This window comes from Bradyrhizobium sp. CCBAU 51627 (genome assembly GCF_028128765.1).
GTDB lineage: Bacteria > Pseudomonadota > Alphaproteobacteria > Rhizobiales > Xanthobacteraceae > Bradyrhizobium.
This window is the reverse complement of record NZ_LBJG01000092.1, coordinates 1-57,671: the sequence shown is the minus strand read 5'-3', so window position 1 is coordinate 57,671 and position 57,671 is coordinate 1. Positions and strand designations below refer to the sequence as shown.

Annotated in this window: 39 protein-coding genes and 6 pseudogenes; 15 read left to right on the top strand and 30 right to left on the bottom strand. The window is 58.1% G+C overall.

What is annotated here, in order from left to right:
* Positions 1-72: 72 nt before the first annotated feature.
* From XH88_RS36595 to XH88_RS36570, 6 genes are all read right to left on the bottom strand, one after another.
* The gene (locus tag XH88_RS36595) at positions 73-2,256 is read right to left on the bottom strand and encodes a hypothetical protein (RefSeq protein ID WP_271673021.1); all 2,184 of its coding nucleotides are present in this window, start codon (positions 2,254-2,256) and stop codon (positions 73-75) included.
* An 812-nt stretch (positions 2,257-3,068) separates the two neighbouring features.
* Positions 3,069-3,731, bottom strand: coding sequence for a CpaD family pilus assembly lipoprotein (locus tag XH88_RS36590; protein ID WP_271673020.1), 663 nt, complete (start codon positions 3,729-3,731; stop codon positions 3,069-3,071).
* Between the two features lie 10 nt (positions 3,732-3,741).
* Positions 3,742-5,193 (bottom strand): type II and III secretion system protein family protein, encoded by a 1,452-nt coding sequence (locus XH88_RS36585; RefSeq protein WP_271673019.1) that lies wholly within the window; start codon positions 5,191-5,193, stop codon positions 3,742-3,744.
* A gap of 26 nt (positions 5,194-5,219) precedes the next feature.
* The gene (locus tag XH88_RS36580; protein ID WP_128948653.1) at positions 5,220-5,909 is read right to left on the bottom strand and encodes a winged helix-turn-helix domain-containing protein; all 690 of its coding nucleotides are present in this window, start codon (positions 5,907-5,909) and stop codon (positions 5,220-5,222) included.
* Between the two features lie 1,999 nt (positions 5,910-7,908).
* Positions 7,909-8,073 carry a hypothetical protein gene (locus XH88_RS36575; RefSeq protein WP_271673018.1) on the bottom strand — a complete coding sequence of 55 codons (165 nt, stop codon included), beginning with the start codon at positions 8,071-8,073 and terminating at the stop codon, positions 7,909-7,911.
* 359 nt (positions 8,074-8,432) lie between these two features.
* A complete protein-coding gene (locus XH88_RS36570; protein WP_271673017.1) occupies positions 8,433-8,885 on the bottom strand; it encodes a hypothetical protein in 453 nt (150 codons plus the stop codon).
* 698 nt (positions 8,886-9,583) lie between these two features.
* Here XH88_RS36570 and XH88_RS36565 point away from each other — a divergent pair.
* Positions 9,584-10,024 carry a VirK family protein gene (locus XH88_RS36565; RefSeq protein ID WP_128948656.1) on the top strand — a complete coding sequence of 147 codons (441 nt, stop codon included), beginning with the start codon at positions 9,584-9,586 and terminating at the stop codon, positions 10,022-10,024.
* Positions 10,025-10,471: 447 nt separating this feature from the next.
* On the opposite strand, the gene XH88_RS36560 is transcribed toward XH88_RS36565, so the two are convergent.
* Positions 10,472-10,996, bottom strand: a complete 525-nt coding sequence (locus XH88_RS36560) for a hypothetical protein (protein WP_271673016.1) — start codon at positions 10,994-10,996, stop codon at positions 10,472-10,474.
* A gap of 1,788 nt (positions 10,997-12,784) precedes the next feature.
* On the opposite strand from XH88_RS36560, the gene XH88_RS36555 reads away from it, so the two are divergent.
* The 4 genes from XH88_RS36555 to XH88_RS36540 all read left to right on the top strand — a co-directional run bounded on the left by XH88_RS36555 (position 12,785) and on the right by XH88_RS36540 (position 19,672).
* A complete protein-coding gene (locus XH88_RS36555) occupies positions 12,785-14,266 on the top strand; it encodes a pentapeptide repeat-containing protein (RefSeq protein WP_271673015.1) in 1,482 nt (493 codons plus the stop codon).
* Entirely contained in the window at positions 14,244-15,338 is a 1,095-nt protein-coding gene (locus XH88_RS36550; RefSeq protein WP_271673014.1) for a pantoate--beta-alanine ligase, read from the top strand. Before XH88_RS36555 ends, XH88_RS36550 begins: the two co-directional genes overlap by 23 nt.
* A 256-nt stretch (positions 15,339-15,594) precedes the next feature.
* Entirely contained in the window at positions 15,595-16,836 is a 1,242-nt protein-coding gene (locus XH88_RS36545) for a cytochrome P450 (RefSeq protein WP_271673013.1), read from the top strand.
* A gap of 610 nt (positions 16,837-17,446) precedes the next feature.
* The gene (locus XH88_RS36540; RefSeq protein WP_271673012.1) at positions 17,447-19,672 is read left to right on the top strand and encodes a hypothetical protein; all 2,226 of its coding nucleotides are present in this window, start codon (positions 17,447-17,449) and stop codon (positions 19,670-19,672) included.
* 806 nt (positions 19,673-20,478) lie between these two features.
* Here XH88_RS36540 and XH88_RS36535 read toward each other — a convergent pair.
* The 6 genes and pseudogenes from XH88_RS36535 to XH88_RS36510 form a co-directional block, all read right to left on the bottom strand.
* Positions 20,479-20,943, bottom strand: coding sequence for an NEL-type E3 ubiquitin ligase domain-containing protein (locus XH88_RS36535; protein ID WP_271673168.1), 465 nt, complete (start codon positions 20,941-20,943; stop codon positions 20,479-20,481).
* A gap of 118 nt (positions 20,944-21,061) precedes the next feature.
* Positions 21,062-21,190: pseudogene (locus tag XH88_RS36530) on the bottom strand (NEL-type E3 ubiquitin ligase domain-containing protein); the annotation flags it as partial.
* A gap of 41 nt (positions 21,191-21,231) precedes the next feature.
* Positions 21,232-21,750 carry a hypothetical protein gene (locus XH88_RS36525; RefSeq protein ID WP_271673011.1) on the bottom strand — a complete coding sequence of 173 codons (519 nt, stop codon included), beginning with the start codon at positions 21,748-21,750 and terminating at the stop codon, positions 21,232-21,234.
* Between the two features lie 42 nt (positions 21,751-21,792).
* Entirely contained in the window at positions 21,793-22,548 is a 756-nt protein-coding gene (locus XH88_RS36520; protein ID WP_271673010.1) for a hypothetical protein, read from the bottom strand.
* A 1,550-nt stretch (positions 22,549-24,098) separates the two neighbouring features.
* A complete protein-coding gene (locus XH88_RS36515; protein WP_271673167.1) occupies positions 24,099-25,451 on the bottom strand; it encodes an MFS transporter in 1,353 nt (450 codons plus the stop codon).
* A gap of 175 nt (positions 25,452-25,626) precedes the next feature.
* Positions 25,627-25,902 carry a hypothetical protein gene (locus tag XH88_RS36510; RefSeq protein ID WP_271673009.1) on the bottom strand — a complete coding sequence of 92 codons (276 nt, stop codon included), beginning with the start codon at positions 25,900-25,902 and terminating at the stop codon, positions 25,627-25,629.
* Between the two features lie 1,178 nt (positions 25,903-27,080).
* Between XH88_RS36510 and XH88_RS36505 the strand changes: the two genes are divergently transcribed.
* Entirely contained in the window at positions 27,081-27,656 is a 576-nt protein-coding gene (locus XH88_RS36505; protein ID WP_271673008.1) for a hypothetical protein, read from the top strand.
* Positions 27,657-30,563: 2,907 nt separating this feature from the next.
* On the opposite strand, the gene XH88_RS36500 is transcribed toward XH88_RS36505, so the two are convergent.
* Together XH88_RS36500 and XH88_RS36495 are read right to left on the bottom strand one after the other, a co-directional pair.
* Complete coding sequence (locus XH88_RS36500) at positions 30,564-30,983, bottom strand: SET domain-containing protein (protein ID WP_271673007.1); 420 nt, start codon at positions 30,981-30,983, stop codon at positions 30,564-30,566.
* A 548-nt stretch (positions 30,984-31,531) separates the two neighbouring features.
* Positions 31,532-32,785 (bottom strand): DUF418 domain-containing protein, encoded by a 1,254-nt coding sequence (locus XH88_RS36495; protein ID WP_271673006.1) that lies wholly within the window; start codon positions 32,783-32,785, stop codon positions 31,532-31,534.
* 264 nt (positions 32,786-33,049) lie between these two features.
* On the opposite strand from XH88_RS36495, the pseudogene XH88_RS36490 reads away from it, so the two are divergent.
* Positions 33,050-33,189, top strand: a pseudogene (locus XH88_RS36490) (IS5/IS1182 family transposase); the annotation flags it as partial.
* A gap of 899 nt (positions 33,190-34,088) precedes the next feature.
* On the opposite strand, the gene XH88_RS36485 reads toward XH88_RS36490, so the two are convergent.
* Both XH88_RS36485 and XH88_RS39355 read right to left on the bottom strand, forming a co-directional pair.
* On the bottom strand, positions 34,089-35,423 hold the full coding sequence (locus tag XH88_RS36485; RefSeq protein WP_271673005.1) for a hypothetical protein: 1,335 nt from the start codon (positions 35,421-35,423) through the stop codon (positions 34,089-34,091).
* Between the two features lie 649 nt (positions 35,424-36,072).
* Positions 36,073-36,223 (bottom strand): annotated as a pseudogene (locus XH88_RS39355) (IS256 family transposase); the annotation flags it as partial.
* A gap of 656 nt (positions 36,224-36,879) precedes the next feature.
* On the opposite strand from XH88_RS39355, the gene XH88_RS36480 reads away from it, so the two are divergent.
* From XH88_RS36480 to XH88_RS36460, 5 genes and pseudogenes are all read left to right on the top strand, one after another.
* On the top strand, positions 36,880-37,503 hold the full coding sequence (locus XH88_RS36480; protein ID WP_271673004.1) for a J domain-containing protein: 624 nt from the start codon (positions 36,880-36,882) through the stop codon (positions 37,501-37,503).
* Positions 37,504-38,615: 1,112 nt separating this feature from the next.
* Positions 38,616-39,401 (top strand): LuxR family transcriptional regulator, encoded by a 786-nt coding sequence (locus XH88_RS36475; protein ID WP_271673003.1) that lies wholly within the window; start codon positions 38,616-38,618, stop codon positions 39,399-39,401.
* A gap of 404 nt (positions 39,402-39,805) precedes the next feature.
* Positions 39,806-40,147: an AAA family ATPase gene (locus XH88_RS36470; protein ID WP_271673002.1), complete on the top strand. Its 342-nt coding sequence runs from the start codon at positions 39,806-39,808 to the stop codon at positions 40,145-40,147.
* A gap of 1,463 nt (positions 40,148-41,610) precedes the next feature.
* On the top strand, positions 41,611-43,113 hold the full coding sequence (gene rpoN, locus XH88_RS36465) for an RNA polymerase factor sigma-54 (protein ID WP_271673001.1): 1,503 nt from the start codon (positions 41,611-41,613) through the stop codon (positions 43,111-43,113).
* A 135-nt stretch (positions 43,114-43,248) separates the two neighbouring features.
* A pseudogene (locus XH88_RS36460) lies at positions 43,249-43,500 on the top strand (phage integrase N-terminal SAM-like domain-containing protein); the annotation flags it as partial.
* Between the two features lie 503 nt (positions 43,501-44,003).
* Here the strand turns inward: XH88_RS36460 and XH88_RS36455 are convergent.
* The 12 genes and pseudogenes from XH88_RS36455 to XH88_RS36400 all read right to left on the bottom strand — a co-directional run bounded on the left by XH88_RS36455 (position 44,004) and on the right by XH88_RS36400 (position 52,925).
* A complete protein-coding gene (locus tag XH88_RS36455; protein ID WP_271673000.1) occupies positions 44,004-44,213 on the bottom strand; it encodes a hypothetical protein in 210 nt (69 codons plus the stop codon).
* 268 nt (positions 44,214-44,481) lie between these two features.
* Positions 44,482-44,691, bottom strand: a complete 210-nt coding sequence (locus tag XH88_RS36450) for a hypothetical protein (protein ID WP_271672999.1) — start codon at positions 44,689-44,691, stop codon at positions 44,482-44,484.
* A 205-nt stretch (positions 44,692-44,896) separates the two neighbouring features.
* The gene (locus tag XH88_RS36445) at positions 44,897-45,136 is read right to left on the bottom strand and encodes a hypothetical protein (protein WP_271672998.1); all 240 of its coding nucleotides are present in this window, start codon (positions 45,134-45,136) and stop codon (positions 44,897-44,899) included.
* A gap of 326 nt (positions 45,137-45,462) precedes the next feature.
* Positions 45,463-46,734, bottom strand: a complete 1,272-nt coding sequence (locus XH88_RS36440; protein ID WP_271672997.1) for an exonuclease domain-containing protein — start codon at positions 46,732-46,734, stop codon at positions 45,463-45,465.
* A gap of 641 nt (positions 46,735-47,375) precedes the next feature.
* A complete protein-coding gene (locus XH88_RS36435; RefSeq protein WP_271673166.1) occupies positions 47,376-47,582 on the bottom strand; it encodes a cold-shock protein in 207 nt (68 codons plus the stop codon).
* Between the two features lie 148 nt (positions 47,583-47,730).
* Positions 47,731-47,925, bottom strand: coding sequence for a hypothetical protein (locus tag XH88_RS36430; RefSeq protein WP_271672996.1), 195 nt, complete (start codon positions 47,923-47,925; stop codon positions 47,731-47,733).
* 1,142 nt (positions 47,926-49,067) lie between these two features.
* The gene (locus XH88_RS36425) at positions 49,068-49,994 is read right to left on the bottom strand and encodes a hypothetical protein (RefSeq protein WP_271672995.1); all 927 of its coding nucleotides are present in this window, start codon (positions 49,992-49,994) and stop codon (positions 49,068-49,070) included.
* 61 nt (positions 49,995-50,055) lie between these two features.
* Positions 50,056-50,334: a hypothetical protein gene (locus XH88_RS36420; protein WP_271672994.1), complete on the bottom strand. Its 279-nt coding sequence runs from the start codon at positions 50,332-50,334 to the stop codon at positions 50,056-50,058.
* 101 nt (positions 50,335-50,435) lie between these two features.
* A complete protein-coding gene (locus tag XH88_RS36415; RefSeq protein ID WP_271672993.1) occupies positions 50,436-51,122 on the bottom strand; it encodes an AbiU2 domain-containing protein in 687 nt (228 codons plus the stop codon).
* A 314-nt stretch (positions 51,123-51,436) separates the two neighbouring features.
* Positions 51,437-52,039, bottom strand: a pseudogene (locus tag XH88_RS36410) (helix-turn-helix domain-containing protein); the annotation flags it as partial.
* A 188-nt stretch (positions 52,040-52,227) separates the two neighbouring features.
* Positions 52,228-52,722 carry a hypothetical protein gene (locus tag XH88_RS36405; RefSeq protein ID WP_271672992.1) on the bottom strand — a complete coding sequence of 165 codons (495 nt, stop codon included), beginning with the start codon at positions 52,720-52,722 and terminating at the stop codon, positions 52,228-52,230.
* Positions 52,719-52,925: a hypothetical protein gene (locus XH88_RS36400; protein ID WP_271672991.1), complete on the bottom strand. Its 207-nt coding sequence runs from the start codon at positions 52,923-52,925 to the stop codon at positions 52,719-52,721. The genes XH88_RS36405 and XH88_RS36400 overlap by 4 nt, the downstream gene beginning before the upstream one ends.
* A 49-nt stretch (positions 52,926-52,974) precedes the next feature.
* Between XH88_RS36400 and XH88_RS36395 the strand changes: the two genes are divergently transcribed.
* A complete protein-coding gene (locus XH88_RS36395; RefSeq protein ID WP_271672990.1) occupies positions 52,975-53,172 on the top strand; it encodes a hypothetical protein in 198 nt (65 codons plus the stop codon).
* Between the two features lie 1,217 nt (positions 53,173-54,389).
* Here the strand turns inward: XH88_RS36395 and XH88_RS36390 are convergent.
* Positions 54,390-54,626, bottom strand: a complete 237-nt coding sequence (locus tag XH88_RS36390; RefSeq protein WP_271672989.1) for a hypothetical protein — start codon at positions 54,624-54,626, stop codon at positions 54,390-54,392.
* Between the two features lie 102 nt (positions 54,627-54,728).
* On the opposite strand from XH88_RS36390, the pseudogene XH88_RS36385 reads away from it, so the two are divergent.
* Together XH88_RS36385 and XH88_RS36380 are read left to right on the top strand one after the other, a co-directional pair.
* Positions 54,729-54,969 (top strand): annotated as a pseudogene (locus XH88_RS36385) (winged helix-turn-helix transcriptional regulator); the annotation flags it as partial.
* A 397-nt stretch (positions 54,970-55,366) separates the two neighbouring features.
* Entirely contained in the window at positions 55,367-56,551 is a 1,185-nt protein-coding gene (locus XH88_RS36380; protein ID WP_271672988.1) for a TlpA disulfide reductase family protein, read from the top strand.
* Positions 56,552-57,671: the final 1,120 nt, after the last annotated feature.

The following is a 57,671-nucleotide window of genomic DNA, read 5'->3' as shown; positions in this document are numbered from 1 at the left end:
TTTCCGGAAGGAGGATCAGACGTGGATTCAGGTCCGCCTGAGCAGCTGTCCGAGGTGCCGACGAGCCCTCATTCAGCCAAATTGTGGCTGATGGAAGAGAAGAACGCGGCCTCCCGGTAGGCTTTCTGCCGTGTAGAGCTGACCGTGGATAAAAAAGGCGGTCATTGGGACGTCCCGGCGCGGCAGAAGGCCTAGGCTCTGCAATATGTCGATCACGGCAGGCGAAGCCTCTTGGGAGGCGTGCGTCCAGCCGTCGCCCAAGAACTCTCCCAGTTCAGGCACGTGCGGGACTGGCTGATGGCTTGATGCAGGTGCGCCAGACGGCAGAGGAAGGTTCGGCGCTAGCGCCGAGGGAGCGCTCCCACTCCATTCGAACGGTGCCGCCGAATCAAGGTTAGGTGCAAGACCGCCGTAGATATCTGAGGAAGTCCTTAGTGCCGCAGGCGTAGCTTCGCCCGGCAAAGGGGGCCGAGGGTGATGAATGAGCTGAACGTCCTTGGGCCCTGCCGGTCCCAATATCGCCGTGTACCGTTCGCCACCGATCTCAAAGTTCATGATTGGATGTTCCGCAACAGGCAAGAAGTCCCAGTGGCCCAAGGTGGTCAGCATCATGTCTGGGGCCAGCTGGGTGCGATGGGAAAAATTCTTGGGAACGGCGAACGAAACATCGAACGTATCGCCGACAGCGGGCGACCGCAGATGGACGAGCTGAACATCATTGAGCCCTCCTGGTCCCAAGACGGCCATGTAGCGTTCACCTCGAATATCGTAGGCCTTTACCCGCTGTGCTGCATCCGGCAAGAGGCCCCAGCGGCGAAGCCTGTGCATCATATTCGGCGCGGCCTGGGTCCCGTGGGAGAAATCTTCGGGGACGCTCAAAGACGCATCAAAGGCGTCGCCGGCCGTCACGAACGTCTGCTCAAGCACGGTCTGAGCCCCAGCGCCTTCGTTCATCATCCGCCCAGAGTGGTCTTCAGAGGTGGAATTCGGCTCCCGCGAGCTCGGCTGCCAAGTCGCGGCATCGAAAAGCTCTTCCTGAGCAACACTTTGCACCGGCGAGGGGATGTTTGAACTCATCATTGGCCAAGGCAGCAGTGCATCGAAGGTCGGCGCCGGCATGAGGTTCTCGCGATCCGCGGCATCGAAAAGCGCGTGCTGAGGGACACTTTGCACCGGCGAGTGAATGGTTGAACTCATCGTTGGCCAAGACACCGGTGCATCGGAGGTCGCCCCCGACAAGAAGTTCTCGTGGTCCGCGGCATCGAAAAGCCCTTCCTGAGCGACACTTTGCACCGGCGAGTGGGGCATTGAACTAACCGTTGGCCCAAGCATTGTTGCGGGCAAGAGGTTCTCGCCATCAGCGGCATCGAAAAGCACGTCCTGGGCGACACTTTCTATAGGAGAATGGGCGGCTAACCCCACTGCATGCCAGAGCTGCGGAGTATTGAACCCCGGGGGCAATGAGCCGCGCCCATCCGCAACTTTCCCCATCGGCTGCTCATCGGCCGGCATGGGCAAGGGGGTGGACGGCTGAATGGCGTGGCTCGAACTGCCTCCTTCTCCGCCTAAATTGTTCTGCAGGGTAATCGCGCGATAATCGCGGAGGCCGTTCAAGGCGACGATGAGCACGTTGTCCTTCGGAAACAATCTGTCTGCGTGGCCAAGCAATGCATCATCACTAAGCTTGGCAATCGACAAGGGTCGAAGCGCTACCGCAAACTTCCGCAGAGCGCTCGCATAGCCCTCGGCCGTTCCCTTGCGTATCTGTCGACTAAAACCTGCCTCAGCGGCCTCCCTGATGAGACTCTCATCTTCCCTGGTAGGGCGATAATGTGTTGAAACGGGGCGAGCGTTGGCGTCGGGCTCGCGATACCGACTGACCATTGACAATGCTGGGGCGATGACCTTGTCGTTTGGCAGCAGCTTCTTGCCGTAAGCGAGTAACGTATCGTCATCGAGCCCAGCAATTGATTGGCCGTACTGCTTCAGCTCCCCGGCTAGTTTGCGAAGCCGACGATCGTAAATTTCGACGGTTTTCTCACTCTGCGGTTGCCCGCGATCGAGAGCAGCGCGGGACGCCGCCTGGATGAGGCGATCGTCTTCCTCAGTGACATCATATAGCTCCGCGTGTTTGTATACGGGGCCCGCTTCTCGCACGCCTGCCAAGTGCTGCTCAAACGCCGCATTCGGCTGCTCCGGCTGTTCCACGGTCGCATCTGATGCACTGAACTCCTTGCTTGTGTTCAATCGGTCCATGGTCAGTCCGCTGGCATCCTTCTCTCGTTAGTTCGCTACTCACGTTAGCTTTCCAAAACCTGACGTGGCCAGGCGGAAAGCTAGAATGAAAGGGGAATGACGGCCGCCAACTGCCTTCTCTGCGCGCTGCAGCATCGCTCGCCCGCCCAAAGAAGGCGCCCCATGAAAATGAGGGTCTTCAACTGAGTGGCGGCACATTACATCCACATCGCAGCCGACTAGCTGAGCAGGTACGAAACCAAGTGGATCGCTGACATTATCGGGCGGCACGGCGTCGCTCTGGGCGATCGTGTTTTACGCTATAGCAAGGTCGGCGCAGCGTGGGCTCATTCCAGCATCGGTATCGATCAATATTGCATCGGCTTTGAAGGCAGGCTTGCTGCGAATGGTGCCATGAATGGCAGAACGACAAAAAGGTCTTCGGCGGCACATTACGTGCAGGGCGTCCAATATCCTTTCCTACCCGGCTGGCCAGCCAAGCTTGAATACGACTACTTCGATTTCACTAGGCAAGACGTTACTCTTCGTGTGTCGGTAAACGGGGCAAGTGCAGACTGCTGGCGACGGCCCGACAGGTGCCTTGGACGTTGAAGTCGCATCGCTCACCACCTTCAAACAGCAGTTTTCAAACAATCAGGCTTGGCGTGAATTTCCATTTCTGATTTGAATGAAACTGGACGGCTTAGCGCTGAGGCGCCCGGCATCCCCAGTATGATCCTGACACACAGCGCAGCGCCGCGTTAGGGGCGTGGTGTGACGGCGCTTGAGCGCAAGGTGTTGCACAGCGAGTTCGGATATGCGCATAAAACCGCCTATCGGAGCGGCTGCACATTCTGTGTTGTCGTTCCCGCCGCGTCCGACTCTGCCGTGCCTGCTCCATCTTCTCCGTTGCTCTTGTTGCGCTGGGCGACAGTAGGGTGGCTGGCAAGAGGAGCGGCGGCGCGATCGCCATTAACCGTGACGACAGACCGATTATCCACCAAGTCGAGCGGATCGTTGATCATAACTGCCAGATTGTTTTTGGTCGAGCAACCAAGCGTTGGTTCGAACGAATTGTCGTTCACTGCTGGTCCGACGATCAGAAGCGACGGACAGTTCGGAAGATGCGCTTCGAACGTGATCGCCTCGATCCTGACGCCGGAATGGCCGGCTAAATTGAGGGGAGAAGCGGACAGGCGGATGTTATAGGGAGCCACGCCCATGGCCCGGGCCTCGTGCGCCACCTGCGCAATGAGCTTAGGGGAGCCGCTCACATCCACATGGAGCGCATCCCGCCGGCCGCCACTTACGTTGGCGATAAAACTACGCAGCTGAAGCCTCTTGGGCGCACGGAGGCTCTGCAGGAACAAGACACGTTTTCTTTGTTCGACCTGGACTCCTTGTTCGGCAGGTTTGGAATGGATCGAGGCACTATTTGCGCAGCCCCCCAATGTTGCGGCAATGACAATCAAATTTGACAAATATCGCAGGGTCATTTGTCGATCCTCATTCGATGATAAAGCCGGCGTTGCCCGTCAATCCTGGTGCGCTCGCGCGCGGCGCATTGCGGCCTTGAGGCGGCCGTGCCAGCGTGTTCGTCAAAATGCGGCCTGGATCCGATGGCGGTGCGATGCGGTCGGTGGGCGCGCTTATCCGACCTGGATTTGATCCCGGCCGCACGATGTAAGGTGTGACAACGATAACCAGCTCGGTTTCGCGTTTTTGAAACGATGAAGAGCGAAAAAGCGCGCCCAGGATCGGTACATCGCCGAGCCAGGGAAACTCGCTGATATCAGTGTTGAAGTTGCGCCTGATGAGGCCGCCGATTGCAAAGCTCTGGCCGCTGGCGAGCTCGACCACGGTGCTCGCTCGTCGAGTCGAAAGGGCAGGGACCGCCGTACCATTGATCTTGACCTCGCCTTCGCTCGACAGTTCGCTGACTTCAGGCTTCACACGGACATTGATCTGGTTGTTGCTGAGCACCGTCGGGACGAATTCCAAGCTCACACCGAACTGCCGAAATTGGACCGAAACCTGCCGGTTATCCTGCATGACCGGGATCGGAAATTCGCCGCCGGCTAGGAAGCTTGCGGCTTCCCCGGACATCGCCGTCAGATTCGGCTCAGCCAGGATTGAGGCGAGGTGCTCACTCGCGAGAGCGTCGAGAACAGCGCTCAGGTTGATATTGCCGGCGCTAAAACCGACCCCGATCGTGCCGCCGCCGGCCGCGCCGGACCCGCCCGGTTTGCCGGTGACAAGGGAAGCGCCATTTGGACCGGAGGCGGCGAAGTTGATATTAAGATCCTTGACGGCGCTGCGGGAGACTTCTGCCACCCGCACGCTGAGATTCACCTGCAGTGAGCCGGCGACCTGGATCTTGTTGACAACCGGTGCGCCCGCGCCAACAAATTGCTCGGTGACCTTCCTCGCCGTCTCAACGACATCGGCATTGGGTGCCGTACCGCTAAGGATCGCGCCCCGCGGGGTATAGCTGACCTGAATCGGATAGTCGCCGACCTCGGCCTTGAGCGCGGCCCGCAGATCCTCGATCGGTTGGGTCACGACAACTCGCAGCTCGGCAAGAGCCTCTCCGTTTTCGTTGAGGGCAAACAGGCTCGTCCGCCCGGACTTTTTGCCAAACACGAAAATTGTACTGCTCGAGGGAGCCTGGTAATCGGCAATCGCCGGGTCGGCAACAAAAATGGTCGCCGCCGGCGCGCTCAGATGAACTGTCTTTCCCTGCGACGAGGTAAGGTTGAGCGTGCCCGTGGTGCTGCCAGGTGCCGCACGTGGCATCTCTCCTTTGCCGTCCCGCTTTGTCTCGGCTGAGGCGGCAAGCGGAAACAGCAAAGCAAGCCCGCACAGGAGGTAGCAGAGACGCGGCAGAGTGGCAGAGCGGTGCGGGTTGGTGATCGCAGGCGGCTGAAGAGCGCCGGCGGCATGGTTAAGGACCTTCAAGCGATTGTTGCCTTCAAGTGAGACGGCTAGGCAGCCGATGCTGTGCCAACGAGTTCTAGAGTGTAACCGACGCCGCGCGCGGTCTTGATCCTGAGCGTCGCACCGGCCTGGTTCAAATGCGCGCGTAAGCGATAAATCCCGACTTCCAGCGCATTGGTCGAGACCTCATCGTCAAACGCGTACAAGCTATCCTCCAACGATGTGCGCGGCACAGTGCGACCGGCGCGATTGAGCAGATGTTCGAGAATGCACACCTCACGCCGGGCAATCCTCAGAATCCGACCACCGACCGAGACTTGTCTGGCGATCGGATCGAAATGCAGATTCCCGAATGTCACGACCGGCGCCGTCATTTGCGTTGACCGTCGCAAAATGGCCCGCATGCGAGCGATGAGTTCGTCGATCGACACAGGCTTGGGCAGGAAATCATCCGCTCCGGCATTGAAGGTCGCAATTCTCCGGTTGAGATCATTGAGACTGCTCATCATCATTGCCGGCATTGATCGTCCTTCGCGCCGCAACTGCTTCAACCAGTCCAAACTATCTCCGTCCGGCAAGACGGATTCGAGCAGTAAGATGTGGTAGTTCGCGCAATCCAGCGCGGCTGACGCCTCATCCAGCGTGGGCGTCACGTCGACCGCGAACCCGCAATTCACGAGCGTTGCCTTCACAGCGCGGCCAAAGTCCGCATGATGATCAACCAGGAGAATTCGCATTCATCGCCTCTCGTCCGTCCTCGGCAGGACTTGAGCGTGTTAGGTTTGAGCATGAGAATCGGCGGAACCCAGATCCTGACGGTTTGGCGTGAATTCGAAGATCCGTAAACGATATGCAAGAGCTTGGTGGCAGGCGATCGATGCATGCGCGTCCATCGTCACCGGATAGACGGCGGCTTGCGTCGGGTGGCCTGGGCGGGCGGTGCGACTCAACATATCCGTTACGCTAGCAAGAGCTTTGCGATGCCTTACGGGCTGAGAGTTCTGGCGGCGTGCTGATGCACTCTGTGAGCCGAGCATAGCCGTGCCTGCATGCGCTACGCTAACGCCTGCAGTGGCAATCGCACCAAGCCGCCCGAGCCAAAGGAAGGCCGGTGCGAGAGTAGCTGTATTTGCCGCCGGACAGACTTGCGAAACCGACATTTGAAACTCCCCAATTCGTCTTGATCCGCGGTCAGTCGTGCTTGGCTGTTGAGCCCGGAGTGCCGTCAAGCCATGACATTGCAAGTTTTCCGCGTTAAAGACACTTCACGCGCTATGTGTCGGCCAATGGGCCGTGAAAGGCCGACAGACGTTCTCTCGCTTGCCGGTGTTAGCCAAGCAAGATGTCAACTTTCCCGAGGCTCGGTCGCTTCCGAGATGCTCTCTGCCCCCAGCCGAGCGGATGCTGCCAATGAGGACAAGTTAGGCAGGGCGTTGCTGTCGCGCATTGTCTGAGGCGGTGAAGCCGGCTCCATTTCGTCAGACCTGGTGAACGGCGCAAGAACTGGGCCTTTCGTCGGCATAGACGAAGTAACGATTGCCCGCGTTGTTCTGGCGCGCTGGATCCCGGTCTGGCAGCGAAGAGAGTGCTTCGTCTTGCGCTCGCAGAGTAGATACACGATGCAAGCTCTGACGAGCAGCAGTCGAGTAGTGTGACCAACCGGATCGGCTGAGCATTGAAGTTTTGAGACCTTCGCAATTTTGCTACCTGTCAGGAAGAGTTCACGCGAGCGGATTGTGTGTCGCAAGACTGTCGGAAATCCTACAATCTGACGCGAGGTGAGATTCAAGTGCATTTGAATGGTCTTTGTAGCGGTGCCCTCAATTGTGAATCGTTGTGAGGTAACGGCGACACAGTTCGGTCATGTCGTCGAGCTGCGCGCGACGGCCGTCTCGCTCTGTGCAAGGTCATGAGCATTTGTCCGTCCAACTAAGCGTAGAGCGGAACCGATTTGAAATGCACGAAGAGGCAGGCGTTCTCAGCAAGCCTTGCGTAAGCCATGACGCCAGGATTGCGGCGATCCGATTCGCCTCGTACGTGTCAATTTAGCGGAAAGACCGTGGCGAGGGTCGGACGTCCGCTTGACGCAGAGGAAGTAACGTTCGAGATGCAGACTGCCGATCGCTCGAGCCAAGTTGTTCGGCAAGGGATTGAGAAGAGAATCGATTGCCAGACGTCATCTTGAATGCGGCCTCCACATCTTGCGATCGACTATGAGGCTTTCAGGCGTCCTCTGCAAAATCGATTGTTTTGATGGAACGCATCCAGTTGGCGGATCGGCTGTCCTGTGGCAGCGCGGATTGCTGCGGACCAGTGAATACCCGATGCGATCGCGGCCGAATTACCAAGTGGTGGACCGCGCGGTCAATTTCAGGTCGAGTTAACTAGAGGAGGATGCTGCGCGTTCGGCGGCTTACCTTCACCAAAGCCATCAGCCAGCCGTGAGCTCGGCCGACAAATTCATGTCTTTGGAGCGCACAATGTATCAAGATAATAGAACGACCGGGCACGGGAGAGAGGTGGTCCGGCGTTCTCCCGACCGTCGGAGGTGCGTCTTGCGCCGGAGCCCTCAGCCGCTGTTACGCTTGATGGCGAGTTGATCGGGCGGTCGGCCGCCCCACTATGCCTTGAGTGTGGTGCGTGACTCGGAGTTGGTGGGCCGCTTCCGGTTCTTCCTTGCGGGTATTATGGTGCTTGAACGCCGACGAACCCGCGAAATGGTGCGGCCGAGACCATCTACTCATTGCCCTCCCGCTTGAAGGGATTTGCTTCGCTACCGGTTTGGTAGCTTTCCAAGTTTCCGCCCAGAAAGAGGCGCTCGGTTTCTCGAGTTGGCGTTCTGCCGAGTGAGCACATCAGATCGACGTCGACATCGATGTTGTCGTAATCTTCGGCATTCATTCTAAGCGCAATGCTACTCAGCACGTCGTCGGGCGTCCAGACAGTGAGCTTTGGGTACGGTGTAGGTATGGATCGCGTTCGCATTGTTGGCGATCGCTCTCGCCCAATGATCGCGAGAAGCGGCGAGTTTGCCGGATCTTCGACCAATGACACGAAGGGTGATGTTGTTGTCTTGCCCCGCATATGCCAGCCAGCTTAGCGCGCCCGGTCAATAGGATACCGCTCCGGATGATCTCCAACGGAAGAATGATCCCGAGCCGTGTTGCGAACATGCAATATGGCGCTCGTGTTGTCTTCCGTATGCGGCTTGCAATCACTATCCTGATTCTGAAAACGCCGCAGTGTGACATAAGACGACCTCACCACGTCGTCGAATACGTGGTCTTGGTCAACGGCAGTGCGCTCGTCGGTGACCAGCGCGCCGCTTGCTGCCCGGCAAGGTCGATCTCGTTCCTGAGCGCTTCAAGATTGGCACCAGTCAGTGTTGCGGCAAGCTGAGCGCGGGCACTGACAAAAGATGGCGCTGGATAGCTACTGGTTTCCGAGGTCGCCTCGCTTGGCGCGGACGAAGAAGTGGCAGCGACAGAATTTGTCGCTGAGCGGACCGAAGTCGACGTTGTATAGACCGAATCTAAGTCGTCTAGATGCAAGTCATTCAGCTGCTGCTCGAAGCTTGCTTGATCCTCTGAAGTGTGTGCCGGTGCGCTGGTCTGACCGCCAAGCTCATCCTGTTGCCGCCCGAAGCGGCCCGGCGGCTCTAACACGTTGTGAGCCTCGAAGGGAGTGTCTGCTGCGTTTGAATCAACATTCATCTCTCTCCCTCTCTCTCCCTTGTGCCGGATGCCGGTGTAGAGTGTTGCATGTGCAGCTTTCGAGAAGCTGACAGACCAGGAAGGGCCCATTTAGCTTCTGCTTTTTTGAGGGAGTTGAATGGAGTCAGTCAGCGAGGCGAATAATCAGCTGGACGGAAGCCGCGCAAAGCATCGAATCAAATCGGTGCTGCCTTGTGCCTTCCGACATTGGTGCTCGATTAGGCCGAGATCGGGTGCCCTGACTGAGTTTGTTCGGACCGGCGCGTCAGACTCGTTCTATCACTTCATCGCGGACGCGTCCGAGGAAGACAGCGCTTGCACAGCAAGATGGACAAGCTGGTGCTTGAGGCGAGGGAAGGGTTCTTTCGTAGATCGTCTGCTTATGCAGAAGTGAGAATTGCATTCTGTCGCTCTAGAAGCCTGGGATGGACCAGCGCAACCCGGTTCCGTTTGCTGTTTCCAAGCGAACGACTGCATCAAGTCGTTCTCGTCGACGCGTGGGAAGTTAAGCGACTTCCGCAAACCTGACCTACGAGGTTGTGATGTCGGATTAGCCATCACAACGACTTGCGCCGCGTTGCGATAGGCTGCTTTTGTACGAGCGCGAGCGCGCTTGTTGTCTGGAATCAGCCAAACGCCTCTGGAGCATGACGTCTTGGAAGCCGCGATCGGCGGCACTCATCGAGGGAGAAGAGCATATGAAGGTTACTGGCCGAGGACTAACGATCCTGTTGTCCTTGCTTTCGGCCGCGAGCGTGAGCGTGCCGGCGAGAGCCGACGAGCCTTCGCCGAAATATACCGAGGTGCTCAGTGCCCTCCAGGCGGGGAAGAACGTGAAGCTCATACTGGACATGAGCCGCTGTACCTCCGCGGAGGGCGGCAAGCCAGCGTCGGCGACGCAGGCCGGTCTGGTCATCAATGCCTTCCGGGTGACCGGCCAGAACGGCATCAGCTTTGCCAATGCTCATCAAACGGTCGACAGCTCCGGACATGCCGTGACCGAGTACATCCGCCATAGCCTTAGCCGCGAAGGCAAGCTGACAGTGCGAGCCTCGAAACTTGTCGTCGGGACCACCGAACTCGTGAACCAAGGGGAATTCATCTGCGAAATACCGGATGGCGCAAAGTTCGTCTGGTAACAAAGAACGCAGGGCGTGGGCGGCGCTTCGAAGACTTGATCCTTTAATGATATCGACACCTGCGCAGGGCATCGATCGTCAGCACGGTCAGAGTGTTTCTGGCCGTGCTTTCGTCGGGGAAGGATCAAGTTGCCTGAACTTGCTGCTCAGGTAGCTCATGAGGGCCGCCGATTTCCATTCGATCTCAGGCGTTGGAAGATCGACGGCTCAGGCAATCGTCGTATGGGTTGGAGCCAGGCCTCTCGGTTGAACGCTCCAGATGATCTCGCTACGTCCGCACGCTGTTCGCGGTCCTTGTGAGAACATCATCTGATCCGGCCGCGGGCCCGCGTTGATGACGCTCAGTTCCCCACGCTGGCCGCCGGATCGGAGTGTTATAGCGCGAAGGCTGCTTTCGACCGCCCCGAGCATCGGAAAAAGCAAATCACTCTTTCCGAGCCTGTGCCATTAGCCTCTTCCTCCCGACTTTCTGTATGGATTCGGTGCGCTAGCCACCCGATAGTCATCCAGATTCCCGCCCAGAAACAGTACCTCACGTTCCTCAGTGGGGGTATCACTCACCCATGCGAGATCGGGTTCATCATTCTCAGTCCCGTCCTCGAGAATACTGACAATCTCTTCGGCCGTCCAAGTTGCGACCCTCGGCACAGTATAGGTGTGCAACTCATTCGCGGTTTCCGCGATGACTTTGGCGCCAAACTGGTTGTCATCGTCCGGCGAAAGGAGCAGTTGTGAGGCCTCCTCGGACAGTGACACAAAGGGCGAAGAACTGGTATCACCCCTCATGTGCTCTGCCGCTGCGCGCCCCAGATCAAGCCGTTGGCCTCCCCAGATATTCCAGGGGGCCTCGTCATAACGCAAAGCCGCCATGGAACGCAAATGGGCCATCGCGCTTTGACGGTCCAACGCATGTGGCTTGCAGTGGCTGGCGTGGTTTTGAAAGCGCTCCAGCTCCAGGTATGACGATGCCACTACGTCGTCGTAAACGCGGCTACTATCGACGCGATAGCCTGACGATCTAATCGCTCTTGACCATTGTGCTGATCTTTGCGCAGCGAGTTCGATTTCTCTTCTTAGTTCCGCAATGTTCGCGCAAGTCAGCGTTGCGGCAAGCTGAGCGCGCGCTCTCACAAAGGGTGCAGCCGCGCACCGTTCATTCTCCGGGATAGCTTGCGCTCTCTTATTGCCATCCGTTACCGTCCGGCTCGATCCGGGCCCTGGTGAAGCTGATGCTGCGAGGATTGGCTGAGACGCTCTAAGCTGATGCTCAAAGTGTGCTTGCGCTGCCTCCTCCTGTTGCGGCTCGAGGTAATGCATCCCAGCCCCGGATGGGTTAACGTTGTCAAATGGGTCCACTCCGTTCTCCCGTTTTTGGCCTTCAATATCATCGTACAAAGTTGATCAGATCAGGATCAGGAACCAAGACGCGCGCAGTGTCTATAAAACGTACCAGGTCGGTCTGGTTCTCGAATCGGTCGTGTGTTGAGGCGTACGGGTGGGACTTACCGGCAATCCCGGTCATTCTTCTCTTCCAGAGTTTGAGCCATCGCGGCGGCCTCCTGTCCGGATAGAGATGTTGCTATGCTAGAAGGCTTAGCTGTCAAACAGCTGACCAGACTCATTGCTTGAAGAAAACTCGTGGCCATTGCGACTGTGCCGGCGAGCCTGTTGTTCATTGCAGAGCGGAGTTTGGCGGGATGGGCCACCTCGCTGTCCGTTTCACGGCAGCACCGTATGAAAGGTCCTGGAGGAGCAGCCCGGCGGAAGCTTAGCTACCGGTGAGCTTGAGCTGCATGGGAGAAGCCTGCCAAGGGCCGGCTTTCATCGGTTCGCAATGAATGTCTTTGAAATGCTATTCAAGATGCTGCTGTGATCCTCACAGCCGGGTCAGGCGGCGGCCATCGCGCTCTAACCGGGCCGGGGTGGCGTGAAGCTCATTGTAGGGTTCCCGTCGGCGCGCCGGGTGTTAGTCGGAAAACAAGCCCGGGGCGTGCGACTTCGATCGAGGCAGCACGGGCTCCCATAGATGGACCAGCCGGCGCGCGGAGGAGGCCTCGCCGAGCGCGAGCTTTGGCTAACCATGAGGCCGGCGATCCGCACGTGTCGAATTGCACGTCATCGATTGCGTGCAGGTGAAGACTGCGGCTTTTGCCCTCCTGCAAACGAACTTGGAGTGTTTGCTTTCGCGATGCCCTAGCGATCATAATGCGAGTCCTGACGGCGAGACCGTGTTTGTCAGATTCAGAACATTCTGCGTCAACTTCGATATTATGCTGCCTATTTGGCTCGACAATTCCGACTGATGCGGCTGGCACGGTTGTTGCTGCCGATGAGGTAAGGCTAGGTCGAGTGCAGCCCTAGATGCAGGAGCACCTTTCCGCCCGCAAGCCGCGGCTCCATTCCGAAAAGACCTAGAATTTCGCACATTCGGGTGGATGGAGACTGATGTGGAGTTCCCAAGAGCTGACGAATTAAATCGCACTTCCGGGCACTCGGCGCTGTCAAACGACCGTGCGTGATCAGGGTTGGCGGGTTTGGTGGACAATTGCATCGAGTGGCCGTGGGGACGCATGACAAGAATTCGGCTGAAATGGTCAAGCATCGGCCGCGAGAGACACCGACATATAGGAGTCTCGTCGACGCGTCCTGTCACCAATTGGCAGGCGAGTTCGTCACAAAGCGCACAGGCTGCGTCCAGGCCAAGCACAAAGAAGGTCAATAGCAGGCCCCTCGTAATCCTGGCAGTACGGAACTCTCGACATGTCGCAAAGGATCGGCGCTGATAGCGGGTGCACCGTGAACGTAGGTGCAGAGCACTGCTCAGATCCGACAAGCAAGCTTTCTTCAGATGGCGAGTTCGTTCGGTACTGGAGCCGAGCTGCCGACCGGCTGCTGGCCGTTGCTGCTGTTGGGAGGCGAACCGAGGAGGCGATCAGAAGGACCGGAATTGGTTTGCAGCTATCCTCCGAGAACTTTAGCGGTCACGACCTGTCAGATTTCCCGTTGCGACGCTGTACCCTCAATCGTGCGCAGCTCTACGGAACAAAGTTGGATCGAGCAGATCTTTCTGGGGCGAACCTTATCTGTCCCGGGCTCGAGCGCGCAAGTTTCCTCGGGGCCAAGCTCGATTTTGCCTATATGCATGCGATAGCAGCGCAAGTCTGCAACTTCGATGACGCCAGTCTGCGCAATGTAATTGATGCAACCGGCAGCCTGTTTCACGGTTGCAGCATGAAAAGAACACGCTTTGACAGCGCGATGCTCAGCGGGCTCCTCCTTTACCAGTGCGACGCGAGTGATGCTGTCTTTGATGGCGCGGAATTGCAGGGGTCAACCATCAATGAATGCTTCCTTCCTTCCGCTTCCTTCCGCCTTGCCAAGCTAAACCAAGTCACCATCACGAAGGCGCATCTGGCGAATTGCTCGTTTTTCCAGTCAAAGGGGGACTGTTTATCGATCGTGCGTTCCACCTCCGTCGATGGTCTTATCTTGGAAGGCGCTCATCTTCCTTATCTGAGACTCTCAAAGGTGAGCGGGCGGATTCGGGCGAGAGCGCTCAGCGCCCCATTCGCTGATCTTCACCTGTCAAATCTTGCCAGGGCTGAGCTGGAGCAGGCAGACTTGACCGAGGCGCGGCTTCTGTCCGTAGGCCTTTCCGACGCGAACCTCGCCGGTGCTGTGTTGAACGGTGCATCTATTCGTTCCTGCCAGCTGGACAGAGCGGACCTATCTCAGGCATCAGGCGAAAGCATTTCGATAACAGAGAGCACAATGCGAGCCGCCAAATTCACCGGTTTTCGTGGCCGCTGCGCCTTTGTGCGCGACTGCGATCTCGAACATGCGGACTTATCCCAGGCTTACCTCTACAGGTCGATGATCACCGGTGATCCGCCGCAATCAATGGCATTAAGTCGCGCAAATCTCGAGGGATCAAATCTCGTTCAGGCATATCTCGCTGCGGATATGACCGACAGCAACCTGGAGGCAACGCGGGCCGCATACGTTCGCATGAACCAATCGTCCCTGCGCGATGCGAACCTGAGTGGGATATCGCCGTTCCAGGCCAGCTTCGTAAAGGTCGACTTTTCGGGCGCTAAGATAACCACTTTCGAGCCACCGTTTTTTGTCGACCGTTGTCGGGGACTGCCCGCAGCTCTGGAGGGGGATCAGCCGCGCGAGCCATCAACCTATCTGGCTGAATTCTCATCGTTGATCAAACGTGGGCGAGAAGGGTCAACCTGACAGCTCCGAAAGCCGCAAAATAGAGGTGACTACAGTGCCTGTGAGCTTAGAACAGGTTCGTGCCGTGGTCGACGTTAAAGCTCTTTCGAGCTCGTTGGCACGTGCGGCCCCGCGACACGCCCGGCGGCGCACCTTTCGGCGATCCGAGCGCTCAACTCTTGTTGGCGTTCAAAAAAACTGGAGTAAGAAAATGCATCTGGCTGGTCTTTCCGCAGGCAAGGCGTTCATCCGGGAGGTCGCAAGAACAGGTCAGACTATTGGGACGGTGCACACGCTCGGCGCCCTGCATCTTGGGCATGCAGAACTGATCAGAAGAGCGGCATTAGAGAATGATGTCGCGATTGTCACAGTCTACCCGAACAAGATCCAGCTTAGACCAGGTGGGAGATACGATTTCAATTTGGACGATGATATTGGACTTGCTCTACGTTCAGGAGCAACTGCCGTGATTTCCTCGAACGACAACGAAATGTTCCCGACTGGCTATCGAACGTTTGTATCGCAAGGTGACTGTCATTTGCGTCTAGGGGGGCCCGAGGCGTATTTGAAGGAAGCCGTTACTGGGGCAATCCGCTGGATCTGCTATGCGCGGCCAACTCGCAGCTATTTTGGCCTGAAAGATATCGGTCAGGCGATCCTGGTGAAGCGCGCTGCGGCAGACCTCCTTCTCGATTGCGAGATAAGGTTTGTGCCGACCGTTAGATACAAGAACGGAGTTCCCGTTTCGTCGCGCTTGAGGCGATTTAGCCGCTCGGAGCTTGATGAGCTGTCGTGTCTCTCCACGTCACTCAACTATTCAAGAGAAGAGATCGCCCGAGGAGCGACTAGCGTGAAGGATCTGGTAGCGTCGGCTACATCTCGGGTCAAGTTTCGACGGTTTAAACTCGATTTTATTCGAATTATCGGCGCTGATAACTTCGAAGATTTAGAGCAGATCAAGCTCCCTTTCATAATTTTCGGAGGGGTAATGGCTCATGGCCTCAGGATTTTCGATAATATCTACGTTCCAGATCAGGATACACTCCAAAACGGTGCTCCGGATCTTTGGATCGATCTGCCTGAGCGGCCCTAGCCAGACCGCTATTGATAGCATGATCTTCATAAAAAGGAGTGCGCTATCCAACCAGTGCTGGCAGCTCTCAATGTTCCATTGAGTAGTGAGTCCGATAGTCAATACGATTTTTACTGCCCGACATGGTAGGGCCAGGCCAGCTGACTGTGAGGTAGTCTGGTCGAGAAGCCCGTCGCAGCCAAGCGCCGCGGCAGCTCGAAGCGATGAGGCGCCCCTAGGCCGTACGCTCTCGAGAGCGGAATCTGCAGAGATGATCATGACCAGGCGATTGGAAGATTATAGGGCCGACGATACGTGTGTTATCCCGCTCAGCAATCTGGATGTAAGTGAGAGCAAGCGCTTTCAGGACGACAGCATATGGGCTTGCTTCGAGCGGTTGCGAAAGGAAGATCCCGTTCACTACTGTCAAAACAGCACTCATGGTCCATATTGGTCCGTAACGAAATACCGGGATATCGTAGCGGTAGACACAAACCACCACGCGTTCTCGTCAGAGCAAGGTGTCACTATTGTCGACGTGCCTGGTGAGCACTGGACCCAGAGTTTCATCAAGATGGGGCCTCCCAAGCACGCCGAGCAGCGCAATACCGTGAGCCCGATCGTCGGACCGGAAAGCCTGACGAAACTCGAAACCCTGATCCGCTCTCGTGTTAGGTCAATTCTCGATGGCCTGCCTCGTAATGAAGACTTTAATTGGGTGAACAAGGTCTCCATAGAGTTGACGACGCAAACGCTCGCCACGCTGTTCGACTTCCCATTCGAGGATCGGCGACTCCTGACCTATTGGTCAGACGTAGCTGTTACGGCTCCTAAAGCAGGCCATGCGATCGACAGCTGGGACAAGCGAAGCAGCATCTTGTCCGAATGCCTGGACTATTTCACGGGGCTTTGGAACGAGCGCATCAATGCCGAGCCGCGCCTCGACCTGATCTCCTTGATGGCGCATTCGCCCGCCACGCGCCATATGGAGCCAAGTGAGTTTCTCGGCAACGTGATTTTGCTGATCGTTGGGGGCAATGATACCACGCGTAACTCGATTACCGGCGGCCTCCTGTTCATAAACCAGTATCCCTCCGAACTGCGAAAACTTGCTGACAATCCCAAGCTGGTCTCAAGCGCTGTGTCCGAGATCATTCGATACCAGACGCCGATCGCACATATGCGCCGCACTGCCGCGGTCGACAGTGTCGTAGGGGGGAAGCAGATCAGGAAAGGCGACAAGGTCGTCATGTGGTACATCTCCGGCAATAGAGACGAAGAGATCATCGAGAACGCCAACAGTTTCGTGATCGACCGCAAGAATGTACGGCAGCACCTCTCGTTCGGATTCGGAATCCATCGCTGTCTTGGTCGACACCTTGCGGAACTGCAGTTGAGAGTCCTCTGGGAAGAGATTTTGCAGGCGGGATTGGAGATCCAGGTTGTCGGCGAACCAGAGCGAATTGCATCTAACTTCGTGCACGGCTATTCCGCTCTGCCCGTGCGGATTGAAGCCTAAACCCTGATCGTGCCAGTCTCGGCGCTGGCGCGCGGCGGGTGGATTGAACTATCTCGGCTTCTGCAAGCTGCGCAGATGGCTCGATCGACGCCAAACAAATGCTGCACGTCGGCGGCTACTCATCAACCGGGCAGACGTTTGAAGTGCCTGTGACAAGCGATACGTCAGGCGAGCGTCTCGACCTGCAAACGCCTGAGATGCCGAAAAGGGCTCCGATGCCGCATCACCGCATGGTGGGACACGTGTTGCGAGCGCTCTCTGCCGATCAACATATGCTGGCCATTTCTGCTTGGCCAAAAAATCGCCGTTAAGGAGGCGGGCGCTCGCCTGGCTGCTCTCTAGCGTTTGGGATGACTTGGCCCAGTTCGCGTGCACAGAGCCACGGCATTGGGCCGGACTATCTCGCGGGCAGGCACGTCGGGCCCCGGTCTCGTCTTAGCGGATCACACCGGGGCAGTGATGCGGTCAGCAACACAGGAGCTGCGATGGTGCTGGAACACAAGGCCACATCTTCTTTCTTGCGCATGCGGATGAATGCTCTTGGTCAGCTAGTCGTCAGCGAGGCGGTCTATCCAGACGGGCTGCACTTTCGATTATTCGGAGATGATGTATGGCAGGCGTTGGCCGAGTTGATCGATCACAGGTTGAGCCCGCCGAGGTCGACAGGACTGGGGAATTGGGCCGTTCGAGCCCGGAACCTGGTCTCTTCCCTCGGGAACGTGGTCAATCCTTCGATGCTGTCCTGGAGCGGATGCGCTCTGCGGCGCTTGCGAGCCCGCCACCCACTTCGGATGTAGCGGCGCCAACGCGGCACGACTTCGAGGCAGCAGAGCGAAAATTGAGCAGCCTGGTTGGGGAGCTTGAAGCTTGCCGTCGAGCGGCCACGCACGCCCGAAACTTGCCAGAGAGGCAAGATCTGATGGATCAGGTCATCAAAGCAGGCTCAACAGTTCTGGAATACTACGCGAATCTGCCTCCCGATCTGGCGCGCGGCATTCTGCCAGACGATCAGGCTCGCCGGCTCCGCGATGACACTCTGAGGGAGGCTGACGAATGTAATAAAGTGGCGACCTGGATTATCTACGAGCTGGAGGAGAGCAGAAAGAAAGCACAAGACGTGCTCGACGGGCTCAAAGGCGTCGCTTCGCCCGCCCAGCTGAGACGCTTGTTTGCAAGTGTTGCGAACCGCTATGTAGCCTGCATGGAGTGGTGGGGAAAGAAGGCATTGCGCTTCGAGCGGACGCAGTCTGTCTGTGCCGCTACCGCCCACTTGCCAAGCAGCACGCCCGACATGCGCAACGCCGAAGATGCCGCACTGAGGCATCATACCGGCTGGGCGCTTAATATGAAGTGCATGCATCTGCAATCGCGGATCGCGCTCGCGGAGCTCTTGGTCAAATCGCAAGCGAGCACGTTGGAACCAGACGTGCGCGACGCCCTCATCGATGAGAGCGGGGGGGTGCGACTGCTTCGGACCTTCGTCAAAGATGTTTTCCCTGCATTCAATTCGACGTCCGGAGCCGTTCTGAACGGCAATGGAGCGGCGCTCGACGCGGAGCACCGCGCCGTCCTGGAAGGCGTCATGGAACGGCTTTCGGAATTTGCATCCCAACTGGGCGCCATGCTTGGAAACCTGAGGGAGGCCGGTGCGGAAGCTGACCTTCCGTTGCAGTTGCTGGACGAGATCGTGGAAGCTGCCTGGGTGACCGCGAACGAAGTCATGCGGCTGCTGGCATTGCAGCCAAAGACGGAAGCCACGATTGAACCGCCGGCCTGGGCTGCGATGCCAGAGAATACTATCCCGGTCGGCGAAGGCACTCCGGCGCGCAGAAAGGGCAAAGCAAAGCACGCAGCAGCCGCAGGGGAGGGGAGTTCGACGGCCAGCCCACCCGCGCCGCAACTCGCTAGGCCCGATGCAGCCGGGGCCCCAAGGGGCAAGGTCATTGTGCTCTCGGATCTCGGCACAAAGAGACTCGCCACGGCGGAGGAGGCACGCGCGTCATCCTCTGCGTTCGATCACCTCCAGATGTGGCGGGCTCCGCCCTCCAGGAAAGCACTGCCGGGCTTACTTGAACGATTGGACGAGCTGCTGCAGTTCGATCTGCCTGCTCAGCAAAGCGCCGCCTCGCAAGCCCGGCACATGAAGCCCGAGGACGCCGAACACGTCTTGGATGTCGTCATCAACCACTTGCAGACGCAGTCCTCCGAGATTGAGGCCTGTATTGCCGCGCTGGAGGAGCCTCGCCGACGCGGCCTGCTCACGGCTGCGCAATTGCCCGAAGTGCACGAAAAAATAGTCCGGCTCAAAAGGATGTTGTCCGAGGTTCAGGGACAGGCAAACTCATTGAACGCGCGAACGGCAGCAATCGCGAGCGATTGCATGAAGACCTATGCGTTTCCATCGCAAAAATACCTAGAACAGTTGCGGGACGCGGGGGAACTGGCGTCAGTGGATCCACCGCGCGCCTTGAAGGGAGAGCCAGGGACGCTGTTCGAAATCAAGCTGCAGCCCAAGGCGCTGCGCAATGGTGCGATTCCAAGGCCGATGTGGGTGCACATCCATACCAAGCACCCGGTACATGCCTGGCAACTGGCAACGCTCGGCAATCGCGAATTCGCAGCTTGCCATGTGAAGTCCGACGAACAGCGCGGCTACAATCAACACTGGCAGAGCGCTCGAGCCGCCGAGGGGCACGACAACGTCGTGATCCACCGGGGCAAGCTCACTCCTGCGTTCTGTAAGTCCTTGTTGAGCACCACCGCTGGCCAGCCCTGGCAACTCCTCTCGGATCCGGAGCATGTGTCGGCGCAGATGGCTCGCCTGGGAATCCAGTGAGCTGGTCGTCTTGCGGCGGTGAGCCGTTCGGTGAAAGCGTTGATGCATCCAGATCGGCTCGGCGGACTGCTTGATCAGCGCCTAGCCCCTTCGGGCGCCATCTTACAAAAGGATGGAGGAAGAGAATACTCGGGAGCGTTATCAGCCGGCGATTCCAAGGATTGTCGGTCGTCGCCAGGCAAGTAGCCGTTCCGGGGTCTGGTGAATATCGGCGCTAGGCCGGAGAAGCGAGGCCCCCGAGTGTTACAGGCGCAAAACATGTACCTGATGCCGGCGGCGATCCAGCCGGACGTCAGTGCTTTCGCCTGTCTGCCCGCGGCGAACTGGCGCTCAAGCGTCCGTGGAGCTTCAATGGACCGCGGAGGGTCGGGATGCTCGGGAGCTGAGCATCCTCACTGCTTTGACGAATCGAATCGGGCGGTGCACAACAACACTGCCTGTTTGCTACTCTTGCATAGGGCTACGACAGCCCCAGCATCGCGCCTCCATGGCCCCCGAACGATGCTGGGGCTTGTCTTTCTTGGTTGAGCGTCTCAAGCCGAGTGACCTCAAAGCTGCTTCACTCAACTGACAATGGCGCCGAGCGCCGCCGGGATAATTTCAGTACACGGACTATGGTCAGTCATTTCCCTGCTTTTTCAGTCGCCTACGAGCTTGGCAACGTTGGCATCGGCGGAAGAGCAGGCTCCGTCGCCCGATCAGCTTTGGGGACTTGAGTGATGGCACGAGCTCGCGACCGCAATCCATATGACGGATCTGACCGATCTCTTACAGCTCGATGCCGTGTGCCCTAAGCACCCGGTGCATCACCTCGCTTTTGATCTCGCGGGCGATCTCGTTGACGATTGAGGTCCGATTATCCGCTCGGCGTCGGCATCGCCCGCAAGACCCGCTTCGGCGAGCCGTTGGTTCAGCCGAATTTGAAACTCCTCGCCCATCGCATCGATGAGCCGATCGTCCATTGCTGTGTGCTCTTCGGCGGCAATGCGCCTCAGCACCGTTTCCCAAGGTTGCCAGCGCCTCGCTAGATAGTCTGCAAAACCTATCGTTTCCTGCTGCCGCACCGTTGCCATCGCCCTCTCAACGTCGTCGCGGGTGACGCCAGAGACGGTCAAAAAGCGCATGTCGGGAGCGACGTGTCGCAGCTCCAGCGGATCGCGCAATTGCGTCTGGTAGGCGAGATGGACTTCGGTCTCGTCGACCGGTCTGGAGTGACGAAGGACATTGACCGTCTGGCGCGCTATTCCGTCCAGCGCCTCCAAGCGGAACATGACGCGGGCATGCTGGAGCAACTCGGCGAGCCGATCGTCGTACAGGCCGTCCTCGATGCTTCCAGGCCAAAGTGATCCGATCCTGACAGCTCGCGCATGCATCGGAGGCCAACTGGAAAAACAACTCGCGTAGTCGAGGCCTCGCCGATGCCTGCCGCAGATCCTCGACCACCGCCTGCCGGAATTCGCTATTGCCGTAGTTCACGGTGCCTGCAAGCCGGTCGAGGAAACGAGCGTAGTCCTGCACACCAGGCTCGTCGGCAAAGCTTTGCCACGTTGCGATCACGGCTAGGTCCTGCCCAAGCCAGTCTGCGACAACCTCGTGCAGCGGCCGGGGCGTAGGTTTTCCATTGCCTCTTCGCTCAACGAGAAAAGGATTCGCGGGCCGGCATAGTCCGCAGCACTCCTCGCTCTCAATAGATTGCTCTGAACCAGCTCTCGCAGCGGATTGTCCGTCAAATCGATGGCCGCATCGCTGGCTAGCTGCAGCAGGCTCGCCGGTACGTCGGTCAGCCGATTATTGCTAACATCAAGTACTTCGAGGGGAGCGGGGAGTTCCGGTAGCCGCACCAGTTGATTGTCGCTGGCCGCTAACAATTCGAGCGCCGACGGGAGCGGCTCAGGCAGTTCGATCAGCTGATTGTAATCGAGAACCAGGCTTTCAATGCTGGCTGGAAGATCGGGCAGGCTGGTAAGCTGGTTGCTTGGCGCGACAAGATCCCGGGGCGTTGACGGAAGCGCCGGCAGACTGGCCAGTTGATTGTCACCGGCGTCCAGGTTCTGAAGCCCGGCTGGAAGGTCAGACAAGCTGGTCAGCTGGTCAGCTGGTTGCTTGCAGCATGGAGCTCCTCAACCGTTGCTGGAAGTTCGGGCAGAATGGTCAAATTGATTATTATCAACGACCAGGCTCCGCAGCCCGGCTGGAAGGTCGGGCAAGCTGGTAAGGTGGTTGCTTGCAGCGTAGAGTTCCTCAAGCGTTGTTGGAAGAGCGGGCAGACTGGTCAATTGATTATTATCGACGACCAGGCTCCGCAGCCCGGTTGGAAGCGTAGGCAAGCTGGTCAGGTAGTTGGCGTAAGCGCTGAGTTCCCGAAGGGTTGCCGGAAGGGCGGGCAGACTTGTCAGTGAGTTTTCGCCGATGATCAGGGACCGCAGCCGGGATGGCAGGTCGGCCGGCAGGCTGGTCAGCAGATTGCGCGCTGCATTGAGCACGCGGAGCCCGTCAGGAAGTACGGGCAAACTCGCCAATTGATTGTCTCTCGCGTGAAAGACCTGAAGCTCGGGCGGAAGGGCGGCGGGCAATGCAGTCAGGGAGAGGGAGGAGAGATCTAGCGCCTCACCACCATTCTCCGGCAAAGCTGTCGTTTGAATAATGGCGGTTTGGCGGTTCTCGTCTTCGTCCTGCCCCTCATCAGTCGCTCGCGCGTCCACAACGTGGTCCTGCGGCCCTGCTGCAGTGGGAGCGGACGGCCGCGCGTCCGTCAAAGCCGCGTCCCAATGCGCCGCAACGGGAGTGCCGGGTTCTGAGTCCTCGGATTGGGACGCTTCGGAGCCGGAAACTGAGAAAAAGCCGTCGCCGTCAAGCTGCGTCCGATCTGTATTCATTGTTGTCGCCCCTCATGGCAAAATGAAGCAAATGCGCTGGGGCGCCGCTTCCACAAAGCCGGTCTTTCATTGTGACGACAATCCATCAAGAAGAAGCGGGCAATCATGGAGCGTGGCCCAACTTAGAGGGACGAATATGCTGGCCGATCCGGCGCACCAAAGACGGCGAGATGTCCGCACGATCTAATTCTCGAAAGGCTCGCCATCTTGAGGGGGATCGGCTGCCTCTCCCTTTCCAGGTTGAGCTGATCAGGGTCGAGCCTCTTGTCTGGTTCGAGCTGTTGTCAACCTAGGACACTGAGCTGTCGAGAAGCTGACTAGTCTCATCGCTAGAGAAAGTCCGGGCCCTTGCAGCTGTGCTAGACGCCTGCTGTCAATGGCCGAAATGAGTTCAGCCGAGATGCGGTCATCGTCACCCTCGCCTCTTCGCTCCTCGGCTGACTAGTCTTACAGGACCGGGAAAGGGCCTGCGTCGACGCACCGCGGCCGATGGCACGTTCTGGCCCGGTGTGTCGTCGCGCTCGGTGCCTAGCATGCCGCCGGGGTCGACTGCGTCGAAGCCTTGGCTTGCGGCCTGCAGCGCAGCCGGACAAGAGAATTGGTAAGCGGTTTTCGCGGTCCTCTCAGTCTGGTGATGAACAATTGCGCGACCAATTGTGACGCAGGTGCGTTCGGACACATGTGTCGACATCATGCAACCGACTGTGGCCTGATCCGGACGATACGAGTCAGATTCAACAACACTCTCTTGTCGGGTGCTCCGAGAAATGCATCGACGCAGGCGCGTCGAGCGTTCGATCATAAAGCAGGTCTGCAGGTGCCGAGCGGGTTGACAGAGCGATACGGTGATGCCCCGAACTCATCCATTCGGTCGATAGATCTGATCGAGAAAATCGATTTTACCGCTTGCAACGTCGTCATATAGACCCTCACCACGGCTGGGGCTAACCTAGGGAAGCGATTTCTCAAATGAAAAAGTCTGTTTTGGTGACGGCGAGCGCCCTCGCGCTTGCAACCGCTGCGGTACCTCCTTTTGCTGCGAAAGTTGCCGCGCAACCGCTCACCGCCAGGGTGGAGGTAGCCGATACATCATATCCTGAGTGCGCGGATGACCCATTGAATGGTATCTGCGACCTATTTTTTTGCTTGACCGATCCCTCGTGCGTCCTGCACTGACGAGAAAACAATCAAGCAGAAAATGAGGATCGAGCCTCGTGCGGCCGCTGCTCCTTCGGCGGCCGCATCCTTATGCCGTGCCGGTTATGCTGGTGGATGGTGCAAGCGGCGCCTATCTGTTCTCTAACTGTGAGCAGAGTCACTGCCCACCTACAGCCGCCGGTGACGGCCGCCAATCGCCCAAGTACCGCATCGGCGAACGTTGGATAAACCGGAAAGCCCTTTCAGACCGCGGCGCTGCCGGTCCGGCAGGAGCTCCTGCTCGATGTCAAGCTGGTCCAATATTCAGGATAGATTGCCTTTCGTGCTACGCCCCTTTGCGTCTTCCTGCTCGATATTTCGGGACGTCATAGATGTCGTCCTAACCTGTTCGGCTACGCCCAGGGCAGCGGTCGTGGCTTTACGGACGTTCGTCTATGGCTGGGCATAAGATTGAGCGGCGCCGTCTCCGGCATCATCAGCATGGCAAAGAGCCCGGCCGCGCTAGCGAAAAGCATGTACCAAGCGGGCGCGAGTACGCTCCCGGTGAGATAGATCAGCCAAGTGACGACCAGTTGAGCTGTGCCTCCGAAAATCGCAATCGCAAAAGCGTAGATCGTCGCGAAGGCGCCACCACGAATGTTCCTGGGCAAACTTTCGGCCATGCTCACGTAGAAGGCGCTATACGGAATCGTCCCGATCAGGGTGAGCGTGCCGAGACCTCCTAGAAGTGCGAGGGCACTGCGGCTCTCCGCAATCCACAAGAATACTGGATAGGTCATCAGCAATGCAGCGGCCTGCGGCCATATCATGATGCGCCGACGGCCTGCGCGGTCTGCGAGCAGGCCGCCCAGCAGCGCTGCGGCAATGCCCGCCATGTTGCTGATGAGCGTGGTGCCGAAGGCGAGAGGTGCCGAAACGTGGAGGGTGGTCAACGCGTAGGTGGTCATATATCCGGTAACATATGTAGTGATCGTGCAGCTGGCCAAGATGACAAACCCCAAGCTCATGATGCGGCGAGCGGCAGGCGGTCGCCTTGCAGGCTGGGTGACCAGAACCGGGTCCTCCGGGCGGTGCAACGTCTCGGGTAGGACGCTCCGCAACCAAAGGCCGAACGGCAACGTAGCGGCGCCGAGCAATAGCGCGACCCGCCATCCGTATGCATTGAGCGCCTCACTTGTCATGGTTAGCGACAGAATCTCTCCAACCAACGCTCCAGCCGTCGCAGCAACCTGTTGGCTCGCGGGCTGAAAGGAGACCGCCAGACCGCGGCCTTCCATCGGGGCCGCTTCCATCAAGTAGGCTGTCGTTGGACCGACTTCACCTCCGAGAGCAAAGCCCTGCAGCAAGCGTGCGAAGATGGCTAGCAACGGTGCGGCAAGTCCTATTGTCTCGTACGATGGCGTGATAGCCAATAACAGGACCGCGGCGCTCATCATGGCAAAGCTGGCGGTCATCGCGGGCCGGCGGCCAGCCCGATCCGAATACGAGCCGAGCACGATGGCCCCGATCGGTCTGGTCACAAAGCCCACGCCGAAGGTTCCGAGTGACAGCATAAGGCTGGCGAATTGGTCGGTTGCCGGGAAGAACGCCTGACCGATCTGTATTGCAAAGAAGCTATAGGTGCCGAAGTCGTAGAATTCGAGAATATTGCCCATGGTTGCGCCCAACACCGCGCGGCCCGTCAAGCGTTGGTCTGCCGGACCGCGGACCGGCTCCAGCCTCTCTCGAGTAAATTGCCTCGCCATCTTCGACCCAATCTGGAGTGCGATCCCGGCCCGAACATTTCGACCAGACAGGTCGCGCAAAGTTGCTTTCCACTTGCCCGAACGCGTCCCTCACGGCCATTGCGCCTCTCCAAATGTAGGCTGGAGCGCGTCACGACGAACCTCACGGCAGCTTCTGCAATAAAAATGCCTGGTTTCACGGACCATTTAAGCCTTGATCGCTGGCCTTGCCGGCGAGACAAACATGAGAACCTGCTGCAGTTATCGGGCGCCGCATTGCGCTGCTGGGGCGAGTTTGCGACAAAATTGGCTGGCGCCGAACACGATCGACGACAACTCGAGCCATTTCAGCGTCGCCTGGTTGCGTCCGCTCCTTAAGGATAAAGTGGGCTACGTCTTCATCGCCCAGACGCTTGCCGCCAATCAGCGCGCTTGTGACGGTCTCGCGCGCGCGAGCAAGATCACCATTCATCGGTGCTCCACCTTTCCGTCGCGGCCGGCTCGCCTGCGAGCGGGCGAACCGCCTGCTCACGGGCCGCTCGCCTCTAGCGACCATCAACACCCATGTCGTCCGTCATAAGGTGCGTTCGGCGCCGCTCGCCGTGCATCTTGGCTATCTCCTGCGCGAGCGCGTCACCCGGGACGGGGAGAAGGCTCGGCTATTCGGCCCCGACACCGAGGATGCCGACCTCAAGTCGTTAGGTGAGCGCCAACGTCAGGGTCGGACGTCTTGGTGAACCACTTGGGGAGCTGTTAAGGCAAATCAGTGAGGTTACACGTTCGTGTGCCCCGGATGGGCGAGCAAGAAGGCGGCCTACGTTTCTTCGCCAAGAGACGCTTAGAGAGAGAGAGAGAGAGAGAGAGAGGACATTTCAGCGGCGACTTCGGTACTCGCACGAATTACGACGATTTCCTTGTTAAGGACGCGAGTGAATTCTCTGCCAACGCGCTGGAACGAGCGCCATCTGCCGGACGGAGAGCGTCAATAACAGCCGGGACAAAGTTGGCCATTCGCATTGCCTCACCTCGGAGGCACGGGGACTGCGGAGTGCCCATTAGACGCCGCGGCAAACGCAGTCCGGCGGCACCGCCGCATTTTTCGCTGTGCGGGATGATCGTCTCGGTTGCTTTGCGTCTGAGCAGTTTCGTTCTTCATCTAACCAGGTGAAGAGTTCGCTCCGCGCTTGCCGGGCTCTTCCGTAAGCGCACTCTCGTCGCTTCTCTCGCCGGCGCGGCTAGCACGGTCATTCTAATTAGCGGCTCGAGCGTCGTCTCGAAGTGTAAGCCAGAACGACTGGTCGCCGGCAGAGATCGAAATGCACATGCTCTGACTGGGTCTGGCTGCGGTCTGCATCGCTTGGACCTCCGAACCAGGTGAACGCGAGGCACGGAGCAGACCTGCGCGACGGCTGCGAGGCCAGGTGGAATGAGAGTTGGCTCGGAGATGAGCGCATCAGACGTGGAAGATGCGGCCGCGGGTTTGTTTTTCTTCTTCGATCTTTGTCAGCTTCTCGAAAGCCAGCCTCTTTAACACTCGAACTTGGTCTCTCGATGACGAAGCCGCGGTCTAAGTTCGTGACGAACTTCAGCTCATTCCCTGGGGGAGATCTTCAAGAGGCCTTTGTTCTCATTAACAGCAAGGAGAGCTTCATGGATCCGAACTCGATCGATAATGCCCGTTCACCAGAATCACCGACGGCGTACGTCTGGACACAGGAAGATCGTGATTTGTTCAGTCAGATCATGAATGAAGCTGGACCATCATCATCTGCCGCACGTGAGGAAGCGGTAGATGTCTCATTCGCCGCTCCCCAGAGATTTTCGCACGGCTCGCAAATCGCCCCTGACCTGATGGTCGAGAGGCTGTTCCACCGGGGTCTCTTGCCGGACTCGGACCAGCCGACGATGACCTATGAAATCCGAGGTCACCGCTACACGGCCGGTTTGGATGACTCCAACCGTGTTCGTCTTGTTCATAACCCAGCGGACGACCAGGTCGTTGGGGCCGGCCGGGCGGGCGTACCGGACTTCGGAGCCTTCTTCAGGGAAAACCTGCGCTACGGAACGCCGCTACCAGAGCAATGGGCCACAACTGCCCTCATGGACAAGCTGCGCGAAGAAGGTTTCATGCCGGCCGCTGATAACCCAACAACAATCCTGCTTAACGAACGGGCCTACAAAGCCGAGCTAATCGAAGGAGGGTTCGTTAAGCTTACGCGGGTATGAGACGTAACCCCACGGTCAGCCTATCACGGCGGACTGGAGCCCTGCGATCACTTCGGTTGTCCTTACCTGGATAGGCAATTCAGCGCTTAGCGGTGGATCGTTCGCGCCGCCAGTGGGTACGCATTATCGGACCCACTGGCAGCCCACGAGATGCAACGTCATCCTGGCATTTGTCTGCCTGGTGCTGACCTGTCATCTGGCCTGTAATATTGCCCCCTATGCCTCACCTGAGGATGTTACTTTCGCTTGACCGAGGTAGCTCCGGCTGTCTGCCAGTCCGACGTTGCGCCATCGCGCGTCAGGATCGGAAGGACTAGAGGACGTCGCGGAGTGCTCATTGCACGCCGCCCCGCCTCAGTCCCTATCATCGGCCGGCGCCGCACCTTTCGCCTTGCGCGAAATGATCGTCTCGGCTGCTTTGCCTCCGAGCGATCCCAACAAGCGCTGCACGATGGTGTGCTGCGGGCCGAACTGTTCGGGCGTTGCTCAGCAACGCGGCCGAGATTGCCTGCGCGGTTGGATGGGGTAGGGCCGCCAGCCAGCGCTCGATGTCGGCTGAGTTCGCGCAAATTGGGCAGCGAAACCGGTGACCGTGGAGGGCTTAATCGGAAGCAGCGGAGGCCCTGCCGGTGCGAGCCTGATTGTCTTGGCGGACGCGGAGGTATTCTCAAGCAGTGGCAGCAAAGGTCACTAGCCGCAACGACCCTCGCAAGTGGCGCAGTTGCTTTGCGTAGCAGTGAAATCGTATGAGCCTATTTATCGATGAGAATCCTGTCAAATGGCACTACCAGATCTGGGCGTTTTGCAAGCAGTAGCTCCGCCGTAGGATCAGAGCAAGATCGCATGCATATAGGCGTGTGCGAGCAGCTTCGAAAAGCGGAAAAGAACGCTATGGCGAACATGAATGTCAGCTTCCGATCTATTGCAGGTGCACACGTTGGACAGCGAGCCAGCACCGCCCGAAACGTCACTGAATGGAGAGCGCGGGCCTCGAGACGGCGAGGTTTCCAGATGATACGCGGAATGAAGCCGATGGTGCGGATGATCGCAGCAATAAGGCGGGCGCTAGCGATGTCCGATCTCGACCGGTGCTGCGCAATCTGGTGGCTTTATCGCCTTCATTTCGGCTTCACGGGCGACGTGTTGTTGGGGCTCGCTGCGGTCACAGTTGCCCAGGAGAGGTCTCGGTGCGGAATTTAGGAACACAGGCATCGAGCACCTTCCATACAGGCTCGGCGGCCGAACGTGCCGCAGGTTACGTGTTTGGCTCGCGAGCAAAAGAGTGGCCCAATGCCAATCGCCTCAAGTCTCGCCCAGCCAAGAGGGCCGCATTCACACCTAGCGCCGACGATCTGCGCGGAGGGCACCAATGGCGCCGGTAAATACGAATAGCAGATCGCAACGCCCGAACTTGTGCTCGCGCTTCACACCATCAGCAAGCTGAAATTGATGGGGCCGATGATGCTGCTCATGGAGGGTCCCAGCAGCGTCAGGCGAACGGGCCATAGCGGCGAGCGCCGGAAGCGGGACGTTTAGGATTGCTTGGTAAAGTCTGGCGATTGGGAGCAAGGATGCGCGGCTCGCATTCCATCTGGTGATCGTCTGCGGTTATGAAAGGAAATGCCCCACCTGAGTTCGCATGGCGATGAAGGCCGGGTCGAGCAGTTCCTCAAGCAATTCTGGCCGAGTGCCTTGCGCTGGATTGATCCTCGTGCAGAACCTCACCGCATCGCTGCATCCCCACGGCTTGAATTCCTCGGTGAGCGATTCGTCCCCTGCAGACGGCCAGCCGCTCAAGCGTCCGCCGCTGCTGCAACAAGCCGTCGGCGCGTATTGCCAGCGCTCTGTGCTCGCCTGCGGCCGCTGCGCGATGAGACAACGGTTGGGCTTCCCGCTCGTTTGGAGCGCCCTCGCAAAGGGCGCGCGGAATGGGCTTTGGAGCGAACTCCGTCCGGGTCAACCGATCGAGGTGTTATCACTGGAAGCGAGCTCTGGTTCGGAGGCGGAGTTGCGCGCCTTGCCGATGCGGGTGGTATGCAATCGAAGCAACTCGGTGTACAGGTGTGATCGCGACACTCCATTGGTTTGCAGACGGACAAACGAGCGTCGACAGTCGCTGCATGGCGGGGCGAGCGTCGAAGGCATGCGCTCGTGCGCGAGTTTAGTGGTTTACATCGGGAGGCAGGAACCGGTTCAGCCTGGATGAACTCGTGATTTCAAGTGCAATCTTCTTGTCACTGCGCGAGCTGCCGTGATGGCACCAGCCGGCTCTTGCAAGTTTGGTTCGTGCTAGTTTTTGGGAGCGTGAGTGCGCGAGGAAGCTACGAGTCGTGCCCGGACCGCTTGAGGATCGACACGCCCGTCGTCTTCCGGCTTCCGTTGCCTTCGCGCGGCGTCCTGGAGCGCGTAGGGATAGTTCATTGGCACGGAGGGCAAGATCGGATGGACCTCGGCGAAGAACTCGATCACTCAGTCGTCGCTGATCTCATAACCTAAAACGGGTCTCGATACGGCAGTACGTAGCGTCGCGACTGGATGGGACGGATTCCCTCTCCATGCGCGAAAGTTAAATCGAGGCGCAAAGATCGGGCCGCTAGCGGCCCTCATCAAGAGCGTTTCTGAACAGCACATCTGTGACTCTGACATCAAGCGGCACAATCGGCGTATCCCACGGATAATATCAGGATATGTCGGGGCCATCTCAGCAGTGATTGGGATCGATCGAGGGTCATCAATTCTAAAGTAAGTGCGAGATCGGGCACATCCGCGGAGATCTTGCCTAGGGTAGGCAAGGCAACCGAAAAAAGCTGTTGTCCGTCGATAGCCTCAACGAGTTGCGGAAACTCTCCCGGGTAAATTCGCCGACGAAGTCGAAGTGGTCTGAACGCAAACTCAATCCACTACCGCCTAGCCCGTTGGAGCCTCAACATTCGCCGATGGTTCTTTATTCCACGATAAGTCACACTTTGGATCGAAAAATAAGTAATCGCAAGTCAGTTCTTCACCAGGTTGTACATCACGTGCCGTTAGAATTCGGCAATGATCGTCTTGATATGTGTTTGGCTGACTGCTGTGGTTCATGAAGCGGGCGTTGTCAGCATTATACTCTACAACGCCATCGCTAGCCCTGTAGTCTCTTGGATAGGCATGCTTATCTAGTAGAGCTTGAAATGTTGGAGCTCGAGTTTCGTACTGCTCAGGCGTCACCGCGATGTCAACGATAGGATTATAAATCCAAATCAACGAATCTTTAGGCAAAAGAGTAGCTGAGAAAAGTCCAATGCCGCCAAACTGGTCTGGTTTCAAAATAGTGTCAACGATCAACATTGAAGAAATCTCCCAGGCACTATCACCGCAAGCTAAGTGACCTGAGTCCCGAAATCTCCTGCATAAATTGATAGGTCGTCTAATCGCGCCTCCATCACATTTGGATTTTCTCTGCATTTGTTGCCGGCTGCTGCGGATTGCCCTTCCGTCGTACCGGCATGCTGGCGGTGCTGGAAAGGGCCTGCGAGTAATGGAAGACCGAGCAAAGATCCGCGTCAAGGCGATGAGTTCATGTCGCGCGATCGCGACCTTTGAGCCTATCAGCGCGGCGACACGCGAGGCGTTTTCGCAGATCTGCAAGCCGCCGAGGCAACGCTCGGCAATCATGTTGTCGTGGCGCCTGTCTTTGCGGCTCGTTCGCAATTTTCGAGTGGTCCTCAAACAGTAGGCCGTGTACTCATTAAGCGGCTGGCCGCCTGGTGTCCGCTCCCTTCAATAGCGGTGGAAAAGCGGACGTCTGCCGAGGTCGCTGAAGGGCTAAAACCAGCCGTACTGGCTTCGGCGGCTTCCGCTTGAAGCAGCACGCAGCTAGGGTATCTGGGCCCGCATCAATCTGCTATCGTCGCGCGCATGATGGCTAAATTGACCGTTGCCCGCATCGGCTGCGGTACCCCATACATGCACGAGCGCCAGAGCCACTCGACAGGACCGAACCGATAGCGGCGGAGCCACCACGCGCTGAACACCACCTGCGCGCCATACACGAAAATGCCGATCGTCAGTGTCGCGGCCACGCCGAGGCGGCCAAATTGGCCTAGACCATAGCCGTAGAAGATCCAGCCGCAGATCACAGATTGCGCCAGATAGTTGGTGAACGCCATGCGGCCAAGCGGTGCGGCCCAGCCCAGCATCCTCCGCCTGCCAGCGAGGTTCACAGCCGCGATGACTGCGGCCGCATAACCGAGAGCCAACACGACTGCCCCCAGCTGTTCTACCGGAAAGTGCGCGCGCCCGAGCGACGGCCAATCGAAGAGCTCTTGTCCTGCTGCCGCGAGACTCAATCCGCCGCCGAGAAGAATGCCAAAGGTTGCAACGACGAACAGCAGGCGCCGGTTCGCCGAAGCCCGACGCAAAACCCCGCTCCGCCACGCGAGGACGCCAACGAGGAACAGCGCGACAGTGCGCGGAAAGACCATGACGTGCGCCGGAAAAATCGCCGGCACCTCGCGGATCCGGAACGCGAGCACATCGAAAAATCCGCCTGTGCCGTAGGCACGCATCCCGTCCGCGGCAAGACCGGCCATCCCGGCTGCTTCCGGCAGCGGCACAATCGGCGGTAGCACCGGCATGGTCACGTAGAGCCCCAGGAGCAGCAGGGCTGCACCCGCCATGAGCCACCGCGCGCCGCCGAGGAAGGGCAGCACCACGAAGCCCGCCAGCGCATATTCGACGAGAATGTCGCCGTTCCAGATCAAACAGAGGTGCACCAGGCCAATCGCCAGCAACACCACTAGCCTGCGCACGAGCAAGATCATGCGCCGTGCATCGCCGGCAAGCCGCTCGAATTGGATGACGAGGCCGACGCCGAACAGCAGCGAGAACAGCGCAAGCGCCTTCCAGTCGACGGCGACCGTCAGCACAGCCGCTACCACCCGGTCGAGCGGCCCGGACGGCTCCGCGTTCGGCAAGAACGGCGCGTAGAAGGAGACCCGAAATATGGTCACGATGTTCATGGCGAGCACGCCGAACAGGGCCAAGCCCCGCAGCACGTCAATCGCGTCGAACCGCTCCGACCGGCTCATAGGCTTTGGAGGCGAGTTACTCGCCGGCGCGGTGCGCGAGCCGATGCTTCCGCCGGTCATTGCAGGACTCCCCCATTTTCGATGCAGAGATTTAGAATGCCGCCTCGTGCCGCATCAAACTACCTGAATTGGGGGCTGAATCGAACGTGACGATTTGATTCACTACCAGTGCGCGAGGAAATAGACACGAACTTGGATTGGCGTAATTTCTCCAATGGCTGACTTTAACTCCTGGTATTGCCGCGTGTGTTATTTCGGTGCCGTTCCATAAACAGATGAGACGATAAAACGCGAAATCTCTGCTAGTAGGGAGCGGTATCCTGTCTCTATCGAGCTCGGAATCTGGTCGAGCGCTTCTTCAACAAGCTCAAGCATGGTCGGCGCGTGGCAACGCGCTCCGACAAACTCGCCGCAACTACCTTGCGTTCGTCCAACTTGCATCCATCAGGCTGTCCACGTCCTGATCTGGCCGATTTGTTCAGCCGGATAGAGGTCGCTGCGGCTTGCTCAGTTCTGCGCTCAAGTTCCTTGAGGCGCTAGGTCATCTCAGGTGGTCGTTTTCGACGGGCAGATTAGTGCCGAAGGCACCCGGCTCTGAACCGAATCCATGTCCCGAACGACGCAGCTCTCATCAAAGCGCCGAGTCCGGAGTAGCGACAGATACCGCACGATCTATTCACTGCTCTTAGGTTGCCGCGACTATCTCCGCCAAAACTTGCTGACCCGCTTTCCGCGGGGACGTTGAATGCAGAGTATCCAGTACAGGAGCGCTGGCGGCAGAGTCGGGGTCGCACCGTGTAAGCTGCGGAAGTCGTTGGGCTGAGCGATGAAGATCGCACGGTATCCCCACCAGTGCTGACCCCTAACATACGGTACTGATGTTGAGGTGGATCCACGAGGTGCTGGGCAGCGCCTCATTGGCCACGTGAGCATTCTGCGGAAGGCCACGACGAGGATGTGCATCTGAGGCTAATGGACGGCCACATTCATCTGTAGCCAGCTAAGCTCAGCTGGCGCGCGTTCAATGGGGGCGCGTGCAGCAGCCTCTTTACGAGGATGCTTATCCTGTCTCGAGTTGAGGCCCCCATCAATGGCAATGCTGCAAAACGAAACGGCAATAACACCGTAGGTTTCCTCCGCAGCTTTGGCCGCCGGCTCTTCGGAAAGATCAAAGGGCGATAGCTGTGCGGCTCAACGAGGAGCCGCACAGCCATGATGCGCGCAAGTTAATCGGGCCGGGTAGGGCTCAGCCGCACCGCCCGGAACCGCGCCAAGCTCGCAAGAGTTGCTGGAGCAAATAGCAAGTCCAATACCGAGCTATGTGGACGGGCTCCTAGCGCGGGTTGTCCCTCGGCATCTACCTTCACGGGTGATGAATGAGCCGAACGTCATTGGGGCCTCCAGGTCCCAATAGCGCGGTGTAACGCTCGCCGCGAATGTCGTACTCTTTTACCGGCTGCGCCTCGTTGGGCAAGAGGCCCCAGTGGCCGAGCTTCGAGCGCATCGTGTCCGGGGCGGGTTGGGTGCCGTGCGAAAAATTCTCTGGAACGGCGAATGATGCAGCATAAATCTCGCGGGGCGCGGGGGCCGTCCTTTCAGCGCTGGAGGACGCCGGAGCGGCTTGCTCCATCGACCGTCCAAGCAACGCTGGTGAGGCTCGATTCGCTAGCTGCGTGCTGGGTTGCGGCACGTTTTCCCGTCGAGATCCGAGAGGAATGGCAGCGCCTTGCGGATTGAGTTGGGTGCTTCGCCTGATCGCACCAGCGGGCACGAACAGCGCCGTGTAGCGGTCATTGTGAACGATAAAACTGTTGGGTCGGCTGTCCTGGCTCGGCGGGGGGGTGTTAAGGTCAAGCGCAGCGGACGCGTGCTGGTCGCCCTGCCGGAAATTGAAGGGACGAACGACGGGTTCTAAATCCGGCGCTTGGTGATGACCCTCGGTTGGCTCGAGAGACGACGATGGGCCGGCGTTTCCCATCATCGCCCACAGCAGATCCTGATCGAAGTCTTCCGCAGGAAGGACGGCCGGACCGCTGGCTTGAACCGGTGCGCCGACTTCTTCCATCAGCTCGCGAACGACTGAACTGCCGGGCTCGCTCACCTGGCCCCCGATGGCATCCCCTTCCGTATGGCTTAGTATTCTTTGCCTCTTCGCAGGCCTCAACTCCCCGGTGTAATCCTCACCCATCAGGACCTCCCGACTTGAAACGGGAGCGCTCCAGGTCAGCTCGTACGGAGCCGGCTGGTAGCCGCCGCTCCAGTTGAACTGACGAACGGCTTCTCCGGGGTGTCCGAGGTGATCGCGCACGCCTTGGTTGAGAGACGATGCTAGGATGGCTTCACCCATCAAGGGATCCTGATCATGACCTTCCGCAGGCAGCTCCTTCGGCCAAATCAAAGCTTCCCGCGGCGCGCTGTGCTGGGCAGCGGTGTCCCCGAAGTATCTGGTGACTGCGTCTTCGGAATGGGGACCGCGGGTGCTCTGGTGCCCAACTTCCAAAGCCTCGATGAGTCTACGATCTTCCTCAGACAGATGAGGATAGTAGCGATCTAACGAAGCAGGAATCTCTGGAACGGTCGGGCCATCAAGCTGCGGCACTTCATCCAAGTACGGCTCAAACTCCGCTTGCTGCTGTTGCGGTTGTGACACCGCGGCGTTGTCACGATCGAATGGGTTGATGCTGTTAAATGGGTCCATGTCCACCCCCGGGCTTGAGTCGGTCGCAATACCGAGCTGATAGTGTCGCTCTCTCTCGCTTTATTAGGACCAGCTGTCGATAAGCTGACGCGCTTAGAGAATTGCCGATTGCGATGTCAGATTAGTCATTTCATCGCTCTTAACCCTCGACCGGTGACGGAGCCGAGCAGGCGGCATGGCTTTGCGTGTTCGGGACGAGCTCAATGGCGTTGGCTCTGACGCCGCGACGATCTCAGCAACTGATTTGGGCCTCTTCAATCAACCCAACATCTTCGACGCCACCTGGATCAGCTTGCACCATCAATCTTAGGGTTTGTGGCGACAACAGTTCCCTGACTCGTGCGCTCGTGTGTCGCACCGCGGCGGAGGCCTCGATCGGATTGTAGTTCTCAACTGGCTCTGGTGCTTCGGCAGGAAAGTCATAGAAAGCCAATAGGTCCTAGATTGGCGATCCTTGTCCGGCGACCAAGGTCACGCGCATATTTGTGCCATGCTCGAAGATATCGAATGCATGCTCCGCGACCGCGCGGCTGGGCGCCATTGAGATCCTGCATGGCCTTCTTGCCGCTCCGAATCAGCTCGGGATCTCTTTGAGCACGCTGACGGTCTTGTGTGCCGCCGGCGCTCGTATTCGGCGTGATTGGTCGTTCAGGCCCGAAATCACCGAAGGCGAAAGGTTCGGCGCATCCTTTCCACCAGGGCCGGCAGCGCCTTCTGGGATCGCCTCTCGACATACTGCGCGGCGACGGGGCGGGCAGGAGGGGATCGAGGCTCCTGGTCCGCCGCGCTCGGACTGGCAAATCATTTAGGGGTGACGGGGATCCAACCGGCGAGCCGCTCGCACATCGGTCCTCGCCTTGGGCTGGCAGCCTTGATCGCGCCGACAGTGGCGATGTTGCGCGTCGGGCCATAGCCGTGCCGCACGGCCGGCGCGACCATCCGCGGCGGCTTCAGCTCGCCGGCGTCTGCCGAACGCGGCAGTTCCGTCTCGACAGTCCGGCGAACAGATCACGCACTCTGTTGCGGAGAATCTGTACCCTTGCATGATCAACCGCAGACGGTTGAGAAGGGCATAATGTTGATCCTCTCCTTCGGGCCGTATCGCCTCCTTGGAGAAGTTCTCGCAGGTTCGCCGTCCGCCTTGCCACGCTGCCTCTCTGAGCGCGTCATGACCGAGAGTGCTGCATAGCTCCCGCTTTCTTCGTATTCACCCGGTCCCCGTTCAAGCCCTCTATGTGCAGAGCCCGACAGCAAATTGCAATCGAGTCGATCTGAGATCGCAAAGAGGTGATGTCTGAACCAAGCTCGCGAGCCCTGGCATGTCGATTGCTACGAAGCGCCTGCTACATCACGCCAGTGGACCAGACGCGAAGGCCGAGCCAGATCTGCCGTCCAAACCAATTCGCTAGCTTAGAAGCGGCGCTGTTAACTGCCGCTCCGCCAACGGGGCCAAGTCATGCCGATCGACACATCCAAATTCTTCGCCTCCATTCGCATCAACAAGAAGGACGCGCAGGAGCGGCAGACCGCGGCGCTATGCGAATGGCCTGATTGCCAGAACAAGGCGACCCATCCCGCGCCAAAGGGTCGCGGCAATGCGCGCGAATATTGGCACTTCTGCATCGACCATGTGCGCAAATACAATCAGTCCTACAATTTCTTCTCGGGCATGGACGCGGAAGCGGTCGCGCGCTACCAGAAGGACGAGCTGATCGGCCATCGTCCAACCTGGAAGATGGGCGAGAGCATCAGCGCTCGCAAAATGACCGGCAGCGCGGCCGATTCCGAGGACGCCTGCGATGCTTTTTGCATGCTCGCCGAACTGAGCGGACGCGCCAGTCCCCGCCCTCGCGCGGAGGCCAAGCCTGAGGAGCGCAAGATTTTCAATACCAAGCGGAAAGCGTTGCAGGTGATGGGCCTGAATGTCGACGCGACGCTCGAAGATATCAAGGCAAAGTATAAGGCGATGGTCAAACAGCACCATCCCGATGCCAATGGCGGCGACCGCTCTAAGGAGGGCCGCCTGGTCGAGATCATCAAGGCCTACCATTACCTGAAGACCGTGGTGCGCGAGAGCTAGCCCGGACACGATTTGAGCGGCTTCACCCCACCCGCCGCTACGTAGGACCTTGATCGTGTGAAGCTGCATCCGAGCTGGCGCGTAATCCGCTTCAGACCCCGACCCCGACGCCCGCAGGCAACATCTCCGCCAAGTCACGTCTTTATCAACCGCCCTCCCGGATCAAACCACGACGAACCTTCCGTGATTCTTTCCTCTTTCGCTCTCTTCTCGGCTTTCCAAGGAGGCGGCGAGTCCTCATGACGCAAATGGGACATTCGCGATGGCGCGCCACAGCGAAACTCCGAAAGCGCCGGTCCTCTCAAAGACCCCGCTAGACTAAACTGCTGCTCCGCTGCTCGATTCAAGGATGGGAAGGCTCGTATTGGATTTGGCTCGCGCCTTAGGACCGCACTCACAAGCAGCGCCCATCCGCGTTTCGCGTCAATGCAGGTGAGGCATCCGGCCTTGCTGTTGATCCATATCAATTCGATGTCGTGCCTGAGACGTTGTCGCATGTTTGACGTATGCCACATCCGCTCAAACACCTCAGACGAGGCCGTTCTTCTCTGAGTGCCTCTCTTAGCGGGCCATTTTGTCGATCGGAAAGTGGTGCGAGAATTGCTGTGCCCATCCTGATGGTTCTTGGAAAGGCCTGAGGATCGCATACATGCTGTCGTCCTCATCAAGCAGCTATGTGTCAACGTCCGCAAGTGGCGGCCCGGCATGCGCAAGCGCTGCACCGGTCTCTGACCTGAGTTGTGCCGAGCTGCGCGAAGAGTTCTGTGCCGAGCTCACTTCCTTAGGTTGGCGCTCGGGATGCTGGTATGTTCTTGTGACAAGTGCTGACCTTGTCCGCCGCAAACGTTGCGTCATTTGCCAGCCATTCTTTCGAAAGTCTGGATGCGCTCGCGTCAATTTGGCACCTTGGATAGCAACCCGGCCGGTCAGTAACGAACAAATCAGCATCGCCTTGGCTCAACCTTCGGGCGCACGCCGGTTTGCTCCAGCTATCTTCTCTGTGCGAGCTGGGACCTGGTCAAACATTTCGGGCCCGGCGCTTTCCTTCGCGCGTGAGCGTTCAGCTGAAACAAGCGGACCCCAACATCTGTGTAAGCAAAATGGGAATAGAAATGGATGACCAAACGCACGGCAAAATGCCAATCTCTTCAAGGGGACGGGAAAGCCGCGGTCCCGACCTATTCAGCTTCGTCGAATGCGCCCTACAGACACAATCAATCAAAGCCCTGTTCGAGCTTCTAGTGAATTGCTCGAGCAATGAAGGCTTCGATAAAGTCGCGTACGGAGCACTCACCCGCTCGAATGAGCGTCGTCTGCCGGAGTATCTGCCGCCCCCGCCAACTATAAACTTCCCGTCAGATTGGTGCCAACGCTATGCTGAGCAAGAGTATCGAGCAATCGACCCCGTGGTCCGGCGGACAGCAATGCTACCGAGGCCCTTTCTCTGGGATGAGCTAACCAGTCTATATGAACTGCAGCCCCGTGAGCTGCGCGTCTTGCACGAGGCCAGAGAAGCAGGTCTTAAGCATGGCATAAGCGTGCCATTGTTTGGATCGCAAGGCCGATTGGCTTTCGTTTCGTTTGCATCTCCCTTTGATGATGCCGATCCACGGGCGCGCATCGATCATCTCACGACATTGGCGTCGGCGTTTCACAACGCTGTCGCGCAGATTACACCGCCGCTTGATGAAGGTTCCAAGACAGACATTCCGCTAACAGAGCGAGAAACAGAGTGCCTATACTGGGTCGCAGAGGGGAAGTCAGCCTGGGTAATCGGGAAAGTTGTTGAGGTCAGCCCGAATACCGTCAATTTTCACATGAAGAACGTCATCAGGAAGCTAGGGGCGGCGAACCGGACAAATGCTGTAGCTATAGCAACCCGACGCCGCCTCATTTAATTCAATGCGCGTTTAAGAAAAACGGTCAAGGGCCCCGTTCCCGGGCGGGCCCCATTCATCTGCCGCGGAGCGGGACATCCGATCTCAACTGGGTTCAACGATGCACCGTAACGGAAACGGCTCAAACCAGATAACTGGGCGGGCAAGCGCATCAGGCGCGCGTATGCGATGTCCCTCAGCAGTGCTTGGTGGGGACCTTGGGGCGTCGTCGTTGCATGCAAGTCTCGTCGCCAGAACCAGTCCGCCTCTCTGACGTTGGATTTCCTCGTACGGACGATGCACGCCTCCGGCGCCAAATCGCGTGCTTTGTCATATCAAGCACGCGATCTTGGCAAGATTGATGCGAAATTCCATGCTTTGAAGATCGAGGATCTTAGTTTGATGGATCGCGATGTAATAGGTTCTTGCGAGCAAGTGTTGCTAACAGGCTGCTCAACGCGATGGACGGGTTGAAGGAAGACGCTGAGATCACCTTCATTCTCCTCACCAATCGTCCCGAGGCTCTCGAGGCCGCGCTGGTCGGCCGTCCGGCCCTATCAAGCAGGATTGCGGTGCCGCTGTCCGATGCGACCGGCCGCGCCAAGCTGGTCCGCCCTATGGCAGGGGCTTTGCCGCTGGACGAAACCATGGCGGCTAAAGCCGTGACTTCACGCCGGGGGCAGCGTCGCCTTTATCGAGGAGTTGATGCTTCGCGTTGTGCAATCGAGGCTTGCCAGCTGCTGCAATTGTTGCGCGATTTCCCTTAACGTGGAACTACCTGCTCGTGCAGCGAGATCAATCGCCTAGCGATAGGCGTTGCGGTAAGAGTTCTCCAGCGATCGACCTTGTGCATGTTGAGCTGGCAGGAGGTGAGCAGGCTAGGACAAAATTGCAGCGGCGGTCGCTGATGGAAATGGTGTTGATCTTGATCCGGCGCTTGAACTGTTCGTGTGGCCTTTCAATGGTGTTGGTAATGCCCAGTGCCAAACTTCCGCTGCGGTGTTCTACAACGTGGTATATGGTCGTACATCGGCACAGAGGCAGCGGAAGCATTAATTGCGGGTCTGGCGATGCAGGCAATGAGCCGAGAGTTCGAGTCGGGAGCTGGCCGCCTCTGCGACTCGCTGCGTTGTACCAAGAGTGCGAACTCACGCTTGTCGTCTCGCCGCAGCTCAGATGGCAATGAGATGAGTGATTGGCATCGGCATACACACAAGCTTCGGGGAGGTATTGTTTTGAGGTGGCGGCAGGCTCCGCCGGCAGCACAGATATGACCGCGGAGTGCGCTAAACCACTGGCAAGCCCTTGCTTGCCAGCATGAGGTGGTGCTCGAGGTGACAGGTGACAGGTGACAGCATAGCGGTGTCGCGCGTGCGGACGTCTTTCGCGGTGCGTGTCATTGTCGGCAGTCCGCCGCAAGCGAAGCGGCTCGCGCAGGCTCTCGACAAAACTGACAAGATTGTCCGATCATGCCGCCATTTTGGGAAGAAAGTAACCTTCCCAGATTCGGATGCGTGAGAGGCCCAGAAGCGTCATCGCGAATACGTTGGAATCTCGGCAGGATGAGTCGAAGAGCAGGCACAATAGTGTCAGCTGTTCGACGTTGTGCCGATTTCCGTCAGAAACCCGGACAAGCAACATGGGCAGACGCTGGCGGCTAACAAGCGGATGGCTTTATGCAGCCGAAGGCGACGACAACCTCGCAATCTCTTTGGCGCAACGCCCATCCTGCGGCCGGATCAACCCGCTACTCAACCATTGTTTGACTGCCTACCTTAGTGCCAATTCATTTGGGCAACGTCCTTCCACAATCGGCTTCAAAGTTCGGGCCAGTTGCAAGCGCGCAGCAAAGCTCGACATTGATCGATTGTCTGAGCGGCGGGCGGGGCACTGACCCGTCCTGCGGAATGGTGTAGGATCGCGGCTACTCGCAGAAGTCACCGAAACTGCCGCGCACCGGCGAAATCCTTCATGGGATTCTCGCCACGGTGAAGCTGGCCTGTTGGCTCATGCCCTCGGGTCACAGTGCCACATCCTAATCTCTAGTTCTTAGTCTTGCGCACAATGGGACTTGACGAGGAATTCCGACAAGTTTGTCGCCGTCCAGTTGTCCGCTGCCTTCATCAGAATTCTCACCTTGGATCTGCTTTTTGCGCGACATCAAAGCGCGTGGATCAGCTTCCGACTAATGAGCAAAACGCGCACCAACTTCAGTAACGGTTCTTGCTTCATGGCGCTTACGCAGAGACTAGAGTTCCGGCAATCGCAGTCGTTGGTCATGTCGCCGCAGCTGATGCAGGCGATCAAGCTGCTGCAATTGTCCAATCTCGACCTTATGGCCTTCGTGGAGGAGGAGCTCGAGCGCAATCCGCTGCTCGAGCGAGCCAGTGACGCTGCAGCTGGCGACGAAGCACCGACTGAGGTCCATCAGGTCAGCGGCGAACAGCTGGCCGACGGCCAAGCGCGCAACGCCCAGGACGCGGCACCGACCACCTATACCGAATGGGGCGGCGGCGCCTCGGGTGACGAAGACTACAATCCCGAAGCTTTTGTCGCAGCCGAGACAACGCTGTCGGACCATCTCGCCGAGCAGCTCTCGGTTGCCTTCCCCGGACCCGCGCAGCGCATGATCGGCCAGTACCTGATCGACCTCGTCGACGAGGCCGGCTATCTGCCGCCCGATCTCGGCCAGGCCGCCGAACGTCTTGGCGCGTCGCAGCAGGAGGTCGAGGACGTCCTTGCCGTGCTGCAAAAATTCGACCCGCCCGGCGTCTGCGCGCGTAACTTGAGCGAATGCCTGGCGATCCAGCTCCGCGAACTCGACCGCTACGATCCGGCGATGCAGGCCCTGGTCGAGCATCTCGACCTTCTCGCAAAGCGCGACATCGCGAGCTTGCGCAAGCTCTGCGGCGTCGACGACGAGGACATCGCCGACATGATCGGCGAGATCCGGCGCCTCAATCCCAAGCCCGGCACGAAGTTCGGCTCGGCCCGGCTCCAGACCATGGTGCCCGACGTCTATGTCCGCCCGGGTCCGGATGGCGGCTGGCATGTCGAGCTCAACAGCGACACCTTGCCGCGCGTGCTGGTCAACCAGACCTATTATTCCGAGCTGTCGAAGAAGATCGGCAAGGACGGCGACAAGTCCTACTTCACCGATGCGCTGCAGAACGCCACCTGGCTCGTGCGCGCGCTCGACCAGCGCGCCCGCACCATCCTGAAAGTTGCAACCGAGATCGTGCGCCAGCAGGACGGCTTCTTCACCCACGGCGTCGCGCATTTGCGGCCGCTGAATCTGAAGGCCGTCGCCGACGCCATCCAGATGCATGAATCCACGGTGTCGCGCGTCACCGCCAACAAGTACATGGCGACAAATCGCGGCACATTCGAATTGAAATATTTCTTCACGGCCTCGATCGCCTCGGCCGACGGCGGCGAGGCGCATTCGGCCGAAGCCGTGCGCCACCACATCAAGCAGCTGATCGATGCGGAAGAACCCTCCGCGATCCTGTCGGATGATACCATCGTAGAACGCTTGCGCGCCTTAGGCATTGATATTGCCCGCCGCACGGTCGCGAAGTACCGCGAAGCCATGCGCATTCCCTCCTCGGTGCAACGCCGCCGGGACAACGAGTGGTCAACGATCAACAGTCGAGCATCGGGCGAAACTGGCCTCCGTGAAGAAACTCCCAGCCCTCAATTTGGAATCCTGCAACGCCTTGTATTTACCTGAAAGCGGTCCTTTGGAGCGAGATTTGGTGTGGTGATTGAACGAAGCCGCTGATGCGGCATTTGGTAGTAAAGACCGACGCAGTCTGAGAGGATCCAACGTTCTCAGAGCCGAGCCCTTCAGACAGGAGGTCTTCTGATGGCCCAGGTGAGGCCTCTCCGCCGCCGCATGATCGAGGACATGACGGTCGCAATTTTTCGCGGAGGACGCAACCTATGATACCTCAGCGCAGTATCGAAGTTTAGCCGATATTTTCGCCGATCGCCTCGCTTGGAGGATGTTCGTGCGTTCTAGGTTCACCTGGTGGTGAGGAGGATCTCTTGGCCGGCCCTCAACGAGATCGTCTGTGCGCTGCGCGTTTTCTACGGCATGACGATCGGCCACAGCGAGTCGATGCACAACTGTAAGCCGCCGCCAGCATCACCAGGCGGACGTCCGGCGGGATCGCCAGCTTTGCGCCAAGGGGGCTGCTCAGGACCGGCGAGCTCATGGTGGATTCAAGACAATCGACGAGGCCTCGGCAAGCGCGATACCATGACCCTCGGCTGAGCATGGACGAATCTGCCGAATGGCACGTCTTCTGGCGAGGTGCGTCCGAACTCGGCGGAAGGTCCAACGTAGCGACGCCGACACACACACACAGGTCGCGGCTAACGCTTCGGATAGCCGCCGACGACCTTAGTTGGGTAACGTGCAAGGAGTTCTCTTTGGGCAAGCGCGTTTCAGCTCACAACTGCATACGGGCGACTTGAAACAGATTGAATTCCGGTCACGCTCTTAGGTGGCGCGTTTAATATTGTGGACTTCCCTACAGGGGTGATCGAATCTTTGTACAGGAGTCTTGACCTCGCTGCCGAGAAGGATACAGCGGCGCTGTCGGATGTTGATCGGGTTTAGAACGTACCCGTTCGGCCGCTTGGCGTCGTGTAATGGCCGTAACCGGCCTGAGACGCGCTATAGGTGTTTCCTGCGGCGCCCAAGCCCGTAAAAACGGCCGCAGCGACTTGCCGGTTCTTTTCTTCTTGAACCAACATCTCGTCCATCACCACCTGCATGCCGTAGTCCGACCCGGCCACATGCTGGGTAGCTTCGACTTGAGCCACCCGGAAATCTACGGGGACTTTGCTCAGATTGTTAATCGCAACGAGGAAGACAGGCCGTCCATTTGCCCGCACTTGGCGCGATGCAGGGCGCACCACTACAAGGGAACTCTTCTGACGAGAGACAAGAGCGGCTTGCCCGTACCGCATTAGCGCTTGCTGCTGAGGGTTTGATGGTCGGTGTCAAGGGGACGCTTCCAGTACCGGAAGTGTCGAAAGAAGCAGTCCAATTCAAGCCGGTGAGCGGCTGGTCTTCTTGGAGATGGTTGCACTACCCGTCCGTATCCATTCGGAAATCGGTCGCGCTGGTGCCGATTTCTTTCGGACTTACCGGATCAAGACCCGCGGCAGCAGCCGGATCTGTGCTGGCCTCGGCGGTATTAAGGGAGTCGGCCACCGGCGCCATCATCATCTTCCAGGGCAACATTAGAACATCAAGCCAGAAAACCATGGCCTGCATTGGCCAAAAAGTGGGGTGCATGGCCTGAGCTCCATATTCTCATTGCAATGCACCAAAGTGTCCGGTGTTCCCTTCAGAGAACAGACCATTTTTCATATTTGTGAGCTGAAGGCGAGCCGATCTGCGATGATCGCAGCTCGCCCATTCTGCCCGGTTTCAGAGAGACGTTTTGCTCCGGCTCTTCGAGGGAGAAGTCCGGCTATCGTCGGACTTAGTTGCTTGGAGCCTACTTCGGATTGTGGTCGGCGTAGACGATCAGGCGCCAGCGGATCGATCCTTGCGCCGAAGTGTGCGCATGGTGACTTTGCGGCGGCAGAATGTGCCCCGACGCAATGCCGATCTCGCGGTGACAGCCCATGCAGCGGTAAATCCCTGCATACGGTGCCGCAGCACCGGGCGCATGGTCCTGATCGAAGGCTTCGTGATTATTCTGGATCAAGTAGCTCGCATTCTTGTAAGACGCCATCTGGCTTTCTTTCGACTGAGTAAAAAGCCGGACTTGACCTGTCGGGTGTGACCGAATGTAATGCTGTTGCTGTCAACATCAGCAATTGGCCCGCAGTCCGGCTGGATTGCGCGGGCAATTCGGGGCCGCCAGTCGCAAGCTGGCGGTCCTCCCCGAATCGTCGATTGTTAGTTGAACATACCTTGCTGCGAGCAACGGTTACTCACCGATCTTATCCCGGTAATTCACAGGCGCATCCTGTGGAGAACTGAAGAGTTCTAGACCGCCAAACAATCATCTGGGGCGAGTGCCGATAACGAGTGGAAGGCACTTGGGAATCTCGAGTCTCATCGGCCCTGGCTGCTTTGCCGCAATCTCGCCTTTTGCAGGCGGAGAGCAAGTTCGCCCGGTCCGACGCCTGGAGCGTGGCGCTGCGCCATAAATCGCTCCAGTATGGAAATCTCGGCATTCAGATCATCCAGCTTTCGATAGATGATTGCGGCCTGCTCGTAGTACCACGGCGCGACGCCCCAATTCTTTTCGAGGCTTACCCTTTCCTGCGAGTCGATTTCGGTTAGGAGCAAGCTCAAAGCCTCGGCGTACTCGCCAGTGCGCTTTAGCGCTTTGACGCGTTCCACCAAATCTTGAATTCGACTTGCCTCCGGGGTGAGCGTGACAACAAGTTCGCGAATACCAGTTGCCGCGACGGATGAAATGCGCTCCGGGCGTTCTGGCGTCGCGTCTTCCATCGCGGCTGAGCCAACCATCAGCTTGAAGTCGCTTTCACCGACGATCCGAAGCGGGAGGCCGGCAGCGACCATTTCCTCAGCTTTGCGGTGTTTTGAACTTTTCTCACTTCCCTTGGTACGACGCAGATCTTGATCTCCAACGACCAAAATAGTCGTGCGCTTATTCACGCCGTCGGCAACATTGCATCCCATCTTGCTAGCGGCTCTCGCGGCGATGGACCGCGGGATTTCCAGTGCTCCGGTAAACACGATGGTTTCTCCCGCAAGCGGACCGGATGGGTCTCCATCGCTCGCAAATTTACCAGGGACTTTGCCGGATATCGTCAGTTCTACGCGCGATAGCCAATCTTGCAGGCTATAACCGCTATCGGCGATGGCGCGCAGCATTATGAGGCCAGCCGCACGAGCATCTTCAGCCGCGTCGTGGTGGACAAAACTGATTTCGAACTCCGAGGCGAGGCGGGCGAGACCGTATCCGCCGCCATCGTTGAAATGTGGCCACGCGCGCCGCGCCACACGCACAGTATCCAACCAGGCGCACGGAAGCGGGCCGGTTCCGTACTTGTCAGCGGCGCGCGCTAATGCAGCTTTATCAAAGTGACTGTGGTGAACCACTACGACATCGGTAAGCGAGGCGCTGATAGCCGGGAAGACCTGTGCCATCGTCGGTTTACCCGCAACATCCTCCGGCCGGATGCCGTGAATTCCACTATTGAGATCATCAAATTCATCTTCGGGGTCGACAAGAATTGTCAGTGATTTGAATGCGGCACCATTGCGGAAATGGACCAGCCCGATAGAACAAATGCTTCCTAAGTCAGCGTTCGCCGTTTCCACATCCAGCGCAATAAAATCTGCAACCTCTGCCAAAGTAGCCCCCTTCAATATCGTGCGATCATTCTCAACCCCAGCGCGCCCGTAAACAGGCAGTTCAACTCGTCGAGTAGACCGAGCCGCAGCGTCTGATGTGTAAGGCGTCCGGTGACGGGACGTCCGTACCTTAGGAAATAACGAAGGTACTGCAGGGATGTTATTGCGAAGGTCAACCGTCTACCGAAGGCGGCTCAGAGAAGAAAGAGGCTTCAAAGGACAGCAACTACTTTGCGCCGCAAAACCAAGCAGGGTTGAATTTACGTATGCCCAGATTGCGAAAGTCCTCAATGTGAACGGGACTGTCGCGCCCGTCCTAGCATCTAACTGGGATGTGGCGTGCCCCGGCCTCGCCGCTTATCGCAGCTCAGCGCGGCAAGCATAGTCTCGATGCGAAACGCCGAAGAGTGGATGACACGATCGTAACCGCAGGGCCCTCAAACTATATCATCCCGTCATCCAAGGAATTTATTGAAGGCACACTAAGCCCAACCTTAGCGTCGAGCCGCCGCTATCGCTGCATGTATCGCATCTGAGCACGGCAATCTCCCCGCCCATCTGGTGGTCTAAGCTGAGGCATGGGCGGGGAGACGCGCGGCCCCGGCTAATGATAATGCTAAAACTGTGCCACGATTGCTGCCTCAGCCAATCCGCAAATGCTCGGCCGAGACCTTACCACTACGGCCCGTAACGAGCTCATAGCTGACCTTGGCTCCTTCAGCCAAGTTAGTATAGCCGGCCTCTTGAACCGCTGAGATGTGGACGAACACGTCAGGACCACCATCCTCCGGCTGAATAAATCCGTACCCTTTGGTCGCGTTGAACCACTTAACAGTACCCAAAGCCACGCCACGTCTCTCCAGTTTGAAAGCGGCCAAAACATAACTCTGGGCCAACTTGCGGACAACCCGCGCAGTGTTCGATCTAGGCCCATCTATCCTGAAATTGGGCCGGATAGTGTTTGAAGGCCAGCCTCCATGGCGGCGAGGTGGGGCTCTAGCCGTGCGACACCTCGTTGGCCACCGCATCATCCGCAAAGCGCAATGGCTGACGAGCTTCCGGCTCCGTCGTCTGCTGCTGTTCCAACTTCTCTACATACTGAAGGATCATTCGGCGGAGGCCCGAGTCTTTGATCTTCTGGAACGCCACAATTAGGCGAAACATCTCATGATGGTCGGATGCTAATGCCATTCCGAAACGAACCTTTCCTGACGAATCAAATACCAACGATGATTTATGCATGATCTTAAATGTTTATGAAGCCGGGGCTGTGCTGCCAACTCCGGCTTTTCGAGCCGAATCCTCTAATTTTGAGTGCGCTGGCTCAATGTTGTGCAACAGCTTCCTCTTTGGGCAGGCATAAAACGATTATTCCAATTATGCTACTCCGGTATACATTTTAAATTAGGGGATTTAATCAATGCGAATTGCTGCCGTCATATTCGCTTTGTTGAGCGCTTCCTATCTTCCTGCTGGTGCACAAGATCTACCGGAGCACACAGTCCTCGCGTTTAATCTGCCCAGCTGCCCGAAAGGCTGGCAGGAGTATGCTCCTGCTGCTGGCGCTCTTGTTGCAGGTGTGGGCAACACATTCCAGCTCGGCGCAAACGGAGTCAGTCCAAGCTTTACAGTTGCAGATGCCTCAGGCGGAGCATCAGCGCCAAAATCAAAAGTGGCAGGACTTTTATTCTGTGAGAGAAACAGAAATCGACGATAAATCCAGGCGGAGCGCCTCCCGAGGTTGGAGAAGCGCCGCTCGTGAACTGTTTCAAGCGAGCGGCGTACTTGGCTACGTAATGCTGGACTCTCGATGGCGCGCATGGCCTTAGTGTCCGATATGCGCGCCGCTGCATTTGTAACGAACCAAGTCCGCCGAACTGATCCCTCTCCCGCAGTTTAGCTGCGCCCACCGCGAGAAAGTCGTTCGCTCAACTGACAGCGCCAGCATCAGTTCGCCCTTTTCGGTGACGAACCGCGCAGGTTCTGCGAGCGCAAATCACGCGGGATCTGGCGTATGGGACGACACTCCAGACTGAAGGCCGGCTTTTGCGCCGTCTTCGGTCGTTCTGTCCAAGCTGTGTTGCTGGCCCTTTGTTCGACGCCCCGCAGGGAAGTCGAAGAAGCACCCGCTGCGCGTGTTTAACGACGCCCTTCGTCCGGACAGCATTATATGGGCCGCGGCCAGCGCGACGCTCACCCGCAGGACGGAGCAAAGCGGAGTACGTCGCTAAGCGACATTGACCGGCCAAGCGTTGGCTGCGGTCGCTAACTGGAAGTTTGCTTGGAGACGAGGACCTCCGTAGTGGTAGTCCTAACTGGGCTATGCTCGCTTTCTATGGCATCCAGAACCACAATGGCGCTGGAAATGTCTGACGCAACGCGGCATTGATGTGTAATGTACGAAGCTGCTGTTTAATGTGAGGTCGCTTGCGGAGCGCCAAGAAAAGCAGGTTAGCCCACTGTTTCCAGAGCTTCTGCCATTGGTCTGTCGTTTTGTCAGGTGGCGACTGGCCCGTCCGCTTTCGAAACAGGCCACCCGTTACATCCATTGCCATGTCGGCCCCGAGTTCGACGGAGCCGCGAAGCTCAGCTTCGTAGGCCTGAGCAAAGCTCTTAAGCTGATCTGCGTTTTGTATCACCCCATCGTTTAATCCTGAAACGTTGAAGTCCAAGCCATCTGGCGGCGTATGGCCTCGCAGCGTTTGCATAACGTCTTCGAGCGTCAGATCCCACATCTTGTCAAAGAATGCCTTCTGGATCGCTAGTTCGGTATCAGCGTCAAATCCCGTCTGACCTGGATGAACGAAGCCGAGAGCATACGCTACCTTAGTCCAGACAAGGTGATGAAGGGGATGAAGGTCGCCGTTTCCCTCGGTACTATGAACGAAGTGCGAAATCTCTGTGCCAAGCCGCATTTGGTGATCGAGCAGAGACACGCCAAGACTTAGTTCATCGACGACGCGTGCGATTTCAAGCCGAGACGTAAGATCGCGATTCTTGAGAAACTCGGAGAACGTACTCTCGCTAATGGGACAAAAGGCCTTGTTGGCCCGGACGAGCTCGCGAAGTCGTCGCAGCAGTTCTTTTGCCGCAGGATCAACGTTTCTACCGGTCGAACAGTCGCGCAGCACGATCCAAAACTTGGTATCAAGGAAGATTGCGGTTCGGCCTTCCAGCCGCTGGCCCAATTCCACAACTCGGTTCTTGGTGTGCCTGTCGAGAGATATCCCAGGATTTGCGCGATGCGCTGCGATGTCCATAAGTGCTGTTTCTGGTTGCAGTTGTTTTCGCCAGGCACGCAAGTGGCGCTTTCGAGCGGGCCTAGTATCCTTCGTTCGGCAGCGCCGGCATGCTCAGGATCGTCTTCTTGAGTTCGGCGATTTGAAATTGTGCGTCCATGATCTGCTGAAATTGTGCGTACAGCACCTCATTCCCAGCACTGAGGTGAGGAGCCCCTTGCGCTACTGGCGCAGTATGAGCCCACTCGTAGATGGCTGCCCACGGGATCTCCGTAAGAACATGGATGAGGTAGCCGATGCCGTACGTTGCTACAGCGATCGAGTTCAAGAGTTGAATGACCTGCTGAATAACTAGGGCCATGATAAATCCCCGTCAGTGATCAGGACGGGCATTAAGTTACCCTGATTCGCGATCCATAGTTTTGTGGATAACGGGGATTGTTGAATCGACGAAACAGATAGTTAGAGGTCTCTGACCGCAAAGAGTTCGGGGCTATGATCTCCGGTTTCCAATCGCCGCTGGTGCTCCGCTTGTCGCGCGAGTCCTGCATCAAGGACGTACAGCAGTTCAATAGCGCCATGTATACGTGCGCTATGTTTGAACGATGTTTCTGAATCTAGATACGGCCTGGCAATGCTGTTCAATATTTCGGTGAAGCACGCCAACGCCGCGTTCACATGCTTGACTTCGACGGCTGGCAGCGGCTTTGGCAGCGCGCCGAGAGCCAGTTTGAGATCGCGATGCGCGATACGGCGGTTGCGCCAGTCACGAGCGAATTTGGTCTTGTCTATCGCTTCCAAGCATAGGGCCTCGATCCGGCTCTTCAATGTTGCGTCGGGGATCAGGACTGGGAGATTGTGGAGCGTCAGGTTTGTACGCCCGAGGACTTCGGGGCGATCGGTCAACCGGGCGATGTGCAAAACCAAGCCTTCCCATAGCGAGTCTTGTACCATGCGGAAGAAATGTCCGGCAGATTGGTTCATCAGCTCAATGCGGCTCTTCTTCGTTCCGTAGAGCTCGATAAACTCCGACCACGTGATGTTCAGTTGGGCTAGCTCCTGCCAAAGCGCGGCATACTGTGTGCCGAGCTTTTCGCCCATGACCTTGATGTACTGCTGCTTGGCTTCCGTGGCGGATTGATTGGCCATGCTATGCCTTCTTGCGTGGCGCTGGGGGCGGAGAGATCAGCGCTTCCGTCGACAGGATGAGTTCACGGCCGTACTTCCGGGCGGCGGTTTTGACACTTTCTTTGGTGACGACGAAGGCGAAATAAGCTGCGTGTATTGCTGCGACGCCAAATACAAGCATCGTGCGGTTCGTGAGGTCGCCGCCGATGTCCAGTGGCACGCGATACCAAAGGAGTCCCGCGCAAGTCAGGACCACGATCAGGTTCAGTCCGAGCGCAATCCACTTCAACCCGAACTGGTTGCGGCGGAAGCCGTACCCTACGTTCTCGCCAAATGCCGCCGATCGCCGCGAAGGCGCCAACATGGGCGCTGATCCAGTCGGCGAGTCCCTGCGTCCATGTCGCCTGCGCGTAGGTGAAGCTCGAGGCACCGAGCACCGCGACGAAGATCTGCGCCATTCTGCGCTCACCGGTGAGGCGATCGACCACCACCGGCACGCCGTCGCCGGCATAGTCGACGAACAGCTTGTCGCCGGCTGCGTGCGCCTGGCGCATCGTCACCGACAGGCGACCCTCCCAGCCGCGGTAAAGCTCACAGAAGCGCGAGTACCGGTATCCGCCGGGCTCGGCCGCGATGTACTCCTCCCACAGGATCGACAGCGTCACGTGCTTGCGCTTGAGCTCGCGGTGCACGGACGCCCAGTCGGGCTCGGCGATGCGGCGGTGACCCTGTCGGTTGCCATTGCCGGTCTTGGCGAACAGGCGGAGTTCCAGGGCCGCGTCCGTGAGCTCGTCGGGCAACGGCCAGGTCAGACCCGCGGCCTCGAACCGCCGGATCGCCAGCCGCACCGTCGAGGGCGCCGCTCCTACCAGTCGCGCAATCTCGCGGCTCGGCAGCCCGGCCGCCTTCATCCTGATCACATCGCGCACACGGCGCATCGCAAGCCTCTCCGTCGGCATCCAGGGTCCCCCTTCGCAAAGATGAAAGGGTTAACCCTATGGGAGCCAGAAGAGGCCTCGTCACCCGGGCGACATCATCCCGGAATGGTGGGCGACATCATCTCGGAATGGGTGGGCGACTTCAAATCGGAATGGTGGGCGAGATCATCTCGGAATGGTGGGCGAGATCATCTCGGAATGCTGGGCGACATCGAGCGGAATCCGAAGAGGAAAACTACAAAGGCAAATCCGAGCGTACGAAGTCTGAGACGCTTCGTCTCCTTAACCGCTTGGATTTTCGATGCACGCTTGCTGACCTTGACGATGCGACGATTGAGCGTGAACTCGGAAAGCTCGCCGAGGTCCCGAGCGAACAGCTGCACGCGTTCCGCGCTCTGCGGACGATGCTCCGATGGTGCACGAAACCTCCCCACCGCTACATCAAGCGCAGTCCGCTTGAAGGTTATCCCGCTCCGGGTAAGGACAAAAAGCGCAGCCGTATCTTGAACGACGATGAACTTCGAGGGATCTGGCAGGCATGCGGCGGCTTCTTTGGCGATATGATCCGGCTCATCATCCTGTGGGGATGCCGGAATGGCGAAATAGGACGCCTGCAACGCGCCTGGCGAGAGGGGCGCGTGATCACGATTTCTGGAGAGTTCACAAAGAATGGGCGCGCTCACGCAATCCCCATCCTTCCGATGATGAGGCGGTCCATGTCTGCCTTTCCAGCAGGAACAATTTCACAGCCTGTTGCTTCAAGAAAGCGGTCCAAACGCTTCTGAGCGGCTTCTGAAGCAGCGGGCGTGTCCGCCTTGTTCAAGAGATCCCAATAGGGCTGCTCGAACAGCAGCTCGCTATCACCTACCTTCCGGGTGGCCGACACTATCCAGTGCAAACGTGAAAAGGAGATCGGTCCGAAGCGGCTTGCGAAAATGCTCGACGAGATAGATGAGAAAGATCCGCCCGACGGCTACATCCTGGCCGCAGCAGCGAATTTCTCCAAGCAGTCATACGACGCGTTTAGGGCGAAACTCCTCGAAAAGAGAGTGATGGAGTTCTACCTCTGGGGCAAAGCCGAGCTTGAGGACATGCTCCATCTCCCGAAGAATGATCGAATTCATGAACTCTAGCCAAAAATGGTCCAGTTTGCCGGCCGAAGATCAAGACCAAGCACCTGGCAGGAGGTGGTGTAGGGCCGGTTGCGTCGTACTAACGAATTGGCAAAGCACATCCATACGCGCGTGCCTGCCATGCTCAACGCGCCCGCAATAGACGCTGCGTCCCCCCGATTGAAATGCCTCGATACCCAATAAACTCGATACCAAGAAAGGACGAATGAATCAGACTGATCAAATGCTAGTTTTGTTTCGCAACTAGGAAGCGATGCACGTAGAAATAGCCCTAGCCGGCTGCGAAGGATGGAAGCGAGAAGCCATCAAAGGCCGCGGCGCGCCAGACGCGCCAGTGAACGTCGTTTCTTCGGCGCCAGGTAGAGGAGGATGTCGGAAACGCCGCGGAGCTCGACCTGATCGATTGTCGACGGTGAGTCATGAAAGGTTCTGGGCGAGTTTGCCACCAAAGAGAGATCGTCGCGCACGCACCGAGTGAGAAGTATTTTTGATCCGAACACCTGGGTAGTCAGCCCTTCTAAGCGCTTGCGCAGCAGACCAGCAGTCTCGACCGCTCGAGCCTGATTGTTGCTCGCCGCAACGGAGCTCAAATTTGAAGGAATGGCCCGCCCTCCCGCGTTCCGTACTTGCAAATACGAAAATTCCGAACTTTATCCGAGCCGTGCTAATTTTCGTTATACTCTGGCAGCTGGAAAGTTGTATTCTTCCATTTGATTCGCTGACCAATTTTTTACGGGAGCATGTTAATGCCCCAGCGAGCGGTATCGCGAGAGGATTTTCGAGGCTTATTCGCCTTCTATGTGTTTGTTGCCCGACATGACAACAAGCATGACGGCGCATCTCGCCTGCTGAAGTTATTCACGTCGAGCCAAAACATTTCCGATGAGCTTCTGGATCAGTGGTCAGAGCGCGCTGACGCGCTCGGTGCGGAGAGGGTTGGTAGCGTACTGGGCCCACGCACTCGCGCCGTAGCGAATGGCGATGCAAACTACGACCATGCCAGCGCGTTTCTCCACGCTTTGCTCACAGCGTTGGATCAAACCCAGCACTAAGCGTCGAGGTGATCACCGGACACCGCCCGGCGACGCGAGCGCGGTCCTGCTCGCGGCCGCGGCATCAGCCAGGCAAGTAGCGCTCGCATTCTGGCCGGCGGTTCATAGATGCCGGCCGTGTCGAAGAATACGGCACCGGACATTATTACCATCGTGGAAAGACAATTATGACCGGGCCTTCGTGACGGTGAGGTGAAGCCTCTGGCCGTTCTCCAGAAGAACAGATAGTAGCGGGCAGTCGCTGGTGGTCTTGCTGACGGAAACCGCGGCCTTGCGCTGCCCGATGGAGTAGTGCCTCAGGAGGGCTTCCTTAAAGTCCTCCGCAAGGATTTCCAGCGGGTCTGAAAGCATGGTGGTTGCCATGGCTTTGATTTCCCTGCGCTCGTTATCTTTATTCAGCATACTCTTGTCCTGAACCTATTTGCGGCGCACTTTCCTGCGGTTTGGACGATTTCCTGCATCGCATAGGAATTTCGGGGCGAAATTCAACGGCGGGAGCTGATCATGCGATACGATCGAGTAGTCGCCCACATCCTCGAGATTGTGCAAAAGAACAACCGCCTAACTTCCGAGGTGCTTGGTGAAATGGCCGGGCTTTCTGCTACCGCCCTGTCAACGACGACTGAAGAGGCTCCACTCACAGGGCATCATCGAAGCCGACGTCTCAATCGTCTTGCGCAAGGCGGTGGGAAGACCTATTCAAATGCTTGTGCCGGTCCCTCTGGAGCGGGAGCGCACCCCCCTCCCGAAATCGATCCTATGTGCCATTGCTACACGATGCGTTAGGGCGGCGGCAGTCCTAGACACGAGATCTTGCCGGATCGGCTCGCATGACCAAGGGCTCACCCACAAGGATTTCGTGTCCAACTTCTGACACGGGACAAAGTCCGTCAGGTTCAAAACACCGGCTGCGTTTGGGGCGCCTTGGAGTTTTCAAAGCGTAATCAAGCGCTTGATGCGTGCTGACCGAGGTGGCACGCCTGTTGCTAGGGATGCAGGAAAACGGAGTGAGGGCTGAGCGCACACCAGATGCACAAAACGAGTGATGCTCTCCTTCTCTTGAACCCGTGTGCTCCGTTTCTGAGAGAGACAGGCTAGCGCACAAAGTCGCGCAACGAGTGGCAATAGTTTTGGAGAGCAACATGGTGCTGCGCATGGAGTCCCCAGCTCCTCCGATCAAGGTGGAGAACTGGCTGCGCGGCGAGCCCCTCACGAGCTTCCAGCCCGGGAAGGTGTACATCGTTGAATTTTGGGCAACTTGGTGCGGACCATGCACGGCAGTGATGCCTCATCTAGTAGAGCTGCAAGAGAAATACAAAGACAGCGGACTTGAGGTGCTCGGCGTCGCAGCTTACGAACAAGCTCCAACGGCGAACGAGGCCCGAACAACGTTGGACGCGTGGTTGACCGACAAGTTCTCGAACCTGAACTATCGGATCGGTTTCGACTCCACAGGCGAGATGAGCAAGCTTTGGATGGACTCCAGCTTTTCTGTTGGGATTCCCACCTCGTTCGTCGTTGACCGTGACGGCCACATCGCCTTTATCGGTCCTCCGACGCAGCTCGACGACGTCTTGCCGAAAGTTCTTAACGGCAGTTGGCGGACCAGCGATGAAGCTAAAGCCGCCGATACAGAGCGGATCGACAGCGGACGACGCGAAATGCGCGAAATGGAGCGCAAGCGGGCGTTGACTGAGCCGATTCTCGCCAAGCTTTGGCCGGCGATGAAGGCGGAGGATTGGGCAAAGGCGGTTTCGGCGGTCGAAGAGGCCGTCGCGGTGATGCCGGACGACCTCAACTTCCGCGTGCTCCATGCGAAACTGTTGCTTCACAGACTGCGCAGCTTGCAGACCGGCTTGCCGGTTTTGAAGCGATTCGCTCGCGATGCGATCGACAAAAACGATGAGCACTGGATGGAAGGCGCGCTGAGCCAGCTCTTTGATCCGGCGAATGACAACTCCCACTTCCCGTCTGCCGAGCGCCTCGCGATGGGCAAAGAGTTGTCCGAACACATTCTTGCGCTGAATCCTCCGCAAGGGGACGGTGGCTTCAAGTACCTGTCCTATGGGGCGGTCGCTCAGTATTATTATGAGAGCGGCAACAAGGATCGCGCAATCGAATTGGTCGAGGTGGCGTTGAACTCGCTAGACGGTCCTGAGCCTATCCCCGACGAACTGAAACAGCACGTCATGTCGACGTTGGTCGAAGCGCTGGCCAACTACAAGGGTGAAAAGGCTTGCTATGGGACTGTTTGTGCAACTCCGCAAGACGGGTTTCCGAGAGCGTCAAATCGCAGGCAACGGAGCAAACAACAAAAAGAAGGGTGATCCGGAATTGCTCGCTTGGCATCATCCATTTCTCCGCGGCCAGTGGCAACTAAATCTGACGGGCTGACGGTTTACACGAAAAAATGCTAAACGACTCCTCCGGCATCAAAATGCACCTGGGCACAGCCATCGGGGCGGCCGGACCTAGGCGGGCATCGCCACGTTTCTGCAGACGGGTGAAGATTGAATGTTGTCAATCCGCATGCACGGCTCGCACAAACTCTCGAAAGGATCGCGCAGGCGGGCGACCCTAAGATCGATGCTCTCATGCTGTAGAACCCCGCAACGCTTGAGCCGCTTCAGCTAAATCGCTGCCGCAAAGAGGGGTGGATGGGTGGAAGGTTCTCGATCGCAGCTCTTGGACCATCACGTCGCCTCGTACGGCAGCGCCAAGCATTGGGGACATCGCGCCGGAAAGGATCTTACGCCGCGTGCAGCACAATCGCGAACGCCATCATTGTTCAAGATGACGAACGCCCGCCGCGATCAGCGGGGTGCTCCCGTTTGTGTTGGAGCACTGCTGGCTGAAGGGGCGTTAGCGCCATCAGCCGCGGCCAAGAGATCGTTATCTGATCGTCGCTCGGCAAGGCGCCCGCCTGAGTGTGGGTGCCAGAGCGTGTCGGTGGCTGCCCTCGCACCGCTAGTCAACCTGGCTACGGGATGAATCGGCGAGTATAGCTCCACGCTTCTGCGTGGGTAGTCACCACGCTTGGACTCACTGCCTTCAGCCGGGCAGAGTTGCCGGCCTATGCGGCGAGACTTTTTCGCCCATGTTTACGAGTTTCAAAAATTTACGACCCTCACAATAGGGATATCTTCTCGGAGCTCAGCAAGTCGAGCGGGTCTCACTGTCGCCGATCAGTATCTGCACCAGCTTGTGGAGCCGGTTAGTCGAGATTAGAAGAGTCACCTCCCGGGCGCTGCGAGGAAAAAAAGTAGCGAATTGAGCGAGCGAAGCAATTTACGATCTTCGGTTACCGGCACAGCCGGTATCGCGCACTCTATCAGATATAGTGTGGCCGCGGTTCTAGCATTACAGTTGCATCTTCCTGAAGGTTCTGAATCCATGGGCGACCATGATTCGGGATCTGATGATTGGTGGCGCGTCAGTTGAAGATAC

What these genes read in the sequence shown, in the direction of transcription:
- XH88_RS36580 (WP_128948653.1), bottom strand. Translation starts at nt 5,909, where the DNA reads ATGCGAATTCTCCTGGTTGATCATCATGCGGACTTTGGCCGCGCTGTG.
- XH88_RS36500 (WP_271673007.1), bottom strand. Translation starts at nt 30,983, where the DNA reads ATGTTGATCGTTGACACTATTTTGAAACCAGACCAGTTTGGCGGCATT.
- XH88_RS36590 (WP_271673020.1), bottom strand. Translation starts at nt 3,731, where the DNA reads ATGACCCTGCGATATTTGTCAAATTTGATTGTCATTGCCGCAACATTG.
- XH88_RS36390 (WP_271672989.1), bottom strand. Translation starts at nt 54,626, where the DNA reads ATGCTGAATAAAGATAACGAGCGCAGGGAAATCAAAGCCATGGCAACC.
- XH88_RS36515 (WP_271673167.1), bottom strand. Translation starts at nt 25,451, where the DNA reads ATGGCGAGGCAATTTACTCGAGAGAGGCTGGAGCCGGTCCGCGGTCCG.
- XH88_RS36520 (WP_271673010.1), bottom strand. Translation starts at nt 22,548, where the DNA reads ATGAATACAGATCGGACGCAGCTTGACGGCGACGGCTTTTTCTCAGTT.
- XH88_RS36570 (WP_271673017.1), bottom strand. Translation starts at nt 8,885, where the DNA reads ATGAATGTTGATTCAAACGCAGCAGACACTCCCTTCGAGGCTCACAAC.
- XH88_RS36445 (WP_271672998.1), bottom strand. Translation starts at nt 45,136, where the DNA reads ATGGCGTCTTACAAGAATGCGAGCTACTTGATCCAGAATAATCACGAA.
- XH88_RS36475 (WP_271673003.1), top strand. Translation starts at nt 38,616, where the DNA reads ATGGATGACCAAACGCACGGCAAAATGCCAATCTCTTCAAGGGGACGG.
- XH88_RS36480 (WP_271673004.1), top strand. Translation starts at nt 36,880, where the DNA reads ATGCCGATCGACACATCCAAATTCTTCGCCTCCATTCGCATCAACAAG.
- XH88_RS36505 (WP_271673008.1), top strand. Translation starts at nt 27,081, where the DNA reads ATGGATCCGAACTCGATCGATAATGCCCGTTCACCAGAATCACCGACG.
- XH88_RS36555 (WP_271673015.1), top strand. Translation starts at nt 12,785, where the DNA reads ATGTCGCAAAGGATCGGCGCTGATAGCGGGTGCACCGTGAACGTAGGT.
- XH88_RS36495 (WP_271673006.1), bottom strand. Translation starts at nt 32,785, where the DNA reads ATGACCGGCGGAAGCATCGGCTCGCGCACCGCGCCGGCGAGTAACTCG.
- XH88_RS36380 (WP_271672988.1), top strand. Translation starts at nt 55,367, where the DNA reads ATGGTGCTGCGCATGGAGTCCCCAGCTCCTCCGATCAAGGTGGAGAAC.
- XH88_RS36425 (WP_271672995.1), bottom strand. Translation starts at nt 49,994, where the DNA reads ATGGACATCGCAGCGCATCGCGCAAATCCTGGGATATCTCTCGACAGG.
- XH88_RS36575 (WP_271673018.1), bottom strand. Translation starts at nt 8,073, where the DNA reads ATGAATGCCGAAGATTACGACAACATCGATGTCGACGTCGATCTGATG.
- XH88_RS36535 (WP_271673168.1), bottom strand. Translation starts at nt 20,943, where the DNA reads ATGTTCCGCTTGGAGGCGCTGGACGGAATAGCGCGCCAGACGGTCAAT.
- XH88_RS36595 (WP_271673021.1), bottom strand. Translation starts at nt 2,256, where the DNA reads ATGGACCGATTGAACACAAGCAAGGAGTTCAGTGCATCAGATGCGACC.
- rpoN (WP_271673001.1), top strand. Translation starts at nt 41,611, where the DNA reads ATGGCGCTTACGCAGAGACTAGAGTTCCGGCAATCGCAGTCGTTGGTC.
- XH88_RS36545 (WP_271673013.1), top strand. Translation starts at nt 15,595, where the DNA reads ATGACCAGGCGATTGGAAGATTATAGGGCCGACGATACGTGTGTTATC.
- XH88_RS36485 (WP_271673005.1), bottom strand. Translation starts at nt 35,423, where the DNA reads ATGGACCCATTTAACAGCATCAACCCATTCGATCGTGACAACGCCGCG.
- XH88_RS36565 (WP_128948656.1), top strand. Translation starts at nt 9,584, where the DNA reads ATGAAGGTTACTGGCCGAGGACTAACGATCCTGTTGTCCTTGCTTTCG.
- XH88_RS36540 (WP_271673012.1), top strand. Translation starts at nt 17,447, where the DNA reads ATGGCAGGCGTTGGCCGAGTTGATCGATCACAGGTTGAGCCCGCCGAG.
- XH88_RS36510 (WP_271673009.1), bottom strand. Translation starts at nt 25,902, where the DNA reads ATGAATGGTGATCTTGCTCGCGCGCGCGAGACCGTCACAAGCGCGCTG.
- XH88_RS36430 (WP_271672996.1), bottom strand. Translation starts at nt 47,925, where the DNA reads ATGGCATTAGCATCCGACCATCATGAGATGTTTCGCCTAATTGTGGCG.
- XH88_RS36395 (WP_271672990.1), top strand. Translation starts at nt 52,975, where the DNA reads ATGCTCGACGAGATAGATGAGAAAGATCCGCCCGACGGCTACATCCTG.
- XH88_RS36415 (WP_271672993.1), bottom strand. Translation starts at nt 51,122, where the DNA reads ATGGCCAATCAATCCGCCACGGAAGCCAAGCAGCAGTACATCAAGGTC.
- XH88_RS36420 (WP_271672994.1), bottom strand. Translation starts at nt 50,334, where the DNA reads ATGGCCCTAGTTATTCAGCAGGTCATTCAACTCTTGAACTCGATCGCT.
- XH88_RS36450 (WP_271672999.1), bottom strand. Translation starts at nt 44,691, where the DNA reads ATGCACCCCACTTTTTGGCCAATGCAGGCCATGGTTTTCTGGCTTGAT.